The 56,451-nt window shown below is 69.0% G+C and carries 54 protein-coding genes and 1 pseudogene (1 of these 55 only partly in view); 23 read left to right on the forward strand and 32 right to left on the reverse strand.

The features are described 5' to 3' along the window. Positions 1-324, reverse strand: partial view of an NADPH:quinone oxidoreductase family protein gene (locus tag IM708_RS03515; RefSeq protein ID WP_209424933.1) — the beginning only. The gene continues 642 nt to the left of window position 1, outside the view; 324 of the gene's 966 nt are visible here — the first part of the coding sequence; it begins with the start codon at positions 322-324; its stop codon lies off the left edge, out of view. 408 nt (positions 325-732) lie between these two features. Between IM708_RS03515 and IM708_RS03520 the strand changes: the two genes are divergently transcribed. Both IM708_RS03520 and hisN read left to right on the forward strand, forming a co-directional pair. Further along, positions 733-1,095 carry a helix-turn-helix transcriptional regulator gene (locus IM708_RS03520; protein WP_209424934.1) on the forward strand — a complete coding sequence of 121 codons (363 nt, stop codon included), beginning with the start codon at positions 733-735 and terminating at the stop codon, positions 1,093-1,095. A gap of 92 nt (positions 1,096-1,187) precedes the next feature. Further along, positions 1,188-1,994, forward strand: a complete 807-nt coding sequence (gene hisN / locus IM708_RS03525) for a histidinol-phosphatase (protein ID WP_209424935.1) — start codon at positions 1,188-1,190, stop codon at positions 1,992-1,994. Positions 1,995-2,147: 153 nt separating this feature from the next. On the opposite strand, the gene dxs is transcribed toward hisN, so the two are convergent. The 13 genes from dxs to IM708_RS03590 form a co-directional block, all read right to left on the reverse strand. Beyond that, positions 2,148-4,052 (reverse strand): 1-deoxy-D-xylulose-5-phosphate synthase, encoded by a 1,905-nt coding sequence (dxs, locus tag IM708_RS03530; RefSeq protein ID WP_209424936.1) that lies wholly within the window; start codon positions 4,050-4,052, stop codon positions 2,148-2,150. 173 nt (positions 4,053-4,225) lie between these two features. Further along, on the reverse strand, positions 4,226-4,456 hold the full coding sequence (gene pufX / locus IM708_RS03535; RefSeq protein ID WP_209424937.1) for an RC-LH1 core complex protein PufX: 231 nt from the start codon (positions 4,454-4,456) through the stop codon (positions 4,226-4,228). Between the two features lie 13 nt (positions 4,457-4,469). After that, positions 4,470-5,396, reverse strand: a complete 927-nt coding sequence (gene pufM, locus IM708_RS03540) for a photosynthetic reaction center subunit M (RefSeq protein ID WP_209424938.1) — start codon at positions 5,394-5,396, stop codon at positions 4,470-4,472. Continuing rightward, positions 5,389-6,237 carry a photosynthetic reaction center subunit L gene (pufL, locus tag IM708_RS03545; protein WP_209424939.1) on the reverse strand — a complete coding sequence of 283 codons (849 nt, stop codon included), beginning with the start codon at positions 6,235-6,237 and terminating at the stop codon, positions 5,389-5,391. The genes pufM and pufL overlap by 8 nt, the downstream gene beginning before the upstream one ends. Before the next feature lie 82 nt (positions 6,238-6,319). Beyond that, positions 6,320-6,490, reverse strand: coding sequence for a light-harvesting antenna LH1, alpha subunit (gene pufA / locus IM708_RS03550; RefSeq protein WP_209424940.1), 171 nt, complete (start codon positions 6,488-6,490; stop codon positions 6,320-6,322). A 13-nt stretch (positions 6,491-6,503) separates the two neighbouring features. Beyond that, on the reverse strand, positions 6,504-6,653 hold the full coding sequence (gene pufB, locus IM708_RS03555; RefSeq protein ID WP_209425017.1) for a light-harvesting antenna LH1, beta subunit: 150 nt from the start codon (positions 6,651-6,653) through the stop codon (positions 6,504-6,506). 129 nt (positions 6,654-6,782) lie between these two features. Then, positions 6,783-7,004, reverse strand: a complete 222-nt coding sequence (gene pufQ, locus IM708_RS03560) for a cytochrome PufQ (protein ID WP_209424941.1) — start codon at positions 7,002-7,004, stop codon at positions 6,783-6,785. A gap of 19 nt (positions 7,005-7,023) precedes the next feature. After that, entirely contained in the window at positions 7,024-8,481 is a 1,458-nt protein-coding gene (gene bchZ / locus IM708_RS03565) for a chlorophyllide a reductase subunit Z (protein ID WP_209424942.1), read from the reverse strand. A 127-nt stretch (positions 8,482-8,608) separates the two neighbouring features. After that, a complete protein-coding gene (gene bchY, locus IM708_RS03570) occupies positions 8,609-10,129 on the reverse strand; it encodes a chlorophyllide a reductase subunit Y (RefSeq protein ID WP_245242981.1) in 1,521 nt (506 codons plus the stop codon). A 55-nt stretch (positions 10,130-10,184) separates the two neighbouring features. After that, on the reverse strand, positions 10,185-11,189 hold the full coding sequence (locus IM708_RS03575) for a chlorophyllide a reductase iron protein subunit X (protein WP_209424944.1): 1,005 nt from the start codon (positions 11,187-11,189) through the stop codon (positions 10,185-10,187). Between the two features lies 1 nt (position 11,190). Continuing rightward, complete coding sequence (gene bchC, locus IM708_RS03580; RefSeq protein ID WP_209424945.1) at positions 11,191-12,141, reverse strand: chlorophyll synthesis pathway protein BchC; 951 nt, start codon at positions 12,139-12,141, stop codon at positions 11,191-11,193. A gap of 100 nt (positions 12,142-12,241) precedes the next feature. Further along, a complete protein-coding gene (locus IM708_RS03585) occupies positions 12,242-13,360 on the reverse strand; it encodes a methyltransferase (RefSeq protein WP_348524936.1) in 1,119 nt (372 codons plus the stop codon). Positions 13,361-13,396: 36 nt separating this feature from the next. Next, a complete protein-coding gene (locus IM708_RS03590; protein WP_209424946.1) occupies positions 13,397-14,269 on the reverse strand; it encodes a polyprenyl synthetase family protein in 873 nt (290 codons plus the stop codon). An 88-nt stretch (positions 14,270-14,357) separates the two neighbouring features. Here IM708_RS03590 and crtD point away from each other — a divergent pair, with 88 nt between their 5' ends. Both crtD and crtC read left to right on the forward strand, forming a co-directional pair. Next, positions 14,358-15,938 carry a 1-hydroxycarotenoid 3,4-desaturase CrtD gene (gene crtD, locus IM708_RS03595; protein WP_209424947.1) on the forward strand — a complete coding sequence of 527 codons (1,581 nt, stop codon included), beginning with the start codon at positions 14,358-14,360 and terminating at the stop codon, positions 15,936-15,938. After that, complete coding sequence (gene crtC / locus IM708_RS03600; protein WP_209424948.1) at positions 15,935-16,771, forward strand: carotenoid 1,2-hydratase; 837 nt, start codon at positions 15,935-15,937, stop codon at positions 16,769-16,771. Before crtD ends, crtC begins: the two co-directional genes overlap by 4 nt. Here crtC and IM708_RS03605 read toward each other — a convergent pair whose 3' ends face one another. The 3 genes from IM708_RS03605 to IM708_RS03615 all read right to left on the reverse strand — a co-directional run bounded on the left by IM708_RS03605 (position 16,772) and on the right by IM708_RS03615 (position 19,917). Then, positions 16,772-17,230 carry a TspO/MBR family protein gene (locus tag IM708_RS03605; RefSeq protein ID WP_209424949.1) on the reverse strand — a complete coding sequence of 153 codons (459 nt, stop codon included), beginning with the start codon at positions 17,228-17,230 and terminating at the stop codon, positions 16,772-16,774. A gap of 81 nt (positions 17,231-17,311) precedes the next feature. Further along, the gene (crtB, locus tag IM708_RS03610; protein WP_209424950.1) at positions 17,312-18,352 is read right to left on the reverse strand and encodes a 15-cis-phytoene synthase; all 1,041 of its coding nucleotides are present in this window, start codon (positions 18,350-18,352) and stop codon (positions 17,312-17,314) included. After that, complete coding sequence (locus IM708_RS03615; protein WP_348524937.1) at positions 18,349-19,917, reverse strand: phytoene desaturase; 1,569 nt, start codon at positions 19,915-19,917, stop codon at positions 18,349-18,351. The genes crtB and IM708_RS03615 overlap by 4 nt, the downstream gene beginning before the upstream one ends. A gap of 130 nt (positions 19,918-20,047) precedes the next feature. On the opposite strand from IM708_RS03615, the gene crtA reads away from it, so the two are divergent. The 4 genes from crtA to bchO all read left to right on the forward strand — a co-directional run bounded on the left by crtA (position 20,048) and on the right by bchO (position 24,493). Beyond that, positions 20,048-20,761 carry a spheroidene monooxygenase gene (gene crtA, locus IM708_RS03620; RefSeq protein ID WP_209424951.1) on the forward strand — a complete coding sequence of 238 codons (714 nt, stop codon included), beginning with the start codon at positions 20,048-20,050 and terminating at the stop codon, positions 20,759-20,761. Next, entirely contained in the window at positions 20,758-21,759 is a 1,002-nt protein-coding gene (gene bchI, locus IM708_RS03625) for a magnesium chelatase ATPase subunit I (protein ID WP_209424952.1), read from the forward strand. The genes crtA and bchI overlap by 4 nt, the downstream gene beginning before the upstream one ends. 127 nt (positions 21,760-21,886) lie before the next feature. Then, on the forward strand, positions 21,887-23,563 hold the full coding sequence (locus IM708_RS03630; protein WP_245242973.1) for a magnesium chelatase subunit D: 1,677 nt from the start codon (positions 21,887-21,889) through the stop codon (positions 23,561-23,563). A gap of 3 nt (positions 23,564-23,566) precedes the next feature. Further along, positions 23,567-24,493: an alpha/beta fold hydrolase BchO gene (bchO, locus tag IM708_RS03635; protein WP_209424953.1), complete on the forward strand. Its 927-nt coding sequence runs from the start codon at positions 23,567-23,569 to the stop codon at positions 24,491-24,493. A gap of 119 nt (positions 24,494-24,612) precedes the next feature. On the opposite strand, the gene sulP is transcribed toward bchO, so the two are convergent. The 10 genes from sulP to IM708_RS03685 form a co-directional block, all read right to left on the reverse strand. Then, on the reverse strand, positions 24,613-26,418 hold the full coding sequence (sulP, locus tag IM708_RS03640) for a sulfate permease (RefSeq protein WP_245242974.1): 1,806 nt from the start codon (positions 26,416-26,418) through the stop codon (positions 24,613-24,615). A gap of 152 nt (positions 26,419-26,570) precedes the next feature. Continuing rightward, a complete protein-coding gene (locus IM708_RS03645; RefSeq protein WP_209424954.1) occupies positions 26,571-27,482 on the reverse strand; it encodes an MBL fold metallo-hydrolase in 912 nt (303 codons plus the stop codon). Further along, positions 27,482-27,919, reverse strand: coding sequence for a DUF6691 family protein (locus IM708_RS03650; RefSeq protein ID WP_209424955.1), 438 nt, complete (start codon positions 27,917-27,919; stop codon positions 27,482-27,484). Before IM708_RS03650 ends, IM708_RS03645 begins: the two co-directional genes overlap by 1 nt. Beyond that, complete coding sequence (locus IM708_RS03655; protein WP_209424956.1) at positions 27,919-28,377, reverse strand: YeeE/YedE thiosulfate transporter family protein; 459 nt, start codon at positions 28,375-28,377, stop codon at positions 27,919-27,921. The genes IM708_RS03650 and IM708_RS03655 overlap by 1 nt, the downstream gene beginning before the upstream one ends. A 98-nt stretch (positions 28,378-28,475) precedes the next feature. Then, on the reverse strand, positions 28,476-29,114 hold the full coding sequence (locus IM708_RS03660; protein ID WP_209424957.1) for an aspartate/glutamate racemase family protein: 639 nt from the start codon (positions 29,112-29,114) through the stop codon (positions 28,476-28,478). Further along, positions 29,111-30,568, reverse strand: coding sequence for a dihydropyrimidinase (hydA, locus tag IM708_RS03665; protein ID WP_209424958.1), 1,458 nt, complete (start codon positions 30,566-30,568; stop codon positions 29,111-29,113). Before hydA ends, IM708_RS03660 begins: the two co-directional genes overlap by 4 nt. A 93-nt stretch (positions 30,569-30,661) precedes the next feature. Continuing rightward, complete coding sequence (locus IM708_RS03670) at positions 30,662-31,936, reverse strand: folylpolyglutamate synthase/dihydrofolate synthase family protein (protein ID WP_209424959.1); 1,275 nt, start codon at positions 31,934-31,936, stop codon at positions 30,662-30,664. Between the two features lie 10 nt (positions 31,937-31,946). After that, positions 31,947-32,918, reverse strand: coding sequence for an acetyl-CoA carboxylase, carboxyltransferase subunit beta (gene accD, locus IM708_RS03675; protein WP_209424960.1), 972 nt, complete (start codon positions 32,916-32,918; stop codon positions 31,947-31,949). Between the two features lie 60 nt (positions 32,919-32,978). Continuing rightward, positions 32,979-33,857 (reverse strand): CPBP family intramembrane glutamic endopeptidase, encoded by an 879-nt coding sequence (locus IM708_RS03680; RefSeq protein WP_209424961.1) that lies wholly within the window; start codon positions 33,855-33,857, stop codon positions 32,979-32,981. A gap of 105 nt (positions 33,858-33,962) precedes the next feature. After that, positions 33,963-34,499, reverse strand: coding sequence for a carbon monoxide dehydrogenase subunit G (locus IM708_RS03685; protein ID WP_209424962.1), 537 nt, complete (start codon positions 34,497-34,499; stop codon positions 33,963-33,965). Between the two features lie 366 nt (positions 34,500-34,865). On the opposite strand from IM708_RS03685, the gene IM708_RS03690 reads away from it, so the two are divergent. From IM708_RS03690 to IM708_RS03710, 5 genes are all read left to right on the forward strand, one after another. Continuing rightward, on the forward strand, positions 34,866-35,777 hold the full coding sequence (locus IM708_RS03690; protein WP_209424963.1) for a MoxR family ATPase: 912 nt from the start codon (positions 34,866-34,868) through the stop codon (positions 35,775-35,777). 87 nt (positions 35,778-35,864) lie between these two features. Continuing rightward, the gene (locus IM708_RS03695) at positions 35,865-37,133 is read left to right on the forward strand and encodes a VWA domain-containing protein (RefSeq protein ID WP_209425022.1); all 1,269 of its coding nucleotides are present in this window, start codon (positions 35,865-35,867) and stop codon (positions 37,131-37,133) included. A 341-nt stretch (positions 37,134-37,474) separates the two neighbouring features. Beyond that, the gene (locus tag IM708_RS03700; protein ID WP_209424964.1) at positions 37,475-38,221 is read left to right on the forward strand and encodes a MauE/DoxX family redox-associated membrane protein; all 747 of its coding nucleotides are present in this window, start codon (positions 37,475-37,477) and stop codon (positions 38,219-38,221) included. 40 nt (positions 38,222-38,261) lie between these two features. Continuing rightward, positions 38,262-39,260: an XdhC family protein gene (locus IM708_RS03705; protein WP_209424965.1), complete on the forward strand. Its 999-nt coding sequence runs from the start codon at positions 38,262-38,264 to the stop codon at positions 39,258-39,260. Then, positions 39,260-40,246: a molybdopterin-binding protein gene (locus tag IM708_RS03710; protein ID WP_209424966.1), complete on the forward strand. Its 987-nt coding sequence runs from the start codon at positions 39,260-39,262 to the stop codon at positions 40,244-40,246. Before IM708_RS03705 ends, IM708_RS03710 begins: the two co-directional genes overlap by 1 nt. A 117-nt stretch (positions 40,247-40,363) precedes the next feature. Here IM708_RS03710 and mutY read toward each other — a convergent pair whose 3' ends face one another. Beyond that, entirely contained in the window at positions 40,364-41,467 is a 1,104-nt protein-coding gene (mutY, locus tag IM708_RS03715) for an A/G-specific adenine glycosylase (RefSeq protein WP_209424967.1), read from the reverse strand. A 158-nt stretch (positions 41,468-41,625) separates the two neighbouring features. On the opposite strand from mutY, the pseudogene IM708_RS03720 reads away from it, so the two are divergent. The 3 genes and pseudogenes from IM708_RS03720 to IM708_RS03730 form a co-directional block, all read left to right on the forward strand. Then, positions 41,626-42,111: pseudogene (locus IM708_RS03720) on the forward strand (DUF721 domain-containing protein); the annotation flags it as partial. 101 nt (positions 42,112-42,212) lie between these two features. Next, positions 42,213-42,899: a DsbA family protein gene (locus IM708_RS03725; RefSeq protein ID WP_209424968.1), complete on the forward strand. Its 687-nt coding sequence runs from the start codon at positions 42,213-42,215 to the stop codon at positions 42,897-42,899. Between the two features lie 8 nt (positions 42,900-42,907). Beyond that, positions 42,908-44,074 carry a CoA transferase gene (locus tag IM708_RS03730; protein WP_209424969.1) on the forward strand — a complete coding sequence of 389 codons (1,167 nt, stop codon included), beginning with the start codon at positions 42,908-42,910 and terminating at the stop codon, positions 44,072-44,074. Positions 44,075-44,492: 418 nt separating this feature from the next. On the opposite strand, the gene IM708_RS03735 is transcribed toward IM708_RS03730, so the two are convergent. From IM708_RS03735 to IM708_RS03745, 3 genes are read right to left on the reverse strand one after another with little or no spacing between them, the layout of a single operon-like run. Further along, positions 44,493-45,161 (reverse strand): DUF938 domain-containing protein, encoded by a 669-nt coding sequence (locus IM708_RS03735; protein WP_209424970.1) that lies wholly within the window; start codon positions 45,159-45,161, stop codon positions 44,493-44,495. Beyond that, the gene (locus IM708_RS03740; protein ID WP_209424971.1) at positions 45,158-46,231 is read right to left on the reverse strand and encodes an FAD-dependent oxidoreductase; all 1,074 of its coding nucleotides are present in this window, start codon (positions 46,229-46,231) and stop codon (positions 45,158-45,160) included. The genes IM708_RS03735 and IM708_RS03740 overlap by 4 nt, the downstream gene beginning before the upstream one ends. A gap of 36 nt (positions 46,232-46,267) precedes the next feature. Beyond that, entirely contained in the window at positions 46,268-47,602 is a 1,335-nt protein-coding gene (locus IM708_RS03745; protein WP_209425024.1) for an amidase family protein, read from the reverse strand. A gap of 81 nt (positions 47,603-47,683) precedes the next feature. On the opposite strand from IM708_RS03745, the gene IM708_RS03750 reads away from it, so the two are divergent. After that, the gene (locus IM708_RS03750) at positions 47,684-48,910 is read left to right on the forward strand and encodes a UbiH/UbiF/VisC/COQ6 family ubiquinone biosynthesis hydroxylase (RefSeq protein ID WP_209424972.1); all 1,227 of its coding nucleotides are present in this window, start codon (positions 47,684-47,686) and stop codon (positions 48,908-48,910) included. Between the two features lie 92 nt (positions 48,911-49,002). Here IM708_RS03750 and IM708_RS03755 read toward each other — a convergent pair whose 3' ends face one another. Continuing rightward, positions 49,003-49,905 carry a DMT family transporter gene (locus IM708_RS03755; RefSeq protein WP_209424973.1) on the reverse strand — a complete coding sequence of 301 codons (903 nt, stop codon included), beginning with the start codon at positions 49,903-49,905 and terminating at the stop codon, positions 49,003-49,005. 141 nt (positions 49,906-50,046) lie between these two features. On the opposite strand from IM708_RS03755, the gene IM708_RS03760 reads away from it, so the two are divergent. The 6 genes from IM708_RS03760 to IM708_RS03785 all read left to right on the forward strand — a co-directional run bounded on the left by IM708_RS03760 (position 50,047) and on the right by IM708_RS03785 (position 56,155). Then, positions 50,047-50,466 carry a Fur family transcriptional regulator gene (locus IM708_RS03760; protein ID WP_209424974.1) on the forward strand — a complete coding sequence of 140 codons (420 nt, stop codon included), beginning with the start codon at positions 50,047-50,049 and terminating at the stop codon, positions 50,464-50,466. Between the two features lie 72 nt (positions 50,467-50,538). After that, the gene (locus tag IM708_RS03765; protein WP_209424975.1) at positions 50,539-51,411 is read left to right on the forward strand and encodes a DMT family transporter; all 873 of its coding nucleotides are present in this window, start codon (positions 50,539-50,541) and stop codon (positions 51,409-51,411) included. 63 nt (positions 51,412-51,474) lie between these two features. Further along, positions 51,475-52,752, forward strand: a complete 1,278-nt coding sequence (gene eno, locus IM708_RS03770) for a phosphopyruvate hydratase (protein ID WP_209424976.1) — start codon at positions 51,475-51,477, stop codon at positions 52,750-52,752. Positions 52,753-52,885: 133 nt separating this feature from the next. After that, a complete protein-coding gene (locus IM708_RS03775; protein WP_209424977.1) occupies positions 52,886-54,358 on the forward strand; it encodes a 1-acyl-sn-glycerol-3-phosphate acyltransferase in 1,473 nt (490 codons plus the stop codon). A gap of 109 nt (positions 54,359-54,467) precedes the next feature. Continuing rightward, complete coding sequence (gene ccrA, locus IM708_RS03780) at positions 54,468-55,760, forward strand: crotonyl-CoA carboxylase/reductase (RefSeq protein ID WP_209424978.1); 1,293 nt, start codon at positions 54,468-54,470, stop codon at positions 55,758-55,760. Positions 55,761-55,963: 203 nt separating this feature from the next. Beyond that, positions 55,964-56,155, forward strand: coding sequence for a hypothetical protein (locus IM708_RS03785; RefSeq protein WP_209424979.1), 192 nt, complete (start codon positions 55,964-55,966; stop codon positions 56,153-56,155). The last annotated feature ends 296 nt before the right edge of the window (positions 56,156-56,451 follow it).

Here is a 56,451-nt window from a genome sequence, read left to right on the forward strand (position 1 = left end):
ATCGGGCAGGGGCACGCAGCGATCCGCGGGAAAGCACCCGTACTCGGCCAGGCCGCCCTGCCCGCCGAATGCCGCGACGCGCTGGCCGGCAACCAGCCCCGACACACCGGCTCCCAGCGCGTCGACCTCGCCCGCAACCTCCATCCCCATGACGAAGGGCAGCGCGGGACGCTCCTGATACTGGCCCCGGGTCATCAGAAGGTCAGCAAAATTCAGCCCACAGGCACGAATCTTCAACCGGACCTTACCCGCGCCGGGCACAGGCAGCGGCACGTCGGTCAATGCGGGTGGACTGTCGATGTCGGACAGGACGAAAGCGCGCATGCTTGCTCCTTTTGGTTGACCTGTGTGACTTGGCGCGTATCCGCGGCGCCTGCCAGCATGATCGTCGGCTGACGTAACGTAAAGCGATCAAACGTTTTGCAACGACGAGAGTTGCATTTCGCGAATACACGCGCAGGTTGATCGTAAAATGCTTCGCATTTTGCGAAAACACGCGTAGATTGTTTGCGACTCGAGCAACACTCGCCCCGGTTTTATGGTTAACGCCAGCGCGCGCCGGGAGAGAACCCACCATATTCACCGCCGAATGCTGGAAAATCCCAAAGAAGCGCGAATTATTCTCCTGCGCAGCGAAATTGGCACGAAACGTGCTTGGTAGGTGGGATGAGGCGATCCGCATCCTGCCGAAAGCCTTGCTGAAGCACACGTCTGAATAACGAGGAGAATAGCGTGAAACACCCTGTTGATGAGCATGTCGGCAAGCGGATCCGTCACTGTCGCTGGATGGTGGGAATGACCCAGCAGCAACTCGCCGATGCGGTCGGCATCAAGTTCCAGCAGATCCAGAAGTACGAGACGGGCATGAACCGTGTCAGCGCATCGCGGCTTTGGGATATCGCCCATACGCTCAACGTGCCGGTCAGCTTCTTCTTCGAAGGCCTCGACTCGGGGGACGGCGTCGCGGCCGAACTCGACGCGGACATCCTGTCGAACAAGGAAGCCCTCGAACTGGTGCGCACCTACTACACGATCCCCGAGACCCAGCGTCGTCGCCTGTTCGATCTCGCGCGCGTGCTGTCCGACGCGGCCTGAGCCGTTGGCGCAGTGCCCTTGAACCCGGCGGGTCGCACAGGCTAGAAGCCTGCCGCGGCGCGTCTGCGGGCCGCTCCGATGGAGGGCTCGCGATGAACGGCCGAAGCTATTCCGGCGCGCTGACCGCCGACTTGTGGCGAACAGCGCATGCCTTGGCCGATATCGCGCGTCCGGTCACGCTGCAATTCTTCCGCAGCACCGACCTGGACGTGAGCAGCAAGAATGCTTTGCACTTCGACCCGGTCACCGCGGCGGACCGCGCGGCAGAAGCCGCGATTCGGTCCGCACTGGCGGAACGTCGCCCGCAGGACGCGGTCCTGGGCGAGGAGCAGGGCCTGACGCCCGGCACCAGCGGCCTGACCTGGATCATCGATCCGATCGACGGCACGCGCGGGTATCTTTCGGGCACGCCGACCTGGGGCGTGTTGATCGCGTTGGCCGATACCGAGGGGCCGATGCTGGGATTGATCGACCAACCCTATATCGGCGAGCGGTTCTGGGGCGGGCTGGGCGAAGCCGCCTGCGAGGGGCCGCATGGCCGGTCGCGTCTGGTCACGCGGCGGCCAAGGCCGCTGGAACAGGCGGTGCTCTACACCACCTTCCCCGAGATCGGCACCGACGCGGAACGCGCCGCGTTCGAGCGCGTGCGCGACCGGGTCCGGCTCGTGCGGTACGGGATGGATTGCTATGCCTATGCCTTGCTGGCGGCCGGCCAGATCGACCTGGTGATCGAGGCCGGGCTGCATGTCTATGACATCGCCGCCCCGCTGGCGGTGATCGAGGCCGCGGGCGGGATCGTCACCGACTGGCACGGCGGCCCGGCGCATGCGGGCGGGCAGGTGCTGGCCGCCGCGAACCGGGAAATCCATGCCGAGGCGCTGGCGCTGCTGCAAGGCTGACCCGGCGATCGGTCTGGCCGCACGGCCCCCCAAAGCCCCTGAGGGGATGATTTCCGCGCAAGGTGTGCACGCGTGCACACTTTCGCAAGCCATTGAAACCGCTTGCGAAAAATCCGGCGTTAACCGCAATGAAACTTCTGGCCGGCGCGGTTTTCAGACCGCCCGCGCCACCGTCGCCACGCCCAGGGCGTCCAGCGCGCGCCGCGCGATGGCTGCCGCCGACATGCCCGCCTGTTCGTACATCTGCGCCGGGCTGGCCTGGTCGATGAACCGATCCGGCAGCGTCACCGTGCGCACCGTCAGACCGCGGTCCAGCGCGCCGGTATTGGCCAGATGGTGCAGCACCATCGCGCCGAAGCCGCCCTGCGCGCCCTGTTCGACGGTGATCAGCGCGGCATGATGGCGCGCGAGCTGGCCGATCAGATCGGTATCCAGGGGTTTGGCGAAGCGCGCATCGGCCAGGGTCACGGTGATGCCGCGCCGGGCGAGCAGTTCGGCGGCGCGGCGGACCTCGTCCAGATGGGCGCCAAAGGACAGGAAGGCGACATGGCTGCCCTCGGCCAGCACGCGGCCCTTGCCGATCTCCAGCACCTCGCCGAAGTCGGGCATGTCGACCCCCACGCCTTCGCCGCGTGGAAAGCGGAAGGCGATGGGGCCGGCGTCATGCGCGGCGGCAGTGGCGACCATGCGGATCAGATCGGCCTCGTCCCCCGCGGCCATGACGGTGAAGCCCGGCAGGTTCGAAAGGTACGCCACGTCGAAGGCCCCGGCATGGGTCGCACCGTCCGCACCCACCAGCCCCGCGCGGTCGATGGCAAAGCGCACCGGCAGGCCCTGCAGCGCCACGTCATGCACGATCTGGTCGTAGCCGCGCTGCAGGAAGGTCGAGTAGATCGCGCAGAACGGGCGCAATCCGGCGGCCGCCATGCCGGCGGCAAAGGTCACCGCGTGCTGCTCGGCGATGCCCACGTCAAAGACTCGGCGCGGAAAGCGCTTTGCCATGATGTCGAGGCCCGTGCCGCCGGGCATGGCGGCGGTGACCGCGACCAGCTTGGGGTCGCGGGCCGCGGCCTCGGTCAGCGCCTTGCCGAAGACGCCGGTATAGCTGGGCGCGTTGGCGCCGCCCTTGGCCTGCGCGCCGGTGGCGAGGTCGAATTTCGACACGCCGTGATAGCAGCATTGCGACGCCTCGGCCGGGGCATACCCCTTGCCCTTGACGGTGCGGGCATGGATCAGCACCGGGCCGGTGGCCTGCGCGCGCACCGCGCGCAAGGTGGCCAGCAGTTCGGGCATGGAATGGCCGTCGATAGGGCCGAGATAGGTGAAGCCCAGATCCTCGAACAGCGTGGCGCTGCCCGGCTGGCCGGTCAGCATGGCGCGCGTGCGGCGCGCGTGATCGCGCAGGGGCGCCGGCAGCGCGGCTTCGAAACCCGCCGCCAGGTCGCGCAGCGCCAGTGCCGGCGGCGTCGCGCCCAGCTTGCGCAGATAGCCGCTCATCGCGCCGACGGGCGGGGCGATGGACATGTCGTTGTCGTTGAGGATCACGAAAAGCCTGCGCCCCTCGGCCCCGGCGTTGTTGAGCGCCTCGTAGGCCATGCCGGCGGTGATCGAGCCGTCGCCGATGACAGCGATGGCGTCGCCCGTGGGCTGGCCCATGTCGCGCCCCACCGTGAAGCCCAAAGCGGCCGAGATCGAGGTGGAGCTGTGCGCCGCGCCGAACGGGTCATGTTCGCTTTCGGACCTCTTGGTGAAGCCGGAGATGCCGCCGCCCTGGCGCAGCCCGTCCATGCGGTGCCGCCGCCCGGTCAGGATCTTGTGCGGATAGCACTGGTGGCCGACGTCCCAGATCAGCTTGTCGAAGGGCGTGCGGAAGACTGCGTGCAGCGCGACGGTCAGTTCGACCACCCCCAGCGAGGAACCAAGATGCCCGCCGGTGCGGCTGACGGCGGAGATCACCTCGGCGCGCAATTCGTCCGACAGCGCGGCCAGTTCGGTATCGTCGAGCGCGCGCAGGTCGTGCGGGCCGGCGACGCGGTCGAGAAGCGGGGTGGGGGACATCGTCTGCTCCTTCGAAAGGAAAAAAGGTGCCGTGGGGCAGGCCCGCACGGCACCAGTTTCCTGTTGCCAACAGGAAAGGGAACCGGGCGCAACTGGCCCGACGTCCGGGGCGGCTGTGTCCCGAACACCGTAGGGGGGGCGGTTCTGCCGCCGCCCGCCCCGATGGCGAAGTCTCAACCCAGCCGGGTTTCGGCTTCGGGCAGTACCTGGCTGAAGGGCATCGGCGGCGGCGCGTTCTGGCTGTCCTCGGGCAGGAACCAAGCCACCACCCGGATCGCGCCCAGGATCAGCCCGATCGCCAGCACCACCGCCGCGGCATAGCCGGCCCCGCGCAGCATTTCCGACAGGATCCAGGAGCGCAGGCGCTGTGCGCGTGTCTGGCCGGTATAGTCAAGGTCGCTCATCGCTTTGCCTCCCTCAGTCATAGCTGGGCGCGTAGCCGCGCTCCTGCGCCCAGACGAACCAGTTGTCGACCACCGTGCCGGTCAGCAGGATGCCGATCCCGCCGGTCAGCGTGGTCAGCACCGCGAACCACCAGGCCCAGCGATGGATCCCCTCCATCGTGGCATTGAAGCCCATCGTCCAGCGCCAGAAGAGCGCCGCCCGCTCGGCCGCGGTGCCGCGGTCGACGATCTGCTCCAGCTCCCGGTCGCCGCCGAAACGGCTGACCGCCAGGATCGTCGCCCCGTGCATGGCAAAGAGCAGCGCCGAGCCATAGAGGAACACGATCGAGAGCGCGTGGAACGGATTGTAGAAGAGGTTGCCGTAGGTCAGGCTGAAGAGGTTGGTCCAGTCGAGATGGGTGAAGATGCCGTAGGGCACCGCCTCGGACCACGACCCCATCAGGACCGGGCGGAACAACCCCAGCACCAGAAAGAGCCAGATCGCCGACGCGAAGGCCCAGGCGACGTGCTTGCCCATGCCCAGCGCCTCGGCCCGGAGCCAGGTGCGGACCCACCAGGTCATCACGCTGATCAGCAGGAAGAACGAGGCGATGAGGAAATACCCCCCCTGCGCCAGCGGCGGAAAGCGCAGGCCCCATTCCGGCCCCGGCGGGTCCAGCGACAGCCAGAAGAGGTCGCGCAGGAACACCGCCGGGTTGAACCCCGCCTGCCACCAGAACCACATGCCGACCATGACGAACCAGATCGTCCCGGTGGCCAGGCTGATCACGCCCATCGTGCCCAGGTAGACCGGACCCAGTTGCGCGTTGCCGAACCAGCCCGCGAGGTTCGAGAACCTCGCCCCGCGCGTGCGGTTCTCCAGCTCGACCCCCTCGACCATGCCCATTTCGGGCGCGGCGCGGACCTGCACCTGCGTGAAGATGTTCTGATACTCAGCCATTGACGCCTCCCGCGATATCGCGCCACCAGGGCAGATCGAGCCACCAATCCCACCAGAACACCCACTGGTCGAACCAGATCGTGCCCGAGATGACGATGCAGATCGCCGACCAGAACCCGGCGTTCAGCGCCAGAAGCAGCCCCAGCCGGTGGATCCCCAGGGGGCCCACCGAATAACCGATCAGGTCGCGGAAGAAGGTGTCCTCGTGGTCGGGCGTCTTCATCCGCTCGCCCTTCTTGGGATTGGCCGCCGACAGGACCAGCCCGCCATGCAGCGCCAGCGCCAGCGCGGTGGTGAAAAAGAACGTCACCGCGATCATGTGCGCCGGGTTGTAGTGGAAATTCCCGTAGGTATAGCCGACGTTCGACACCCAATCGAGATGCGTCCAGATCCCGTAGGGAAAGGCATAGCCCCAGGCCCCCATCAGGATCGGGCGGATCACCACCAGCGTCGTATAGGCGAAGATCGCCACACCGAAGGCGAAGGGGACGTGAAATCCCATGCCCAGCTTTCGGCAGATCTCGACCTCGCGCAGAAGCCAGCTGATGAAGGCGCCATGCGCGCAGATCGTCACGATCTGCCAGAGCCCGCCCTCGCGCAGCGGCGCCGCGCCCAGCCCGTATTCCAGGGGCGGCGGGTTGATCGTGATCAGCCAGGGGCTCCATTCCCCCTGCAGCGACGCCCCCCAGAAGATCAGGAGCGTGCCCAGCACGGCGAAGAAGATCGTCGTGACCCCGAAGAAGCCGACGTAGAACGGCCCGACCCAGAAGTCGAACAGGTTCCCGCCGACAAGCGTGCCGCCCGGCACGCGGTATTTTCGCTCGAAGCTGAGCAATGCCATGCTTCCCTCCGCTTGGCTCGGCGGCCCCTGGGCCGTCATCTTGGTATCAAGGCGGGCGACCGTGCCGCCCGCCCTGGATCGGTCACTGCATCGGGCGATCGTATTTCGTCGCGGCGATGTTCAACCAGTTGTAGGAGGGCGTGCTCAGCAGGACGAGATGGATCATCACCGCCAGCAGAAACAGAAACACCCCCTGCGCCACGAAAACGCGACGCGGGTCGAAGATCAGCCAGATCTTGTAGAACTTGCTCATGCTTCTTTCCCTTTCAGAACCACGGCCGCCAGATGAACACGGCAAGGTGGGCAACGATTGCCACCGCCGAGAACAGCCAGAGACCGCTCATGTAAACCGAGTGCAGTTCCTGTGCCTGCTCGTCGGTGAGACCTGTGAACGACAGGTCTGTTCTTTCAGCCATACTCTCCTCCGGATCGTCAGACTGTTGCCGCACGCCCTGCGGCCGGGTCAGTGACGTGACGGGATGCCCCGCCACCGATTTCTCCGCCCGCCGCGTCTTGGCGCCCGGAGGAATTTCTGCAGCGCGCCGTCAGCCGCGCAGGATCGTCGGCGCGATCATGTGCGCCTCGGCGCGGGCGCGGGCGATCGGCCCCTGCGCCGGCATCCGGCCATCGCGCAGCGCGGCCCAGGCCCAGAAGGCCAGCGCGAACGGCAGCGCCGCGGCAAAGATCAGCGCGAACCAGATCCGGTACTCCCACTTTCCGGTCCGCACGTGCCGCGGGCGCGGCGAGTTGACGGTGAAGTCGGCCATGATCTCTCTCTCCCTCTCCTCAGCTTCCGGGCGCTGCAGGTCGCAGCGCCAGAACGGTTTCCCTGACCACGCGCTCGGCGCCGGCTTCCAGCGCGGCCCTCTCGGCCGCATCGCGCAAGGTTCGCGCGGCGGAAATGCGGGTCAGGATCGGATGTTCGGCGACGATGCGGTCAAGCTCGGCCTGGGCATCGCTGTCCCAGGGGAAATCGCGGCGCAGCGTCGCGGGGGTGGCCTGCGCGCTGTCCATCTCGCTGCCCAAGGGCAGGATGTGGAAAAGCGCATCGAAGAGGCCATTGCAGACCTCCTGCAGCGCATAGACCGCGCCGGCGTAGCCCATGAAGGGCGTGCCCGTCGCGCGCCGGATGGCAGCACCCGGAAAACCTGCAGGGATGAACGCGGGCGCGGGACCGTAGCCGCCCTTCATCTCGGCCAGGTACATCTTCTCGTTGATCGAGCCGAAGACGATCAGCGGGCGCTTGGCGTGCAGGGTCGCGCGCACCGCCTCGTTGTTGGTCTTGGTGCCGGCGACGCGGGCGGTGGCCAGCGCGCAGGGCAGGCCCAGGTCGCTTTCCAGATAGTTGCGCAAGCCGCGCGCGTAGGTCTCGTTGGCGACGACGGCGAAACTGGCCGTCGCAAAGAAGTCCTGCGTGACCGACCGCCACAGGTCCCAGACGGGTTTCAGCGTCGAATGCTTTTCGCGCGCGATGAACGGCTCGGGGTCGAGCCCCAGCATCTCGCCCAGCGTGCGCAGGAAGCGCGTGGTCGAGTCCATGCCGATTGGCGCCTGCAAGTAGGGCTTGCCCAGCACCTCGGCCAGGCCGCGTCCGAATTCGCGATACATGACGACATTGACATCGGCGTTGACCAGATCGCGCATCTCGGCCAGATGCGCGCCCAGCGGCAGCACCATGTTGACCTCGGCGCCGATCCCTTCGACCAGCCGGCGGATCTCGGCCAGGTCCGAGGGCATGTTGAAGACGCCATACATCGGACCCAGGATGTTGACGCGGGGCTTGGCGCCCTCCTCGCGCGTCTTCTCGCGCGGCATCCGGCCCTTTGTCATGCCGAATTCGGTGAAGATCCAGGTCATCGCCCGGTCCGCGGCCTGCCACTGATCCTCGTCGATGGTGCGCGGCAGAAAGCGCTGGATGTTGGTGCCCTGCGGCGTCACGCCACCGCCGATCATCTCGGCGATGGACCCGGTCACCACGACCGCCGGCAACGCGGGGTCGAGCGTCTTCCACGCGCGCGACATCGAGGCCTCGGTGCCCGAACTCATCTCGTCCTCGCCCAGGCCCGTGACGACGATGGGCAACTCGTGCGGCGGCAACGCGTCGGTGTAGTGCAGGACCGAGGTCACCGGCAGGTTCTCGCAGCCCACCGGCCCGTCGATTACCACCTGCAATCCCTTGACGGCGCAGAAGGCATAGACCGCTCCCCAGTAGCCGCCGGCCCGGTCGTGATCCTGGATCAGCATGGCGCACCTGCGTGACAGGCGGCGGCGCGGCGGGGGTGTTGCGCGTGGCGGCTGCCATACGTACGCCATACGCTTGCCATACGCTTGCCATACGCTTTCTGGCAGGGAATTTTCGGGGTTCCGGGCATCAGATCATCTCCTCCGCCTTGCGCGCCTTCGCGGCCTTGTCGAGCTTCTTCTGATGCGCCGCCCGGAAGTCCGGGCGCAGGTTCGGATCGCCCTCCCAGACCCCCGCCGTGTCGCCCGCGCCGACCCCTTCGAAGAAGTCGCGCATGCTGTCCATCCGCGCCTTCCCGGCGATGGCCGCGTTGACCACCTCGCCCAGACTGCCGGCGCCGGCGGGACCCATCAGCGGCCGGGCCGAGATCAGGTTGGTGAAGTAAAGCGCTGGAATCGCGAGTTGTTTTGCCTGCTGCACGACCGGCGTCGTGCCGATGGCCAGGTCCGGTTTCACCGCCTCCATCGCGCCCAGATCGTCGGCGAGCGAGGCGCGGAACTTGACCTTCACGCCCTTCGCCTCCAGCCATTCGCGGTCCGCATCGGACCAGGGCGAGCGCGCGCAGGCCGTTCCCACATAGGGGATTTCCGCGCCGCTCTCGATCAGCAGGCGCGCCACCAGCAGCTCCGACCCCTCGTAGCCCGACAGCGTGATACGGCCCTTGATCGGTACCTGCCCCAGCGCCCCCCGGATCGCCGGCAGAAACGCGTTCTGTGACGCCGCGACCTTTTCCTTTGCGATTCCAAGCAGTTCACCGATCCCCGCCAGCCACGCCGCGGTCCCGTCGATGCCCACCGGCGCCGATCCCAGCACCGACCGCCCGGCCGCCTGGAACTCGCGGATCGAGGCCGCGTAGAACGGATGCACCGCCGCCACCGCGACGCCATCGAGCGCCGCGTAAAGCTCGCGCCACTCGCGCACCGGCACCACCGGCCCCGCCGCCAGCCCCATCGGCGCCAGCATCGCCCCGATCATCATCGGATCGGCCGGGAACATCTCGCCCAGCAGCGTCACCGTCGGACGATCCGCGCGCCCCGAGACCGGCGCCGGCACCGGGCCTGCCTCGACCTCGGCGCGCGCGTAGGCCAGCATCGCGCCGGAAAGTACGTCCTTGGCCTCGGCATGGGTCGGCACGCCGAAGCCCGGCACGTCGATCCCGACGATCCGCACACCGTTGATTTCCCTGGGCAACAGCCGCAGCGGCACGCCGCTGGCGGCGGGCACGCAGAGGTTGGTCACCACGATGGCGTCGTAGCGCGCGGGATCGGCAAGCTCGTGGACCGATTCGCGGATATCCTCGAAGAGCTTGCCGGTGACCAGCGTTTCGGAGTTGAACGGGACGTATCCCACCGACCGCCGCGCACCGTAGAAATGGCTCACGAAGGTCAGTCCATAAACGCAGCAGGCCGAGCCCGACAGCACCGTCGCCACCCGCCGCATCCGAAGGCCCACGCGCAGGCTGCCGAAGGCCGGGCACATCGATTCCGGCTTGTCATGCGGCCCGCGCGGATAGTCCCTGGCGAACTGCTCCAGCACGTCGCCCTTGCCGGCCGCCCGCGCCGCGGCCGCCATCTGCGCCGCCGGCGCGTGGCAACCGGCGCCATCCGTGCCCGCATCGACCTGCGGTACCGGCACTGACGGCTCGTCCATCCGTTCGATGGTCACCTGGCCGGCGGCATCGTAGCCAACCTCGTATCCGGCGCGATCAGACATCGTCGTACACCACCTCCAGCGACTTCTTCGGCGCGGCGTACTTGCCGCGCATGTCGGCATCGCTCGCGGGCATCAGGACCACGTCGCCGCCGGTGTGCTTGCTGTCGAAAAGCCCCAGCAGCCCGTCCTGGGTCAGCGGTGTCGGGCGCAGCGGCGGCGCTTCGGCGACGTTCTCGGCCAGTTCGGCGAAAAGCCCGCCCCAGCGCCCGGCATCGGTGCCGACGATCTGGTAATTTGCGGATTTCTTGCGCAAATCCTCGTCCGCCGGGATCGCGGCCAGGATCGGGATCTTGACCTCGGCAGCGAATGCCGCGGCCTCGCCGGTGCCGTCATCCTTGTTGATGACCAGCCCCGCGACGCCGACGTTGCCGCCCAGCTTGCGGAAGTACTCGACCGCCGAGCAGACATTGTTCGCCACGTAAAGGCTTTGCAGATCGTTCGAGGCGACAACGATGACCTTCTGCGCCATGTCGCGCGCGATCGGCAGGCCGAAGCCGCCGCAGACCACGTCGCCCAGGAAGTCCAGAAGCACATAGTCGAAGTCCCAGTCGTGGAACCCGAGTTTTTCCAGCAGCTCAAAGCCGTGGATGATGCCGCGGCCGCCGCAGCCGCGGCCGACCTCGGGCCCGCCAAGTTCCATCGCGAAGACGCCGCCGCTCTTGAAGCAGACATCGCCGATCTTCACTTCCTCGCCCGCCAGCTTCTTGCGGGTCGAGGTTTCGATGATCGTCGGGCAGGCCTTGCCGCCGAACAGCAGACTCGTGGTATCGGATTTCGGGTCGCAGCCGATCAGCAGCACGCGCTTGCCGCGCTCGGCCATCATGTGGCTCAGGTTGGCCAGGGTGAAGGACTTGCCGATCCCGCCCTTGCCGTAGATCGCGATGATCTGGGTCTTCTTCGTGGGCGGGTCCGCCGGCACCTCCAGCGTCGGGTCTTCTGCGGCCTCGTCGCGCAGTCGCTGGTCGAAATCCTTGAGGTTCGGCACGTCGAGAGTCATGTCAGCTTTCCCATTCCAGGATCATTTTCAGGCAACGCGGGTCGTTGAAGGCGACCGTGTAGGCATCGACGGCGGCCTCGACCGGCTGTCGGTGCGTGATCAGTCCGGCAAGCGACAGCGCCCCGGATTCGATGAGTTTGCGGGTCGCCAGCAGGTCTTCCGGGGCCCATTCGGCCGCGATGCGCAGCCTCGCTTCCTTCATGAAGGCCGGCGGGAAGGCAAAGCTGACGGGTTGGGTGTAGAAACCCGCCAGCACGACCTCACCGCCCCGCGTCAGGCGCCCGATCAGCGTATTCAGCAGGCCATCGGCGCCCGAGGCGTCATAGATCGTCGCGTAATCGCGCCGCGGGTCGTCATCCGGGTGGATCACGGTGTAGCCCTGCGCCCCGTCGCGGCGCGCAGGATCGATGTCCCAGACCACGGGCGGGGGCGCGCCGGCGGCCAGCGTCAGACGCGCCAGCAACCGGCCCAACACGCCATGCCCGACGATCAGTTCGGGCGGTTGCGAGCGGGGATCCGCCAGCGCGTGGCGCGCCGTCGCGGCCAGTGCGAGCAAGGCGCCCTCGGCCCCAAGTGCGCGATCGATCCGGGTGACCCTGGTTGCATCGGTGACCAGGACCTGCGCCGCACCGCCGAAAAGGCCATGAACCGGCCCCCCATCGGTGCCGACGAAACAGTTCGCGCCGGGCACAAACACCCGCTCGCCCGGCTTGTAACCCGCCTCCGCACCGGCTTCGATTATCTCGCCCGCGGCTTCATAGCCGGGAACCAGCGGATAGCCCATCCCCGGAAACGGCGCCATCTGGCCGGTCCAGAAAAGCTTTTCGGTGCCTGTGGAAATGCCGGAATGGCTGATCCTTACGACCAGGTCGCGCGGTCCGGGCGCCTGCAGCGCGACATGACCGAGGGCGAGCTTCCGTGGGCTGGAAAGTAAGATCGCTCTGGTCTGCACCGCATGCCCCCCTTGTCCCGCCAATCCGCGCACGTTTGGCGCCTTGGGCAGTTTCTGTCATTCTAAGCTTACATTTTAATCTGTCAACATATGTGGACAGTTATTCTTCAACTGATCTGATACGGTGGCCTGCGGACGCCGTTGCCATGACGACGCAAGTCACAAAAGTCCTGTAACTGCGGAGGATACGGATGTTCCGGAACTGCGCATCGGATAGCATGCCGGCGATGTCGACCGCCGAGCGGGTGCGGCCGGTGCGCATCGCCAGAGTGTAAACCGAAAAGTACACATCGACCTGCGGGTCCGGTCGCGCGCCGCCCGACATCGGCTCGGACAGAATCAATCGACCACCGGGCGGTAGCGCCTGGGCCACGGCGCGCAGCAGCGCCGCGGCCGTCGCGTCATCATGATCGTAAAGGACGCGCACCAGGGAAATGACGTCGGCGCCCACGTCGGGGATGCCCTGCCGGAAGCTGCCGCCCCGCCGCGCGACATCGCCCGGCAATGCCGCCTGCGCCACCACTTCCGGCAAATCGAAGAGCGTGAGCTGAAGATCCGGTGCACGCCCCCGCACCGCGCGCAGAAAGGCGCCCGTGCCGCCCCCGACATCCATCAGGTGCCGATGTCCGCGCAGCGAGACCTGCGCCAATGTTTCTTCGGCCACCAGCGCCTGGCTGTCGGCCATGAGCCGGGAATAGCGCGCCGCGGCCTCGGCATCGCCGCCGCCGCCCAGAACATAAGGCCAGAACCGCGCCAGCGCCGGATCGGTTTCACCGCGGAAGAAGGCCTGCGGATCGGACAGATCTGCGTAGAGCACGCGATGATGGCGGACCATTTCCTCGAGCCCCGGCACGGCGAGAAACGCCGCGCCCCGCCGCGAAAGCGCATAGCGCGCGCCCCGCCGCCGCAACAGGCCCAGCGCCGCACCCGCCTGCAGCAGGACGGACAATCGCGCCACGGGCACGCCGCAGCGCACGGACAACCCGGCGGCATTGCCCGGCCCCTCGGCCAGCATGTGCATCAGGCGCAGTTCGACCAGCGCCATCAGGACCTGGCTGCGCACGAAACCCTGCATGATATCGAAAATCGCCGCGCCTTCTGCCCGGACCAGCCGGCGCAGGAGAGGCACACGCGCCGCCCAGGCCTGGAACCGGCGCGAGCCCGCCAGCCGATTCGCCCAGCCCGGTCCGGGCGGGATCAGGTCATCGCTTGTCGCCACCCCTGGAATCCTTCCCCAGGACCGGCGCGCCCGACCTCACGTTCGCACCGGCGCAACCGGCGTCATGCGCTCGGCGTGCAGTCGCACCATCGCGGCGAGTTGCGCCTCACCAGGGCAGGACGGGATCGAGGCGATGGCACCGGACAGGATGTCGCGCAGTCGGCGAATCGCGCCCTGCACTCCCAATTCCTGCACCGCCGAGGGGCGGGCAAGCGCCACATCCTGCCCCACCGGTTTTCCCAGCGTGTCGGCGTCGTAAAGCGCGTCGCGCAGATCGTCGGCCACCTGGAACGCCTCGCCGATACGCGCGCCGAGTTCTTCCCAGGGCTCGGGGTCCTGCCCGGAGGCCGCCGCGCCCATCTTGGTCGCGGCCATGAACAGCGCCGCGGTTTTCGACCGGTGATAGGCGCGCAGATCGACCGTTTTCTCGCTTTCCCACCCTTGGCCCGCACAGATTCCATGCGGCATACCGGCGTGATGCGCGAGAAGCCGCGTGAGCGATAGCGCGCGCAGGGCGTCCGCGGGCGATTCGTCCGACGCCGCGCGGGCAACCGTCTCGAACGCGGCGATGATCAGCGCGTCGCCGGTCAGGACCGCAAGCGGTTCGGAGTAGGCGAGGTGTACCGTCGGCTTGCCGCGCCGGAAGTCGGCATTGTCGAATGCGGGCAGGTCGTCATGGACGAGGCTGGCACAGTGGATGATCTCCAACGCCGCGGCCGCCGCATCGGCCAGCGCCGGCCGGTCGTCGCCGCAGGCAATCGCCACCGACAGACAGATCGTCGGCCGTATGCGCGCGCCGCCCGGCACGACCGCATAGTTCAGGGCGTGCGCCAGACGCGCCGGCCCCGCCGCCTGCGCCCTCTCGATGGCTGAAACCATTGCCGCTTCGATACGTCGGGAAAGATCCATGGGCGCGCCCCAGTTATGTACATAATTTATTACACTGCATGTGTAAATCATACTGGACATCTCGGTCTGTCAAGTCAAGTATCGTCAGATGAACGCGTCTCAGGCAGACCACCGCGCGGAAATTGCGGTCATTGGTGCCGGCATCGGCGGGCTGGCGGCGGCGGTCCGCTTGGCTGCCGCGGGCGCCGATGTGATGCTTCTTGATCGTCACGACTGGCCCGGCGGGAAGATGCGCGCCGTATCCAGCCCGGCAGGGCCGGTTGACGCGGGCCCCACGGTCCTGACGATGCGCCCGGTCTTCGAGGCGCTGTTCGATGCCGCCGGTGAAAGGCTGGACGATCACGTGACCCTGATCCCCCAGCCGATACTGGCCCGGCACTGGTGGCGCGGCGGCCCGCAACTGGACCTGCATTCCGACAGCGCCCAAAGCGCCGAGGCGATCGGTGACGCATTCGGAGCGAGCGCCGCGCGGGAGTTTCTCGCATTCGATACGCTCATGGGCGCCGCCCTTGACGCCTTCGAGGCGCCGATGATGCGCGCGGCACGACCCGATGCCCTGGCGGCAGCCTACAGATCACTGACGCGTCCCGGGATCTGGCCACTGATCGCGCCGGGCCGCACGCTGGAGGGCCTTTTGCGCGCCCGGTTCACGGAGCCACGCCTGCGCCAGCTCTTCGGCCGCTACGCGACCTATGTCGGCGGCATTCCGTCGCGCACGCCGGCAGTGCTGGGCCTGATCTGGCGGGCCGAGGCGGCGGGCGTCTGGGCCGTAAAAGGCGGGATGAGCAGCCTCGCGCAAGCTCTCGCCGCGTTGTTCGTACAGCTGGGCGGAAGGCTTTGCCTCGGTACGCCGGTCGCCCGTTTCGAGGTGTCGGGCGACACGCTCTCGGGCCTGATTCTGGCTGACGGGCGCCGGATCGCGTGCCGGCAGGCCGTTTTCAACGGCGACCCCGAAGCGTTGCGCGCGGGCCTGCTTGGCGCAGGAGCCCAGCGCGCCGTCGGCCGCGCCGCGACCACGCCGCGCGCGCTTTCCGCGCGGGTCTGGACCTTTGCCGCCAAGGTCTCGGGCCTGCCGCTGTTGCACCACAACCTGCTTCTTGCAGACGACGCGCGGGATGAATTTGTCCCCCTTGCGCGGAACCAGGCCCCGGTGATGCCGACCATCTACATCTGTGCGCAGGATCGCGCGGCTCCGGCCGAGGCCGCCGGAATGGAACGCTTCCAGTTCATCCTGAACGCGCCCGCCTGTTCCCCTGATTCGCACGCTGATCCCCACGCAGAGGCCGCGACATGCCTGACACCGACATTCGACCGATTGTCCCGCTTCGGTCTGACCTTCACGCCGATACCGACAGCTGCCAACCTCACGACGCCGGCCGAGTTCGCGAGCCTGTTTCCGGGCAGCCAGGGGTCACTCTACGGCCGCAGCCCGCACGGCACGCTTGCACCCTTTCTGCGCCCGACAGCGCGGACTCGTATCACGGGACTTTATCTGGCGGGGGGCGGGGCGCATCCAGGGGCGGGCGTGCCGATGGCGGCATTGTCCGGAATGCATGCGGCGGCGGCGGCGCTTTCGGACCGGACTTCAGTATCGACGTTGCGCCAGACGGCTACGCCTGGTGGTATCTTGACGCGATCAGCGACGACGGCACCCGCGCGCTTTCGGTGATCGGCTTCATCGGTTCGGTCTTTTCGCCGTGGTATCGATGGTCGGGGCGGCGCAGCCCGCAGAACCATGTTTGCATCAATGTCGCCACCTACGGCCCCGGCGGGCGATTCACCATGACCGACCGCGGCGCAGACGCACTGCGCCAGTCGCGCGACCGCCTGCAGGTCGGCCCCAGCGCGCTGCAATGGACCGGCCGGCAACTGGTCGTCGAGGTCGACGAGATCGGCGCGCCGCCGCTGGTAACGCGAGTTCGGGGCAGCGTGACCCTGACGCCTACGGCGCTGTTCGACCGAACGGTCCCGCTGACCCCGGACGGTCGCCACACCTGGCGCCCCTTCGCGCCGATCGCACGGGTCGAGGTCGATCTGAGCCAGGGCCATCGCTGGCAAGGACACGGGTATTTCGACGCGAACTTCGGGTCCGCAGCGCTCGAGTCCGATTTCCGCTTCTGGACCTGGGGGCGATTTCCGCATCGCGGCGGGGCCACCTGCTTTTACGACGCCACGCGGATCGACGGCAGCAGACTGGCTACGGCGCTGCATTTTTCCCCCGACGGAAGCATCGAGCCGATCGAGGCGCCGCCGCTGAAGCGTTTTCGCCGCAGTCTCTGGGCGGTGCGGCGCGAGACGCGTTCGGACCCCGGCTTTTCGCCGCATCAGGTGCGGCCGATGCTGGATGCGCCGTTCTACTGCCGGTCGCAGGTGCGCACGCGGATCGACGGCGAGGAAACCACCGGCGTCCATGAAGCGTTGGACCTGCGGCGTTTTTCCTCGTCCCTCCTCAAGCCGATGATCGCGCTGCGCGTTCCGCGACGCGCAGGATGGCGGTTCTGATCAGGCGTATTGCGGATTGCGCTGCCAGACCGACAGGTTCAGCGCGCCCGCGATGCTGACCCAAAGCAGATAGGGCGCAAACAGAAGCCCCGCGACTGGATCGAGCGTCCAGAATGCAACCAGCGTCAGCGCCACCGCCAGCCAGAGCGCGCAGAGCACGATGAACGCCGTGCGCATGCGCCTGAGCCCGAAGAACACCGGCGACCAGAGCGTGTTCAACGCGATCTGCAGCGCCCAGAACGCCAGCGCCTGCCCGCTGCCCGGCAGTTGCGCAACGCGCATCGCGGCATAGGCGATGAGCAGATAGAGCGTCGTCCAGACCAGGGGAAAGACGAAGCCGGGCGGTGTCCAGACGGGTTTGTCGAGCCCCTCGTACCATTCACCCGGCTTGAACATGGCGCCGGTCGCCGCCGCCGCGCCGCAGGCGGCAACAAATGTCAGAAACAAGATCCAGTCCATTCAGGCCGCCCCTTTGCAATGCGCGTCGCAGGCTAGCCGCTATTCAGGCGCTTTTGAATGCCTTGTCGCCGATCAGCCGGATCAAGAACTTCGCAAGTCCCTGCGGGCCCTCATGTCCCGCGCGCGCAGGGCTTCCAGCGCGACGAGCACGGCTTCGGATCCGGCGCGGCGCGGTCGGTGATTCTGCGCGGCGGCTTCGACGAGGAACGCGACCTCTGGCAACGGGCGGGCGTGCAATGTGGCCGCACGCGGCATGAGATGCGCCGCCGCGCTGCGAACGAGCGAGAGGCCCAGCCAAAAAAGCTTCTGCCCCCTGCCGGTGCGCGCCCGCCCTGCAATCGAGTTGCATCCCTGCAGACGCAGCGCACTGCCGATACCGGCGTAGACATGTCGGGCGGCAAAGATACCGGGACGGCAGGAAAGCGGCAGGTCGGCGATGCCGGGTTCCGCCCGCAGATAGAGGCGATCCGCATGTGCGAGCAATCGACCCACGACATCGGCCAGGGCTGGCGAGAAGCGGGGATTGTCGAGAAAGCGGTCGGGGTCGATGCCGGCTTCGTTCATCCAATCCAGGGGAAGATAGAGCCGCCGGGCGCGCGCGTCCTCGCCGACATCGCGGGCGATGTTGGTCAGTTGCATCGCCACGCCCAGATCGCAGGCGCGCGCCAGCCGGTCGGCATCACGAACCCGCATCAGCACGCACATCATCGCGCCCACCGCCGCCGCAACGCGCGCGGAGTAGGCCTGAACGTCGGACAGTGTCGCATAGCGCCGGTTCTGCGCATCCCAGGCCAACCCTTCGAGCAGCGCATCGGGCAGCGCGCGCGGCAGCTCGAAATCGGCCACCAGGGTCGCGAACGCCCGGTCGACGGGTGCATTCCACGGACGCCCGGCATACACATCGTCGAGCCGTTCGCCGAGGCGCAAGACCGCCTGTGCCTTCGATACCTCGTCAGTTTCGGTCAACTCGTCGACCGCATCGTCGGCCAGCCGGCAAAAGGCATAGAGGGCCAGGGCCGGGTCGCGCACATGTCGTGGCAAGAGTTTCGAGGCCGCATGGAAAGAGAGCGACCCGGTGCGGATCGCCTCCCGGCAATGGGCAAGTTCGGCAGGCGCGATCATTCTGCGGCCAATCGATCGCTGTTGCGCGCCGCCGATGCCCAGGTATCGGGCGGATCGGGGACGAGCTTGGCCAGCACTTCGGCGGTTCCGATGACACCCGGCAGTCCGGCACCGGGATGCGTGCCCGCGCCGACCAGGTAGAGCCCCGGCAGTTCCTCCGATATGTTGTGCGGACGGAACCAGGCGGACTGCAGGATGCGCGGCTCCAGCGAGAATCCGGAACCATGCGGCGACAGGTAGCGATCCCGAAAGGTCTGGGGCGTGAAGACCAGACTTTCGCTGAGATGATCGGAAAGCCCCGGCAGCAGGCGTTTCTCCAGCACTTTCAGCATGCGTTGCCGATAGGCTTCGGCCTCCTGCTCCCAGTCGACCGAGTTGGCATGACCCAGGTGCGGCACCGGGCTGAGGGCGTAGAAGGTGTCATCGCCCGCCGGCGCGACGGACGGGTCGGTCACCGAGGGGCGGTGCACGTATAGGCTCATGTCCTCGGACAAACGGCCGCGCACGAAGATGTCTTTCACATGCTCCCGGTAGCGGGGACCGACAAGAATGCTGTGGTGACCGGCGTCCGGCCACATCTTCGCCGTCCCCCTGGTGCCAAAGTACCAGACGAAAAGTCCCATCGACCAATGCGCGCGCTTGAGGCGCGCGGTGGTCCAGCGACGCCGCCGCCGCTTGCGCAGCAATCGATCATAGGTATACCCGGCGTCGGCATTGGAAATCACGATGGCGGCTGGAATCACCCGACCGTCGAGCAACCGCACCCCGGCGGCACGCTCGCCGGCGACCAGAACCTCATCGACCTCGGCGCCAAGAATCACCCTGCCGCCCTGTTCCTCCACGATGCGTACCATCGCATCCGCGATGGCCTGCACCCCGCCCATCGCGTAATGAACGCCGAAAGCGGCCTCCAGATGGCTGACGAGACTGTACATCGACGTGACGCGAAACGGGTCCCCGCCGATGAAAAGCGGGTGAAACGACATCGCGAACCTGAGCCGGGTATCGCGAACCCGGCGCGCCGCATGCGCATGGACCGATCGGTCCGCGCGCAGCCATGCAAAGCGCGGCAGGGCCTTGATCAGATCCCAGATCCGATGCATCGGCCGCCGGCCCAGGTCTTCATACCCAAAGGCGTAGCGGTCCTTCGCATCCCGCAAAAACCGCTCGTACCCCGCCATGTCCGAAGGTGACAGCCGCGCCACCTCGGCCTTCATCGCGTCCGCATCCTGTCGCGCCGTGAAGGTCGATCCGTCCTCCCACAGGATGCGATAGAACGGATCCATCGGTTTCAGCGCCACATCGGCGTCGAAATCGCGGCCACAGTCGGACCAGAGGGTCCGCAGTCCTTCGGGGACCGTGACGATCGTGGGGCCCAGGTCGAAGCGGTAGCCGCCCTGCCTGATCGAGGACGCGCGCCCGCCCGGTCGATCCAGCCGATCGATGACCGTGACACGCCAACCACGCGCACCCAGCCGCATTGCAGCGGCAAGTCCGCCAAGCCCCGCGCCAACCACGATGGCATCCGATTGCGAAGATGAAGGCGCTGAGTTGACAGGTGTCACTGGAATCCCCGGATGATGTGTCTATTCTGATTTACATCATTGCAGGTAGTCAAGCCAAATTGAAAGGATTGACGTTGCGGCGGCGCAGATAATGTGACAACTTTAGTTGACAAATGGAGGTCGCAGCCGAATGCAGACCGTCACGCTAAGCCTGTTTCGCTTCGATGACGTGCGCACCCGCATCTGGGTGCTGGGTCAGATGGCGACCGCGCGTCTGGGTCTTGCCGCGTTGCCTGGCCTGTCATTCTTCAAGCTTTGCGGCTCGGGCACCGGCGAAGGGTTCACCCCGCGCCCCAACTGGTCCGTCTGGGCGATCTTCGCGGTCTGGCGCGACGAGGATGCCGCGCGGGCCGGGCTGGACGGTCCGGGACCCTTCAGGCGTTGGCGGACCCGCGCCTGCGAAACCGCGACCTTCCATCTGACGCCGACGAATGTGCGTGGGCACTGGTCCGGGCAGCGCCCGTTCGACACCTCGACCCGCGACCTTGCGCCGGGACCGCTGGCGGTGCTGACCCGTGCGACGATAAAGCCGACGCGCGCCCTTCGATTCTGGAACCGCGCACCCGACATCTCCGCCCGCATCGGCGCGGATCCGAATGTCCTGTTCAAGATCGGGATCGGCGAGATGCCGTTTCTGCATCAGGTCACGTTCTCGGTCTGGCCCGACAGCGCCAGCATGGCTGATTTCGCCCGTACCGGCCCGCACGCTTCAGCCATCCGCGCCGTGCGCGATGAGGGCTGGTTCACCGAAGAACTTTACGCCCGCTTCCGCCTTGTCGGATGCGAGGGGCGCTGGACCGGGGCGCACCGGTTGGCGGGACTCAACGACAAGGATGCTGCATGACACCGTTCCCCTTCTCCGCAATCGTCGGTCAGGACGAAATGAAGCTGGCGCTGATACTGACCGCGATCGACCCCGGGATCGGCGGCGTTCTGGTCTTCGGCGATCGCGGCACCGGCAAGTCGACCGCGGTGCGGGCGTTGGCAGCACTTCTTCCGCCGATCGAGGCGGTTGAAGGTTGCCCCGTCAACTCCGCACGCCCCGAGGACTGCCCCGACTGGGCGTCTGTCACCGACAAGCGCATGACGACACGGCCGACACCGATCATCGACCTGCCCCTTGGCGTCACCGAAGACCGTGTCACCGGCGCACTGGATATCGAACGCGCCCTGACCCGCGGTGAAAAGGCGTTCCAGCCCGGACTGCTGGCGCGCGCCAACCGGGGTTATCTCTACATTGACGAAGTGAACTTGCTGGAGGATCACATCGTCGATCTGCTGCTCGATGTCGCCCAGTCCGGCGAAAACCTGGTCGAGCGTGAAGGGCTGTCGATCCGTCACCCGGCGCGCTTTGTCCTAGTAGGTTCGGGAAATCCAGAAGAAGGTGAACTGCGGCCGCAACTGCTTGATCGTTTCGGCCTGTCGGTCGAGGTGAGCAGCCCCAAGGACATCGAAACCCGGATCGAGGTCATCAAGCGCCGCGACGCCTGGGAAAGAGATCATGAAGGCTTCATGGCGGAATGGCAGCGCCAGGACGCGGCGTTGCGCGAGGCGATCCTGCGCGCCCGGGTCGCGCTGCCCCTGGTGCGCGCCTCGAATGTCGCACTGCACGATTGCGCCTCGCTCTGCCTCGCGCTTGGTTCCGATGGCTTGCGGGGGGAACTGACGCTGCTTCGCGCCGCCCGCGCGCTCGCCGCGCACGAGGGCGCCGATGAAGTGAGCCGCGGCCACCTTCGCCGTGTCGCGCCATCGGCGCTGCGCCATCGCCTGCGCCGCGACCCGTTGGACGAGGCTGGATCAACTGCGCGTGTGGCGCGACATCTGACCGAAGTTCTGCCATGATCTGCGCAATCGGCATTCCCGTGGCGCGGATCGGTGACCTGACGGACAGCGGAACGCCATTCGACTGTCGACCATGACACCCTTCGATGAAACCGCGGCATCCCCTGAACACATGCCAGGCGAACCCATGCCGTGGGATCGTGTGCGTCTGGCACTGACGCTGCTCATGGTCGATCCCTGCAGGCTCGGGGGACTTTGGCTGCGGGCGCGGGCCAGCCCACTGCGCGACCGGGTGACCGGCGCGCTCGCGCCAATGAGCCCCCGCAAGATACATACCGCCATCGACGACACCGCGCTTTTCGGTGGGCTTGATCTGGCCGGGACGCTCGCCGCGGGTCGACCGGTCCACACCCGCGGACTATTGGCTGACGGGGGGGTGGTTCTGCTTTCGATGGCCGAGCGCTGTCCCGCCGGACTGGCCGCGCGGCTTGGACAGGCGCTGGATTGCATCCCCTCGGAAGGGCGCGCTCGCACCTGCCTGATCGCGGTGGACGAAGGCGCCGGGTCGGAGGAGGGTCTGCCGCAGGCCCTCGCGGACCGGCTGGGGCTTTTCCTGTCGCTTGACGGCCTTGCCTGGGCGGATACGGCGCCGCTTGCTGTGCCCGAAGCCGCCCTTGCCGCGGCGCGCGCACGGCTCGCCCTGCTGCCGCACGATCCGTCCGCGCTCGATCGGCTGGTGGAAAGCGCCGCACAGCTTGGCATCGACAGCGCGCGCGCGCCGCTGCTGGCGCTGAACTGCGCGCGCGCCGCCGCCGCGTGGCGTGGACATCCGCAGATCACGCCGGAGGATCTGGTCGCCGCCGCGGAACTTGTCTACGCGCATCGCGCAACCGCCCTGCCACCCAGCGAGGATGAAGCGCAGCCAACTCCCCCCCGCCCCGATCCGGCCACGGGGTCGGAGCCGGAGACCGAACAGGACCAACCGGACGCCTTGCCAGACGAAACGCTTGTCGAAGCCGCGCGTGCCGCGCTTCCGCCCGACCTGATGGCGCGGCTTGCCGGACTTCGCGGCGCGAAAGCGATGCGCGCGCAGGGGTCCGGCGCGGGGAGCGCCAACAACTCTTTCGTGCGCGGACGCCCGCTGCCGGCGCGGCGTGGCACGCCAGGTTCCGGACAGCGGATCGATCTTGTCGCAACCCTGCGCGCCGCTGCCCCTTGGCAGGTCTTGCGCCAATCGATGCGGCGTGGCGACCGGCTTGTGATCCTGCCCGGCGACATGCGCATCCGTCGCCACGAGGAGCGCAGCACGCGCGTCCTGATCTTCGCCGTCGACACCTCGGGTAGCCAGGCGATGACGCGAATGGCCGAGGCCAAGGGCGCAATCGAGTTGCTGCTGGCCGAGGCCTATGCGCGGCGCGATCACGTGGCGCTGGTCACCTTTCGCGGCGACACGGCGGACCTGACGCTGCCGCCGACCCGGTCGCTGGTTCAGGCCAAGCGCCGCCTTGCCGGGCTTCCGGGCGGTGGGGGAACGCCGCTGGCCGCCGGCCTTCAGACCGCGCTTTCCGCGGCTCAGCAGGCGCGCAGCAAGGGCATGACGCCGGTCATCGCGGTCCTTACCGACGGACGCGCCAATATCTCGCTGGACCGACGCCCCGGTCGAGAGGCTGCGGCCGCGGATGCGACCCGCATCGCCCGTGCCATCGCGGCAAGCGGCGTGGGGTCAATCGTCATCGACACGGGTGTCCGCCCGCAACCGGCGCTGGACGCGCTTGCAAGAGCCATGGGGTCCGAATGCCTTGCCCTTCCCAGGGCCCGCGCGCCGCAGCTTTCGGCCGCGCTTGGCGCGCTCATGGGCGCATGACGGATGGTGCTTCGCCCGCTTCCAGACCGCTTGCCGCATGACTGGCCGCTTCGCGCGGCGTCGCGGCGGGTGCTGTGCCGGCCCCATGACTGGCATGTCCAGATCACGGGCGAGGGGACCGACATCCTGCTGCTGCATGGTGCGGGCGCGTCTTCGCACAGCTGGGTCGGCCTGCGCCCGCACTTGCCGGGCTACAGGCTGATCGCACCGGACCTGCCCGGTCAGGGCTTTACCCGCGCGGGGCGGCCGCGGTTTGGCTTGGATGAAATGGCCGACGATCTGGTCACGCTTTGTGCCGATCAGGGTTGGCGGCCGCGCGCGATCATCGGGCATTCCGCCGGGGCGGCGATCGCGTTTCGCCTGTCCGAGGTCATGCCTTGCGGTGCCTCCTGCATCGTGGGCATCAATGCTGCGCTGGGTTCGTTCGACGGGTTCGCGGGCTGGCTGTTTCCCAAGCTGGCGCGCGCCATGACGCTAAGCCCGTTCGTGTCGCATATGGTGACGCGCTACGCCTCGAAACCGCCGCGGATCGAGGGGCTGATCGCCTCCACCGGCTCGACCCTGCTGCCGGCGGAGCTTTCCCGCTATCTGAGGCTTTTCACCTCGCCGGGGCATGTCGAGGCGACACTGAACATGATGGCGGATTGGCATCTGGACCCGCTGCTGGAGCGTCTGCCGCAAATGCGCGTCCCGGTGCTGCTGCTTACCGGCGCGGGCGATCTGGCCGTCCCCCCGGACGTGTCGAAACGCGCAGCGGACCGTCTGCCGATGGGGGTCCATGTCGATCTGCCGGGTCTTGGTCACTTGGCGCACGAGGAAGCGCCCGAGGTTGTGGGGGCGGCAATGCTTCCCTTCCTCAGAAGCCACGGTCACGCGTCGCTCGACAGGCACGACAGGACGGCATCCGGCGGCTCCGCGACCGCCGGGTAAAGCGGATTTACCGGGGCTGCGCGGGGGTGTGCAAGTTGCACAAGGACCTTAAATATTTGAAATCATGAGAAACTTGAAAAAATCGAAACCTTTTCTTAACTCTGATTCCGACCGATTTCCTAGGCTGGATCATCCGCTTGCGAAGGATCGTCCGATGCCGCGGAACCGGGCGCGATCCGGCGGTCGAGGAGGGACGGATCGAGCGCTGCGATCGCCTGGTAATGGCTCAGGAAGATCTGGCCGCTCAGATGGTCCAGGAAGTCGGTGCGTTTCAACTGGTCCATCACCGGGCCCTTGACCTCGGACAGGTGGAAGGCGACGCCGATAGTCTTGAGTTGCTCGTTGATCGCCTCGAGGCTTTCGAGCGCGCTTGCGTCGATCTCGTTCACCGCCGGGCACATCAGCACGACGTGTTCGAGTTCCGGTCGCGCCGCCACCATGTCGTAGAGCCGATCCTCGAGGTAGCGGGCATTGGCGAAATAGAGGCTCTCGTCGACGCGAAGGCTCAGGAGTCGGGGGCTTGTCCGCACGTCATGACGCAGGATGTTTCGGAAATGCTGGGTGCCCGGCACAAGGCCGACGACGGCCATGTGCGGCCGGCTGGTCCGGTAGAGGAACAGCGCGAGCGAGACTGCGACGCCGGCCACAACGCCCGCCTCCACCCCCAGTCCCAGGGTCAGGGCAATCGTCACCGCGACGGCGGCGAAATCGGCCTTCGAATAGTTCCAGGTCCGCTTCAGCACCCCCAGGTCCACCAGTCCCAGGACGGCGACGATGATGGTCGCCGCCAGCGTCGCCTGCGGCAGGTAGAAAAGCCACGGGGTCAGGAAGACCGTCCCCAGCGCGATGCCCCCCGCCGTGAAGGCGCCGGCGGCCGGGGTGCGGGCGCCTGCGTCGAAGTTCACCACCGAGCGCGCGAAACCACCGGTCACGGGAAACCCCCCGCTGACCGCCGACGCGACGTTCGAGGCGCCAAGGCCCACAAGCTCCTGATCGGGGTCGATCCGCTCGCGCCGTTTTGCCGCCAGCGTCTGCGCGACCGAGACCGATTCGACAAAGCCGATCACGCTGAGCAGAAGCGCCGCGCCGGCCAGCTGCAACCAGAGGCCGGGATCGAACGTTGGCAGGCCGAAGGGCGGCAGGCCGGAGGGGATTTCGCCGACGATCCGCACGCCGGCATCCGCCAGCCCCAGTCCCGCCGCCGCCGCGATGGTCGCCACGACCGCAACGATGGGCGCGACCTTGGTGGCGATGTCGGCCGCGCGCGCCGGCAGGCCAAGGCGGCGCAGGAGCGGGTTCAACCGGCTGCGCGCGGCAAAGAGGAATCCAAGCGTCGCAAGTCCCAGTTTCAGCGTCGGCAGGTTCGTCTGCCCCAGGTTGCCCGACAGGCTGACCAGCATCTCCGGCAGCGTATGCCCGCCCCCCGCGATGCCGAGGATATGCCGCAACTGGGACACGGCGATCAGCAGGCCCGAGGCGGTGATGAACCCCGCGATCACCGGATGGCTGAGGAAGTTGGCCAGAAAACCCAGCCGCAGCACCCCCATCGCCATCAACATGAGACCGGAAAGCGCCGCCAGCGCCGCCGAGGCGGCGATTGCCCCCTCGACCGTGGTCAGGGCAAGCTGCCCAACCGCCGCCGCCGTCATCAAGGAGATCACCGCCACCGGCCCCACCGCCAGAGTCCGGCTGGTCCCGAAGATGGCGTAGGCCACCAGCGGCAGGATGCTTGCGTAAAGCCCGACCTGCGGCGGCAGCCCCGCCAGCATCGCGTAGGCAAGCGATTGCGGGACCAGCATGATCGTGACGATCACCGCGGCTAGCAGGTCGTCGGCCAGCGTCGAAAACCGGTAGTCCCGCCCCCAGTCGAGGATCGGGAGGAACCGGCGGACACCCCGCCCCTTGCCGTTCATCCTGTCAGTCATGGCATGAACTCCGCCGCGCGGCGCGGCCGGTTGAGAAACGGGTGGTCAGGTCATTGCGTGCGTCTTGCCCCAAGGGGGGCGCGCGGCCGGGACGCAACCGGCCGCGCCGGGTTGACGCCGGCGCCGGCGATGCCGGCGCCGATGCCCCGGGATCAGAAACGGTTGACCGGGACTTTCAGGTAGTGCCGGCCGTCGCCCTCGGCCTTCGGCAGACGCCCGCCGCGGAGGTTGATCTGAAGTGCCGCGAAAATCCGATCCGGCAGCGACAGGGTCTTGTCGCGCGTCGTGCGCCGGTCGATCCACTCGGCGCGTTCCGTGCCATCCTTGACATGGATGTTGCCGGCCTTGTGCTCGGCCACCGTCGCCTCCCACATCGGCTCGTCGCGCGTTTCGGTGCCGTAGTCGTGCCCGACGAAAAGCCGCGTCTTGCCCGGCAGCGCCAGGATCGCCTGGATCGAGTCCCACAGCGTTTCGGCGTCGCCGCCGGGAAAGTCGGCGCGCGAGGTGCCCGCATCAGGGTTCATCAGCGTGTCATGCACGAAGGCCGCGTCGCCGCAGACATAGGTGATCGACCCCAGCGTGTGGCCGGGCGAGAGCATCACGCGCGTCTCCAGATCGCCGATCCGGAAGCTCTCGCCCTCGGCGAACAGGCGGTCGAAGTCCCGGTCGGGGTCGTAGGCGCCGGGGGTGTTGTAGATCTCTTCCCAGATGCCCGCGATCTCGTGGACTTTGGCGCCGATTGCGGCGGGCGCCCCGGTCCGTTCCTTCAGTTGCGCCGAGGCCATCAGGTGGTCCGCATGTGGGTGGGTGTCGAGCACCCATTCGACCGTGAGCCCGTTTTCGCGCACCAGGTCGAGCACCTGTTCCAGGCTTTCGGTGCTGGTGCGGCCGTGCTTGGGGTCGAAGTTCCAGACGACATCGATCAGCGCCGCCTTCTTCGTCTTCGGGTCCGCGCAGATATACTGGATCGATCCGGTGTCGGGCTCGTAGATGCCCCAGACATCGGGGCTTTGCGGCCCGCTCGAGGGCGAGAAACGAACGACGGGTTCCTTGAGCTTGCTCATCAGTTTGCTCCTTTCGGGGACAAAATGGGAAGGGACTTGGCGTACGCACCGAACCAGAGGCCGAACAGCATCGCTGGCACGAAGACCAGGGTGCCGGGCGCCAGCAGCGGCAGCGCGGTCAACGCCGGACCCGGGCAGAAGCCGCCGATGCCCCAGCCGATGCCGAAGATCGCGGCGCCGGCGATCAGCGGCCGGTCGAGTGTGGTGCTCGTCGGCACGTCGAATGTTTCGCTCATCACCGGCGCCGATTGCCGCCAGGCCAGGCGGTAGCCGATGAAGGTGACACCGGCCGCACCGGCCATCACGAAGGCCAGGCTGGGGTCCCAGGCGCCGGCGAGGTCAAGAAAGTTCAGCACCTTGGCCGGGTTGGCCATGCCCGAGATGACCAGGCCGAGGCCGAAGACGAGGCCCGAAAGAAATCCTAGGAAACTGCGCATCATGCCCCTCCCAGTACATGCCGAAGGATGAAGACGGTGGCGGCGGCGGCGACCATGAAGGTAACGACCGCCACGGCCGAACGGGGCGACAGGCGCGCCAGGCCACAGACCCCGTGTCCCGAGGTGCAGCCCGATCCGATGGCCGTGCCGACCCCGACAAGAAGGCCCGCGATCATCATCCCGAACAGGTTGCCCGAGACGGTCTGCTCGACCGGGGCGCCGACAAGCAGCATCGCAAGGGGTGCGGCCAGAAGCCCGAGGACGAAGGCCACGCGCCAGCCGCGGTCCTGCGACACGCCCTCGGACGGAAGCAGGACGGAGAGCGCCCCGCGCGCGATGCCCGAAATGCCGGCGATGCGCCCGAAAAGCGCCATGACCATGACGGCGCTCAACCCGATCAGGATGCCGCCGCCGAGCGACAGCCAGGGGGTGAACTCTGTGGGCGTGATGGGTCCCATGGTGCAGCAATCTCCGTTACTGTGGTTTCACGTTGGAGCGTACATATTGCAATTTTATGATATGTTCAAGGGCTGCCTGCGCGCCTTTTTCGCGGAGGTCAGCCCAGTACCGCGCCCAGAGCGATCGCCGCCGCGGCCTGGACCGGATCGACGACCGCGATGCCGAGGTCGCTTTCGAGTTGCGCGCGGCGCGGGGCGAAACCCGCGCAACCCGGCACCAGCGCCCCGGCGCCCATGTCGCGCAGCTTGCGCCCGACGGCGAGCGTGCGCGCATAGACCTCGTCCGAGGTGCCGGCATCTTCGGCGCTGACGCCGCCAAGATCCATCTCGCCCGCCAGCCGGTCGAGGACACCCATCATCCGCATCTTGCGCATGTGCCGCGGGATCGACTTCGGCCCCAGCGCGATGATGCCGAAGCGGTCGGCCCGCGCCAGAGCGGTCAGGATGCCGGCCTCCTGAATGCCGATGACGGGCCGCGCGGTCAGGCTGCGCGCCATGTCCAGCCCGGGGTCGGAAAAGCAGGCGATGACATAGGCGTCGGCCTCCGGGTCGGCCTTGATGCGCTCGGCCAAGGCCAGCCCGGCGCGGGCCACGTCTTCCTCGGTCATGATGGTGGCGGGGCTTTGGGCGATGTCGATGCAGTCGAATTGCGCGCCCTGAAAGCCCGCCAGCGCTGTCCCCAGCCCCGCTGTCACGACGGCGGAGGAATTGGGGTTGATGACCAGGATGCGTTTCACGGCCGGATCTCCGCGCCGAAGTTCTGCGCCGGGTCCATCTCGGGGATAAGCGGCGCGTCGGGGTCGGGGCGGTAGGGCTGGCGCGCGACAAAGCGGCCGCGTCCGCGTTCAGCGCGCAGCTCGCCCGCCTCGACGATCACTTCGCCGCGGCTGAGGACATGCGTCGGCCAGCCGGTCAGGCGCATCCCCTCGAAGGGGGTGTAGTCCATCGCGTCGTGCTGGTCGGCCGCGGTGACGGTGCGCGTCTCCTCTGGGTCCCATAGGACGATGTCGGCGTCATAGCCGGGCAGCAGCGCGCCCTTGCGGTCCATCCCGAAGACCCGGGCGGCATTGGCCGAGGACAGCGCCACGAATTGCTGCAGCGTGATCCGCCCCGCCCCGACCCCTTCGGCAAAGAGGTAGGGCAACCGCGCGGCGATCCCCGGCATGCCATTGGAAATGGCGGGATAGGCGGGCTCGGGTCCCTTGGCGAACTTGCCCGACGCGTCGAAGCGGTAGGGCGCGTGATCGGACGAGACGCTTTCGAACGTGCCGCTCCGGACGTGCTGCCACAGCACCGCCTGTGTCGCCGCGTCGCGCAGGGGCGGCGAGCAGATGTATTTCGCCCCCTCCATCCCCGGGCGGTCGAGGTCGTCGCGGGTCAGGGCCAGGTATTGCGGGCAGGTTTCGGCGTGGATCGGCAGCCCCTCGGCGCGGGCGCGGGCGACCAGATCGGCCCCCTCGGGCGTCGAGACATGGACGACGAAAAGCCCGGCGCCGACCAGCCGCGCCAGCGAGATCGCGCGGTTGATCGCCTCGGCCTCGGCCAGCGCAGGGCGCGAGACGGCGTGGTAGCGCGGCGCCGTCAGCCCGGCGTCCGCCAGCCGCGCGTTCATCCACTTGATCATGTCGTTGTTCTCGGCATGCACCATGGTCAGCGCGCCGTGCTGGCGCGCGACCGTCAGGATGTCGAGCATGCCGCGGTCGCCCAGGTTCATCAGGTCGTAGGTCATGAAGACCTTGAACGAGGTGATGCCGCGGGCGAAGGCGCGGGGCAGTTCGTCCTGCAAAACGGCCGGTGTCGGGTCCGAGATGATCAGGTGGTAGGAATAATCGATCACCGAATTCGGCGCGGCCCGGTCGTCATAGGTGCGCAGGACCGCGTCGATCGATTCGCCGCGGTGCTGGGCGGCGAAGGGGATGAAGCTGGTGTTGCCGCCGAACGCGGCCGAGACCGAGCCTGTGTGGTAGTCATCCGCGGTCATCAGCCCGGTAGAGCTTTCCTGCGCGATATGCGCGTGCCCCTCGATCCCGCCGGGCACGACGATCCGGCCCGTCGCGTCGATCCGGCGCGCGCCGCCGTCAAGGCGGTCACCCAACGCGGCGATGCGGCCATCCCGGATGCCGATGTCACCCGTCCAGGTTTCGGACGGCGTGGCGACGGTGCCACCGTGAATGACCGTATCGAAGTCCATGTCGCTGCCCCATCAGGATCGCCGGCACCCGGCTGCCGCGGCGCGACCGAAGCACAGCGCGCGGGCAGGCGCAACAATTTCGGCGGCAGGGCCTCAGGCGTTCGCGCGCAGCACCGATCCGGCCAGGTAGAGCGACCCGCAGATCAGCACGCGCGCCGACGGATCGCGGGCGGCGATCATGGCCAGCGCGGCCTCGACCGACGGCGCGGTCTCGGCGGGAATGCCGGCGCGGGTGGCGGCTTCGGCGGTGATCTCGGCCGGCAGGGTCGCGGCTTCGCCCGGGATGGACACTGCGATCAGCCCCTTCAGATGGCCGGCCAGCGGCGTCATGAAGCCCGCCACGTCCTTGGTGTTGAGCATCCCGCTGACCGCCCAGGTCGGGCGCGCAGGCAATTGCGCCAGCGTTGCCGCAATGGCGCGACCGGCCGAGGGATTGTGCCCGCCATCCAGCCACAGCTCCAGCCCCGGCGCGCTGGCCGGCAACGGCCCCTCGCGCAGCCGCTGCATGCGCGCGGGCCAATCGGCGCGGGTGACGGCGGCGTCATGGGCAGCCTCGCCCGCGCCCAGATGGCGCAGCGCGGCCAGCGCGGCGCCGGCATTCTCGATCTGGTGGGGTCCGGGCAGGTTGGGCAGCGGCAGGTCCAGAAGCCCGCGTTCGTCCTGAAAGGTCAGGCGCCCGCGTTCGGCATAGGCATGCCAGTGCTGCCGGTGGACCAGAAGCGGCGCGCCCAGCCGTTCCGCCCGCGCCTCGATCACGTCCAGCGCCTCCTCCTCCTGCGGGCCGACGATGCAGGGGACGAGACGCTTGAGGATGCCCGCCTTCTCGCCGGCGATCTCGGGCAGCGTCTCGCCCAGGTACTGCTGGTGGTCGAGCGAGACGGGCGTGATGACGGTCAGCACCGGGCGGTCGACCACGTTGGTCGCATCCAGCCGCCCGCCCAGCCCGACCTCGAGCAGCGTGTAGTCGGCGGGCGTGCGGGCGAAGGCCAGGAAGGCGGCGCAGGTCGTGATCTCGAAATAGGTGATCGCCTCGCCGCCATTGGCGGCGTAGCATTCGTCCAGCACCGCCGTCAGGTCGGGTTCCGTGATCAGCTGCCCGGCCAGCCGGATCCGCTCGTGAAACCGGGCCAGATGCGGCGAGGTATAGGCGTGGACGCGCTTGCCCTCGCCCTCCAGCCCGGCGCGGACCATCGCCAGCGTCGAGCCCTTTCCGTTGGTGCCGGCGATATGGATCACCGGCGGCAGGTCGCGCTCGGGATGGCCGAGCGCGGCCAGCAACCGCCAGACCCGGTCCAGCGTCAGGTCGATGATCTTCGGATGCAGCGCCATCATCCGCTGGAGGATGGCGTCCGAGCCTGGTGCGCTCACGGCCGCGCGCTCATTTCTTCTTGTCGGCGGGCGCGGGGGCCGCCGGGGCGGGCGGGGTCGGCTCGGCGGCGGTAGGAAGGGACTCGACGGCGGGAATGGGATCCGGCGCCGGCAGGTCGCCGGCCACCGCGGGCGGCTTGCCGGTCAGCATCCGCAGGATGGTGATCAACTCGCGCCGCATGTCCTTGCGTTGCGTCACCCGGTCCAGCATGCCGTGATCCAGCAGGTATTCGGCCCGCTGGAACCCCTCGGGCAGTTTTTCGCGGATGGTCTGTTCGATCACCCGCGGGCCGGCAAAGCAGATCAACGCGTTCGGCTCGGCGATCTGCACGTCGCCCAGCATGGCGTAGCTGGCGGTGACGCCGCCGGTGGTCGGATGGGTCAGCACGCAGATATAGGGCAGGCCGGCTTCCTTCAGCATCTCCAGCGCGACGGTGGTGCGCGGCATCTGCATCAGGCTCAGGATGCCTTCCTGCATGCGCGCGCCCCCGGCGGCGGCGAACAGCACCAGCGGCCGCTTGCGATCGATCGCGCGCTCGCAGGCGGCGATGATCGCATTCCCGACATACATCCCCATCGACCCGCCCATGAAGGCGAAATCCTGCGCTGCGGCGACAATGGGCGTGCGCCCGATCTCGCCCTCGGCGACCAGCATCGCCTCGCGCTCGCCGGTGGCCTTCTGCGCCGCGCGCATCCGGTCGGGGTATTTCTTCTGATCGCGGAAATGCAGCGGGTCGGCGACCGGATCGGGCACCGACACCTCGGCAAAGATCCCGCCGTCAAAAAGCCCCGCAAACCGCGCGCGCGGCGTGATCGCCAAGTGGTGGCCGCAATAGGTGCAGACCTGCAGATTGTCGCTGAGTTCGCGGTGAAACAGCATCGAGCCGCATTCGGGGCATTTCGTCCACAGGTTCTCGGGCACTTCCCGGCGCGAGAAGAGCGAGTTGATCGTCGGGCGAACGTAGTTCGTGATCCAGTTCATGGCCGGGCCCCTGCAGCGTCTGGGGTCGAAATACGCCGCGCGCGGGCCGAATGCAACGCGTCAGCGTCGCGCCAGCCATAGCCGCGCCAGCGCCCAGACCATCGCCATCAGCCCCATGTCGGCGATCAGCAGCGCATCCAGCGCCATGCCGTCGCCCTCGGCCACGCGGAACAGCGCCAGCCCATCGAGGCCGGCCATCGCCGAGACCATCAGCACGGCGATCACGTTGTTGGCGAAATGCAGCCCCCAGGCCAGCCCGATCGACCCGCTGCGCGCGGTCAGGTCCGCCGCGATCAGCCCGAAGAAGCCGGTCACCGCGACAACAAGCCAGGGCGAGACCGGCCCGACGTCCGGCGCGTAATGCGCCAGCCCGAACAGCGCCGCCGGCACCCCCATCCAGACCACGGCCGAGGCAAAGCGCGCCGCCAGTTGCTGTTGCAGGTAGCCGCGAAAGACCACCTCCTCCGCCCCCGTCTGGATCAGCAGACCCAGAAGCGCGAGCGGCAGGAAGGCCAGCCAGACACCCGCCGGCGTCGCCGCCTCCAGCGGTGGCACGAACGGCAGCAGCGCCAGGCCCGCGACCGCCACCACGGCCGTCACCCCCAGCCCGGCCGCGAAGTCGCGCAGCACCGCCGGGCCGCGTCCGATCACGCTGCCAAGGCTGCGCGCATGCAAAAGCCGCACCGCGGCCCAGACACCGATCCACGGTCCCACGAAGGTCGCCAGCAGGACGATCACCGCCCAGGGGTCGCTGCCGACGCCGAAGGCGCGCAAGCCGGCCTCGACCCGGTCCGGCCCCGCCGTCAGCCACAGAAGACCGCCCAGGGCCGCGATCCAGCCAAAATAGCAGGCGGCGATGACCCCCAGGCCAAGAACCAGACGCCAGATCTCGGGGCGATGCCGGGCAGGGGCGGTAAAACGGGCGAAGGCAGGGGTCATCGGGGCTCCGGGCGGCTACGCGCGGTCATGTATGCGCGCCGGCGCGCAATCCAAGCCTTCAGGGCGCGGGGCATTGCAAAACCCGGCGTCGCGGCAATCGACCGCTCACGCCTTTCCGAGGATGCGCTTGAACCAGCCCTTCTTCGGCGCCTCCGTTGCCGCGGCGCCTTCGTCCTGCGCCGCCGGCGCATCGCCCGCTTCCGGACCCTCGACCGCCTCCTGGAACCGGGCGAAGAAGCTTTCGGCCATCTTGCGCGCGAAACCGTCGATGATCCGGCTGCCCAGCTGGGCAAGCTTGCCGCCGACCTTGGCGTCGACCTCGTAGGACAGCATCGTGCCGTCGCCATCGGGCGCAAGGCGGACCTTGGCGGCGCCCTTGGCAAAGCCCGCGGCCCCGCCCTTGCCCTCGCCGGTCAGCGTCAGGCTTTCGCCCTCGACCATGTCGGCGACGGTGACGGTGCCGTTGAACTTCGCCCGCACCGGGCCGACCTTCTGCACGACGACCGCCTCGAACCCCTCCTCGGCCGAGCCGGTCAGTTCCTCGCAGCCCGGCACGCTGGCCTTCAGCACCTCCGGGTCCAGAAGCGCCGCCCAGACGACCTCGGGCGGGGCATCGATGCGGCGTTCGTCACTCATCTGCATGCGCAGTCCTCCATCCTCACCGGGTGCAGCATAGGCCTTGCGCCCGGTGCGGAAAAGCCTTCTTGCGGGGCCGGGCGGGCACGGCGCGGGGGGCGGTCCGCGGGCGCGGCGAACCCGCCTTCATGCGGCCGCGCCAAAGCTTTCCCGAAAGTCAACAAAAATTCTCTTTCCCTTTTATATCATGTACTTGGCGGAAGGTCCAAATTTGGACCGCCTGCCCCAACTCCCGCGCGCGAGGCGGCGGGCACCGGTTCGCGTCGTTGCTCGCGCCCGTCACGATCCGTCGTGCCGTCGCCCCGCGCGCAACCTGCCTTGACCCCGACGCCGCCGCGCCCCACCATCCCCCGCACCGGACCGGAGGTTGACGTGACCCATATCCCCGCCTCGATCGATGCCGTGCAGGCCCTCCTCGCCGGGCAGAACTATGTCTGCGGCCGGGCGCTGGCGACGGTGACCTTCCTCGGCCTGAAGCTCGGCCGGCCGCTGTTTCTGGAAGGCGAGGCCGGCACCGGCAAGACCGAGATCGCCAAGGCACTCGCCACCGCGCTCGACCGCCGCCTGATCCGCCTGCAGTGCTACGAGGGGCTGGACGCCGCCTCGGCCGTTTACGAGTGGAACTTCGCCGCCCAGATGATCGCCATCCGCGCCGCCGAGGCCGCCGGCGGCGCCGACCGCGACACGCTGACCGCCGAACTTTTCACCGAAGATTACCTGATCGAGCGCCCGCTCCTGCAGGCCATGCGCCCCCAGCCCGGCGGCGCGCCGGTCCTGCTCATCGACGAGGTCGACCGCACCGACGAGCCGTTCGAGGCCTTCCTGCTCGAAGCCCTCTCCGACTTCCAGGTCACCATCCCCGAACTCGGCACCGTCAAGGCGCCCGAGCCGCCGATCGTCATCCTGACCTCGAACCGCACGCGCGAGGTGCACGACGCGCTCAAGCGCCGCTGCCTCTATCACTGGGTCGACTACCCCGGCTTCGACCGCGAGATCGAGATCCTGCACGCCCGCGCCCCGGAAGCCTCGGAAACCCTCAGCCGCGAGGTCGTGGCCTTCGTGCAGCGCCTGCGCACCGAGGACCTGTTCAAGAAGCCCGGCGTCGCCGAAACCATCGACTGGGCGAAATGCCTGCTCGCGCTCGACGTGCTCACCCTCTCGCCCGAGGTCATCTCGGACACGCTGGGCGCGATCCTGAAATACCAAGACGACATCGCCCGGCTGCAGGGGATGGAGGCCAAGCGCCTGCTGGACGAGGCCCGGAAATCCCTTGAGCCCGCCTGAGCCGATTTTCTGTCTGAAAATATCCCACGGGGGGTCCGGGGGGCGTGAAGCCCCCCGGCGTCGGCACCGTGGCCAGCGGCCCGCATGATGCCCAGCGACCCCGACCTTACCCTGCCCGACGAAGGCAAGCTCGTCCACAACATCACCCATTTCGCCCGCGCCCTGCGCCGGGCCGGTCTGCCCATCGGGCCGGGACGGGTGCAGACGGCGATCGAGGCGGTGGCAGCGGCGGGCTTCACCGAGAAGACCGATTTCTACTGGATCCTCCACGCCTGCTTCGTGAATCGTCCCGAGGAGCGGACGATCTTCCATCAGACCTTTCGCCTGTTCTGGCGCGACCCGCGCTACATGGAGCAGATGATGGCGCTCCTGCTGCCCGCCATGCGCGGCGTGCAGGAGGAGGATCGCGCCGCCGATGCCGCCCGCCGCGCCGCCGAGGCGCTGCTCGCCGATGCCGAAATGCCGCCCGCGCCCGAGACGCCCGAGAGCGACGACGAGGAGCTGCGCATCGAGGTCGACGCGACCGCCACCGCCTCGGCCGAGGAGCGGCTGCGCCAGCTGGATTTCGAACAGATGACGGTGGCCGAGGCGGCGGCGGCCCGGCGCATGCTCACACGCCTCGCCCTGCCGGTGAAGCCGCTGGCGACGCGGCGGCTGAAGCCCGACGCCCGCGGCGCCCGGCCCGACTGGCGGCGCACGCTGCGCGCGAGCCTGCGCACCGGGGGTGAGATCGCCACGATCGCGCGGCGGCGGCCGGCGACGCGCTGGCCGGCGCTGGTGGTGCTGTGCGACATCTCGGGCTCGATGGCGTCCTATTCGCGGATGGTACTGCATTTCGTCCACGCGGTCGCCAACCGGCAGGGGCAGGGCTGGGCCAGGGTCCATGCCTTCACCTTCGGCACCCGGCTGACCAACATCACCCGCCACCTGCGCCAGCGCGACGTCGATGCGGCGCTGGCCGCCGCGGGGCGGAAGGCGCAGGACTGGCAGGGCGGCACCCGCATCGGCGAGAGCCTGCACGCCTTCAACCGCGACTGGTCGCGCCGGGTGCTGGCGCAGGGGGCGGTGGTGCTGATCATCACCGACGGGCTGGACCGCGGCGCGCCCGCCGATCTGGCGCGCGAGATGGAGCGGCTGCGCCTGTCGGCGCGGCGGGTGGTCTGGATCAACCCGCTCTTGCGCTGGGACGGGTTCGCGCCCCGCGCGCAGGGGGTGCGGGCGATGCTGCCGCATGTCGATACGCTGCGCGCGGGGCATTCCGTCGCCTCGCTGGAGGCGCTGGCACAGGCGCTGTCGGACCCGAAGGACCGGGGCGAGAAGACGCGGCTGATGGCGATGCTGGGGGCCGGGGACTGAAGATTCGACCGTGAATGCCGGCGCCTGACCGCGGTCCCGGGCCGTTTCCGACAGGGGGCGTCCAAGCTTGGACAGACCTGCCGTCGGCACCGAAAAGTGTTCAAATTTTGCAGATCGGGCGTCGGACTTGCAAACTGGAGACGCAAAACGGCCATTATGTGAAAAGAATCTCCAGTTTTTGGCGTCTCCAATTATTCTACCACATCTTGTGCATTCTCGCCTTGCCCCCACATCGGGTGGGCCGCACGCGCGTGCATCCGCCAGGGGGTGCAAATCCGCCGGCGCCGGGGCCATATCCAGAACGAAGAACCCGCAAACCGGTCACGAAACGGAGGCCCGCCATGTCCGCGAAAACCGCCAAGCTCTACCGCATGGACACGCCCGATCATCATTGCCCCTTCGGCCAGAAGTCCCGCCACCTTCTGCGCAGCCACGGATTCGAGGTGGAGGATCATCCACTGCGCACGCGCGCCGAAACCGACGCCTTCATGGAAGCCGAGGGGGTGGAGACGACGCCGCAGACCTATATCGACGGTGAACGCATCGGCGGCTACGAGGACCTGCGAAAGCATCTGGGCCTTTCCGTGCCCGACCCCGACGCGCCGACCTACCGGCCCATCGTGGCGATCTTCGCCATCGCCTTCGCGCTGGCGCTGGTCGTCGTCTGGCTACGCGGCGCGCCGATCCTGTCGCTGGCGCTGGTCGAGTCCTTCGTGGCACTGGGCATGACGCTGCTGGGCCTGCAGAAGCTCAAGGATGTCGAAGGCTTCTCGACCATGTTCCTCAACTACGACCTGCTGGCCCGGCGCTGGGTGCCCTACAGCTACGTCTACCCCTATGCCGAGACGCTGGCCGGCGTGCTGATGCTGGCCGGCGTGCTGATCTGGCTCGCCGCGCCGCTGGCGCTGTTCATCGGCGCGATCGGCGCGGCCTCGGTCATCCAGGCCGTCTGGATCGAGAAGCGCGAGTTGCGCTGCGCCTGCGCCGGCAGCGGCACCAACGTCCCCCTCGGCCCCGTGTCGCTGACCGAGAACCTGGCGATGGTGGCGATGGGCTTGTGGATGTTCGCGCGGGCCTATCTTCTGTGACCGACCCGCGCCATTATCATCGGCAGCGAAGGGACCCCGCATGAGCGACGCACAACACGACCGCATTCCCGAAATCGCGCTGGACTGGCACCGCGACGGCCGCGGCGCGGCGCTGGCAACGGTAATCCAGACCTGGGGCTCGGCCCCGCGTCCCGCCGGCAGCCAGTTGGCGATTTCCGGCGCGGGCGAGATCATGGGATCGGTCTCCGGCGGGTGCGTGGAGGGCGCGGTGGTGGTCGAGGCGCAGGACGCGCTGGGCGACGGTGCCCCCCGCGTGCTGGAATTCGGCGTCGCCGACGAGGAGGCCTTTGCCGTCGGGCTGGCCTGCGGTGGCACGATCCGCGTGCTGGTGGAGCCGGTGGGCGGCGATTCTGGTGGGGCGATGCCCGAGGACATGCTGGCGGCCATCGTCGACGCCCGCGCCGAACGCCGCGCGCTGGGCTACGGCGTGCATATTGAGACCTGGGATCGCCGCCTGCTGACGCCCGAGGACGCGCCCGACCGCTTCCGCGCCGACCGCGCGGGGATGGAGGAGGGGGGCGAGTTCATCACGCTTTTCAACCCGCCGCTGCGGATGATCGTCGTGGGTGCCGTGCATATCGCGCAGGCGCTGTTGCCGATGGCGCGGTTGGCGGGCTACGATCCGGTGCTGATCGACCCGCGCGAGGCGTTCGGATCCGCGGCGCGCTTTCCGGGCGAGCGGATCCTGCACGACTGGCCGGACGAGGCGATGGCCGCGGTCGGGCTGGACGCGCGCACGGCGGTGGTGACGCTGACCCATGACCCCAAGATCGACGACCCGGCGATCATGGCGGCGCTGGGCTCCGCGGCCTTCTACCTCGGCTGCCTGGGGTCGACGCGCACGCATGCCAAGCGGTTGGACCGGCTGCGCGCGGCGGGGCTGCGCGCGGCGGGGCTGGACGCGGCGGCGCTGGCGCGCATCCACGCGCCGGTGGGGCTGGATATCGGCGCGCGCAGCCCGGCCGAGATCGCCGTGGCGGTGCTGGCCGAGATCACGCAAGCGCTGCGGCGCGGCTGATGCGCTTCGGTCCGGTTCCGCTGGATCAGGCCGAGGGCGGGGTGCTGGCGCATTCGCTGCCCGTCGCCGGCGGACGGCTGCGCAAGGGCAAGCGGCTGGAGGCGGCGGATCTTGCGGCGCTGGCCGCGACCGGGCGGGTCGAGGTGACGGTCGCGCGGCTCGACCCCGGCGACGTGGGCGAGGATGACGCGGCGCTGGCACTGGCCCGCGCCGTCGCCGGGCCGGGGCTGGAATTGCAGCCGGTCGGCACCGGGCGGGTGAACCTGCTGGCGACGGGGCCGGGGCTGGCGCGGATCGATGCGGCGCGCGTGGATGCGTTCAACGCTGTCGACGGGGCGATCACGCTGGCGAGCGTGCCGCGCTGGCAGCGGATGGACCCGCGCGGCATGGTGGCGACGGTCAAGATCATCGCCTACGCGGTCCCCGGCGCGGCGATCGCACGCGCCTGCGATGCCGGCGCGGGGGCGCTGGCGCTAGCTGCGCCGGTGATCGACACCGCCAGCCTGATCCAGACCGATGTCGGGCTGGGCGCGCATCTGGAAAAGGGCGCGGAGGTGACGCGCGCGCGGCTGGAGCGGCTGGGCGCGCGGCTGATCGAGGCGCGCACCGTCCCGCACCGCGCGGAGCCGCTGGCCGAGGCGCTGGCGGCGGCGGCGGGCGGGATCGTGCTGATCCTCACCGGTTCGGCCACGTCGGACGCGCAGGACGTGGCGCCCGCGGCGCTGCGCCGCGCCGGCGGGCGGCTGGTGCATTTCGGCATGCCGGTCGATCCGGGCAACCTGACGTTTCTGGGCGAACTTGGGGGCCGGCCGGTGCTGGGCTTGCCGGGTTCTAGCCGCTCGCCGGCGTTGAGCGGGTCGGACTGGGTGCTGGAACGGCTGGTCTGCGGCGTGCCGGTCGGCCCCGCCGAAATCATGGGGATGGGGGTCGGCGGGCTGCTGAAGGAGATCCCGACGCGGCCCCGACCGCGCGCGCAGCGGGGCTGAGGGCGTGCGAGTCTCCCCGTGTCCGCATGCGGAAATTCGGCCAAGGCATTGATTCGGTTGTGAAACGCGATTTTCGTTAACCGAATTTCAAGCATTTCCGAAGCGTGCACCGGGTCCTCAACCCGCATCCGCGGACAGATGCGCCCGGACGTGGTCCCAGCACTTGCGCATCAGCGTCGGCAGCGCGGCGGGGTCGAAGCCGGGGCGGAAACTGCCGCGGTCGGGCGCGGCGGCAGGGCCGGCATGGGCCAGCGCCACCCGAAGCTGCAGGTGGAAATGGGTGAAGGTGTGCCGCACCTCGCCCGGCAACAGTTGCCAATCGGCGGTCAGCGGCGGCGCGGGGGGTGGCGCGTCGGGCGTCCAGTCGGTGGTCGGAAAGCCGGGCATGCCGCCCAGCAGGCCGCGCGGCGGGCGGGTCTCGATCAACGGCGCGCCGTCGTCGCGCAGGACCATGTAGACCGTGCCCAGCCGCGTAGGTTTCGCCGCCTTGGGCGTCTTGGCGGGCAAGTCGGCCGCGATGCCCCGCGCATGGCCGGCGCAAAGGCCCTGCAGCGGGCAAACGGCGCAGCGCGGCGCGCGCGGGGTGCAGACGGTCGCGCCCAGATCCATCATCGCCTGCGCGAAATCGCCGGGGCGTTCGGCGGGGGTCAGCGTGCCGGCCAGCGCGGTCAGCCGCTTCTTCGCGCCCGGCAGGGGGTCGGTGACGGCGAAAAGCCGCGCGGTGACACGCTCGACATTGCCGTCGACCACGGTTTCGCGCGCGTCGAACGCAATCGCGGCGATGGCGGCCGCGGTATAGGGCCCGATCCCCGGCAGCGCCTGCAGGCCCGCGCAATCCGTGGGAAACGCGCCGCCGGCTGCCGCCACGGCGCGCGCGCAGGCGATCAGGTTGCGCGCCCGGGCGTAATAGCCCAGCCCCGCCCATTCGGCCATCACCTCGGCGTCGTCAGCCCCGGCCAGCGCGTGGATGTCGGGCCAGCGGGTGGTGAAGCGGTGGAAGTAGGCGCGCACGCTGGCCACGGTGGTCTGCTGCAGCATGATCTCGGACAGCCAGACGCGATAGGGGTCGGGGCGCTGGCCGCCGGCGCGCGCGGCCGGGCCGGTGCGCCAGGGCAGCACCCGCGCCGCCCGGTCGTACCAGCGCAGCAGCGCCGCCGCCACGACGGCGCCGTCGCCCGCGGACCCGCTTCCGGTATCGATTGCTTCAAGACTGTCACGCATTCTTCAACCACCGTGCCCCGCGCCCTCTGGTCTCGGGCGCTGAAGTCACTAGAATAGGGGCGCGGAGCGGAAAAGCACCCCCAAGCGCAGGTTCGCGGATGAGCACGCAGCACGAGACGGAGAAGGACGCCCCGCGCACGCCGCGCGGGCGCCGCCGCATGCGCGGCTTCGAATCGGCGGCGGGCCTCTTGAACGAGCGGATCCGCAAGGCCGGCGAATCGCGCGGCTTCGCGGCCTCGCGGGTGCTGACCCACTGGGCCGAGGTCGCCGGGCGCGATATCGCCGCGCTCTGCCGGCCGGTGAAGGTCAGCTACGCGCAGGGGGGCCTGGGTGCGACGCTGACGGTGCTGGCCACCGGCGCCGCAGCACCACTGGTGCAGATGCAGCTTCCCCGCCTGAAGGAGCGCGTCAACGCCGCCTATGGCTACGCCGCCATCGCGCGCATCCAGGTCACGCAGACCGCCGCGCAGGGCTTTGCCGAACCCGCCACCCGCTATGAGGGGCCGAACATCGCCCCCCCCTCGCCCGAGAAACTGGCCCGCGCCCGCGCCGTCGTCGGCACCCTGACCGAGGGCGTCGCCGACGATGGGCTGCGCGCCGCCCTGGACCGGCTGGCGACCCACGTGCTGACCCGTCCCCAAGCGCCCGCTCCGGCCGCGCCCAATTCGGCCGCGCCGATCCCGGCCGCGCCCACCCCGAACGCAGGCGCCGCCCCCGCGGCCGGCGCCGAACGAAAGGACTGACCATGCAGAAGACCCCTCTGATCGCCGCCGCCGCGGTGGCGGTACTGGCCGTCGGCGGCTACGCCCTCTGGTCCACCAGCGGCCCGGCCGAGGCCCCCGGCAGCACCCAGATCGGCGGCATGAACAGCGCCCAGGCGCAGACCGCCTCGGCGTCAGTCGACACCTCGGGCATCGTCGAGATGTCGCTGGGCGACCCGGACGCGCCGGTGACGATCATCGAATATTCGTCCTTCACCTGCCCGCATTGCGCGAACTTCAACCAGGGCGTCTATCGCGAGCTGATCGAGAACTACGTCGACACCGGCCAGGTCCACTACATCAAGCGCGAGGTCTATTTCGATGCCTATGGCCTTTGGGCGGCGCTGGTCGCGCGCTGCGCCGGGCCGGAGCGGTATCACGGGGTGGTCGAGATGCTCTATCAGGACCAGCGGCAATGGGCCGGGTCCAGCGACGGCGCGGTGGTGGCCGAGAACCTGCGCCGCATCGGCCGGCGCGCGGGCATGGACAACGCGCAGCTCGACGCGTGCCTGTCGGACCGCGACAAGGCCTCGGCGCTGATGGAGCTTTACCGCGAGAACGCCGAGCGCGACGGCATCCGCTCCACCCCCTCCTTCGTGATCAACGGCCAGACCTTCGGCAACATGGGATACGCCGAGTTCGAAGCCGCCATCGCCGACGCCCGGGATTGAGCCCGGGCATGAGCGAACGTCCCCTTGCCGGCCTTCGGGTCATCGAACTTGCGCGCATCCTCGCCGGGCCCTGGGCCGGGCAGACCCTGGCCGACCTCGGCGCCGAGGTGATCAAGGTCGAGGCCCCCGAAGGCGACGACACCCGCCGCTGGGGTCCGCCCTTCATCGACCGCGACGGCACGCAGGTCGCCGCCTACTTCCACTCCGCCAACCGCGGCAAGCGGTCCGTCGTGGCCGATTTCCGCACGCCCGAGGGGCAGGCGAAGGTGCGCGAACTGGTCACCGGCGCCGACATCCTGATCGAGAACTTCAAGGTCGGCGGGCTGGCGAAATACGGGCTCGACTATGCCGGGCTGTCGGCGGTGAATCCGGGGCTGATCTACTGCTCGATCACCGGCTTCGGGCAGGACGGGCCCTATGCGCACCGGGCGGGCTACGACTACATCATCCAGGGCATGTCGGGGCTGATGTCGATCACCGGCCCGGTGGAGGGCGAGCCGCACCGCGTCGGCATCGCCGTCACCGACCTGGTCACCGGCATCTACGCCACCACCGCGATCCTCGCCGCGCTGCACGAACGCAAGACCACCGGGCGCGGCGCGCATGTCGACATGAGCCTTCTCGATTCGGCGGTGTCGGTGATGGCCAACCAGGCGATGAACTACCTGTCGACCGGCACCCCGCCGGGGCGGACCGGCAACGTGCATCCCAACCTTGCGCCCTACCAGGTGTTCGAATGCGCCGACGGGCATGTGATCGTCGCCACCGGCAACGACGCGCAGTATCACCGGCTGTGCCGGCTTCTGGGCCGCGCCGACCTGATCGACCACCCGGCCTATCGCAGCAATGCCGACCGGGTCGCCAACCGCCCCGCCCTGTCCGAGGCGCTGTCGGCGGCGACGCGGCAGCGCAGCAAGGCCGAGCTTCTGGCCGCCTGCGAGGCCGAGGGCGTGCCGGCCGGCCCGATCAACGACATGGCCGAGGTCTTCGCCGACGCGCAGGTGCAGGCGCGCGGCATGCAGCTGGACCTCGGCCCGCACCGCGGCGTGCGCTCGCCCTTCGTCCTCGACGGCGCGCGCTGCGCTTCCGACCGCCCCGCGCCCGTGCTGGGCGAAGGCGACGACGAGGTCGCGCCGGACGCATCCCCCCGACCCGCTGCGGCGCCGCGCACCTGACACCCCCGCCCCGAGGCGCTCCACCGGACACCGCGCCCCCGATGAAAGGGTGACGGAAGTTCTCCCGCCCCTCGTCAGGCTGTGCGCTCCGCGCACAACCTTCCTCGCGTTGGGCCGGGCGCCGCGCGCTTCGCGCGCGGCGAAAAGAGGCTGCGCCGCGAACGGCAGGTAACCCCCACCGCCCCATACTTTTCCTGTCCGGACGTATCCCGGGGGGTGAATTGGCGGAGCCAAGAGGGGGCAGCGCCCCCCCTTCTTCGCCTCACTCAAAGCCCGAAAACCGCGGGCTCAGGCGTTACCAGAACCCTGCCGCAACGCGCGAAACTGCCATACGCCTGCCAGCCGCTTGCCATACGCTTGCCAGCACCCTGCCGGCGGACCTTTTGCCGGTCCATGCCGCGTGCGGGGACGGCCCGGGTCACCGCGCCTTGCCGCCGCTTTCGGCCGGTTGCGCCGTCACCAGCATGAGGTTCCCGGCCGGCATCTCCTGCCGCGCCCGGGGCGCCAGACCGGCCTCCAGCAGGCGGGCTTCGACCCAGGCGATGTCCTTGTAGCCGATGGCCGGGTCTTGCGCGCGCAGGCTCGCGTCGAAGGCCCGGTCGCCGTCCGAGACCAGCGCGCCGTCCCGCCGGAAGGGACCGTAGAGCGCGAAGACGCCACCGGGGGCAAGGGCGCGGGGGACCTCGTCCAGAAGCACCTCTGCCTCGGGGGTCGAGACCAGATGTAGAAGGTTTGTCAGACAGATAGCATCCCAGGCCGCGTCCGGGGCCCAACCGGGGGCGCAGGCGTCCAGCGGGATCGGGTCGCGCAGGTTGGGCCGCCCGGCCCGGGCCGCGCGGGCGCGGATCGAGGCGAGGTTGCCAGGGTCAAGATCGGAGGGCTGCCAGGTCAGGCCCGCGAATCGTGCCGCGAATTCGACGACATGCTGGCCGGTGCCGCTGGCCAGTTCCAGCGCCTGCCCGCGGTTCGGCAGATGCGCCGTCAGCACTGCGGCGATGGGTTCGAGGTTGCGCGCGGCGGAGGGGGCGAAGCGCAACCCGTCCTCGGCCGGGGCGGCGCTGTCGGGCAGGTCCAGCCGGCGGATCATCGCAGCCGCGCCGGCGACAGCGCCGCCAGGATCTCGGGCGCGATGCCCGACGCCGCGCCGCCCGCGACCTCCTCCATCACGCGCGCCGCGCCGGGGGCGGACTGGAACCCCTGGCCGCCCTGCCCCGCGCACCACAGGAAATCGGCGTCCAGCGGGTCGGGGCCCAGCACCAGCGTCCGGTCGGGCACGAAGCTTCGCAGCCCCGCCCACGACGCCTCGACCCGCGTCACCGGCACGGTCACCATCTCCTCGTAGCGGGCCAGACCTTCGGCGAGGACCATGTCGTCGGCCCAGGCGTCGTGCGGCTCGGCGGGGTCGGCCTCGGCCGGCGAGACGAGCAGTTTTCCGGCCTCGGGCTTGGCGTACCAGGTCTCGCCCACGCCGAACAGGAGCGGCCAGGCACGGATGTCGTGCCCCTCGGGCGCGGGGAGTTGCGCCATCGAGCGCCGGTAGGGCTGCAGCCCGATCCCGGGCAGGCCGGCCAGCGCGGCGATCCGGTCGGCCCAGGCGCCGGCGGCATTGACCAGTCGGCGCGCGCGCAATTCCTCGCGGTCCGACAGGGTCACGGTCCAGCCGTCGGCATCGCGGCGGATGGCGGCGACGGCGGCGCCGGTGCGAATTTCGCCACCGCGTTCGCGCAGGCGGCGGGCGTAGGTCTGCAGCATCAGGTCGGTGTCGATGTTCTGCGCGCCGTCGGTCTGCGCGGCATAGGCGACGCGCGCAAGGTTCAGGATCGGCACGATCGCCTCCGCCTCGGCCGGGGTGATGCGGGTCAGGTGCAGATCGGCGCAGTCCTTGTCGAAAGCCGCGCGCTCGTGCGCCTGACCCACCGCCAGCAGCCCGCGCGGGCTGAGGACGCCCATCTCGGCCAGTTCCTCGCCGCTGGCGCGGGCCAGGGCGACGGTGGGCGGCGCGCCGTATTCGGCCTCGTAGAGCGCGGCCGAGCGGCCCGAGGTGTGGTAGCCCAGCTGCGCCTCGCCCTCGACCAGCAGGGTCGCGCCCAGCCCGGCCAGGCGCGCCCCGGCCGAAAGCCCGGCGATGCCGCCGCCGATGATCAGGAAGTCGTGCATGATGTCCCCTGTGGTCAGTCCATCGCAGGTTTCAGTTCAGCCGGCCAGCGCGACCTCGGCCCCGGCGCCCAGGCGCAAGAGCCGCGCCTCCTGCATCGGGGGGGCCATCAGGCTCAGCCCGCAGCCGGGCGCGCCGGTCGGCACGGTCAACGCGCAGAGGCCCATCAGGTTGCCGATGCGGGTGTTGCGCAGCGTGCGCAGGTTTTCCGAGGCGAAGAAGGCGTGATCGTTCGTCACCGCGTCGATCCGCGGCGGCAGGTTCGCGTTGGTCGGTAGCAGGACCACGTCAAAGCCCGCCGTGGCGCGCGCATAGGCGGCGCGCAGGGCGTTCATGCGGAAGAGCGCGGCGATGTAGTCGTCGGCGCTGTGCGCCGCCCCGGCGCGGAAGCGGGCCAGCACCGGCGGGAACATCGCGTCGGGGTCGGCCTCGATCCGGTCGCGCCAGGTGGCGTAGCATTCGGGGGCATAGAGGATGCCGGACATCTCCATCGCCTCGGCCACCGCGCGGATCTGCACGCGCGCGATCTGCGCGCCGGCGGCCGCCAGCCGGTCGACCGCGGCTTCGAAGGCGCGCGCCTGCGCCGGGTCCAGGTCGTCCAACGCACCGGTTTCCAGCACCAGAAGGCGTGCGCCGGCGATGGTCGCGCCGCGCAGGTCGGGCGCGGGCGAGTCGTCCAGGAGCGAAAAGGCCAGCGCCGCATCCTCGACCGTGCGGGCCAGGGGGCCGATGGTGTCGAAGCTTTCGGCCAACGGCACGCAGCCGGTCAGCGGCACGCGCCGCGCCGTGGTCTTCAGCCCGACCAGGTCGTTCCAGCCCGCCGGCACGCGGACCGAGCCGCCGGTGTCGCTGCCGATGCCCAGCGGCGCCAGACCCCAGGCGACCGAGGCCGCCGCGCCCGAGGATGATCCGCCCGGCACATGGTCGGGGTCGTGCCGCCAGGGCGGGGTGTTGGTGATCGGGTTCAGGCCGAGCCCGGAAAACGCGAGTTCCGTCATGTGGGTCTTGCCCAAGGGCGGCATGCCCGCCCGCGTCAGGCGGGTGACGACGGTGGCGTCGGCGTCCGGCACGCGGCCCTTCAGCAGGGCCGAGCCCGCCTCGGTCGCCACGCCCGTGGTGTCGAACAGGTCCTTCCAGCTGACCGGGACGCCATCCAGCGGCCCGCGCCGCAGTCCGGCACGGGCGCGCGAGCGTGCCGCCATCGCCGCGTCCAGCGCCTGCTGCGGCATCATCCGGGCGAAGATCCGGTCGCGGTGCGGATGCGCCTCTGCGGCCGCGAGGAACCCTTCGGCCAGCGCCACCGGGCAGATATCGCCCGCCTCGATCCCGCGCCCCAGTTCCGCCGCGCCCATTTCCCGCCACGTCGCCCGCATCGCCGCCTCCAGATTGCCCCCCGCAGGCTTAGCGCGCGTCTGCCGCATGGACAATCCCGGCCGGGGGCGCATATTTGACCCATGCGCAATGCGACCGACATCCTGATCGTGGGCGGCGGCCTGAACGGCCCGGCGCTGGCGCTAGCGCTGGCGCAGGGCGGCTTTCGCGTCACGGTCATCGATGCCCGCCCGGCCCCGGCGCGGGCAGAACCCGGCTTCGACGGGCGCGCCTATGCGCTGGCGCTGGCCTCGGTGCGGGTGCTGTCGGCGATCGGGGTCTGGGCCGCGTTGCAGGACAAGGCGCAGCCGATCCTGGGGATCCGCGTCAGCCAAGGCCATGCCGGGCGCGGGGCATCGCCCTTCTCGCTCGGCTTCGATCACGCCGAGATCGAGGAAGGCCCGATGGGCCAGATGATCGAGGACCGGCATCTCTATGCGGCGTTCCGCGCGGCGATGGCGCAGCAGGACCGCATCACGCTGATCGACGGCGCGCGCGTGGTGGGGCAGGACATCGCGGGCCAAAGCGCGACGGTGACGCTGGAATCGGGCGAGGAACTTTCCGCGCCGCTGCTGGTCGCCAGCGACGGGCGCGACAGCCCCACCGCCGCGCGGGCGGGCATACGCCGGCAGGGGCGGGACTACGGGCAGACGGCGCTGGTCTGCGCGGTCGCGCACGCGCGTCCGCATGACGGGATCGCGCACCAGATGTTCCTGCCCGCCGGCCCGCTGGCGATCCTGCCGTTGCCGGACAACCGTTCCTCCATCGTCTGGGTCGAGGCGCGCGAAACCGCGCAGGCGATCCAGCGGCTCGACGACGCGGCCTACATGGACCTTCTGCGCCCGCGCTTCGGGGATTTCCTGGGCCGGATCGAACTGGCCGGCGCGCGGTTCGCCTATCCGCTCCGCCTCAGCCTGGCCGAGGATTTCGTCGCGCCGCGGCTGGCGCTTGTCGGCGATGCCGCGCACGGCGTGCATCCGATTGCCGGCCAGGGCCTGAACCTGGGGCTGCGCGACGTCGCCGCCCTGGCCGAGGTGCTGACCCTCGCCCGCCGGCGGGGCGAGGATGTCGCGGCGCCCGGAGTGCTGGCGCGCTACCAGGAATGGCGGCGCTTCGACACGGTCCGGATGGCGCTGGGGATGGACGCGGTGAACCTTCTCTTTTCCAACGGAAATCCCGTGCTGGAGGGGTTGCGCGGGCTTGGCCTCGGCGCGGTCGCGGCGCTGCCGGCGCTGCGCCGCACCTTCATCCGCGAGGCCGCCGGCCTGCGCGCCGCCCAGCCGCGCCTGATGCAGGGCCTCCCGGTCTGAGGCGCCGCCGCGGGCGCACCGCGCCCGCCGCGACCGACCCCCCTCGATGGGGGTGAGGTCGCGCCGCCCGAAGCGAAGCACGTTCCTTTAGGTCAGACCCGCGGTCGGCGGTTGATCAGGATCAGCCCCGCGACCAGCAGGGCCAGCGCCACCGGCATGGCAAGCGTCACCGGCTCGCTCAGCACCAGCCAGCCCAGCCCCGCGCTCAGCACCGGGGTGAGGAAGCTGAAACTCGCCACCGACGACGACGGGTAGCGCTGCAGCAGCCAGAACCAGGTGACGAATCCGGCGGCGATGCAGAGCGCATGCGTCAGGAAGATGGTCAGCTGCACGCCGTCGAAGGCGCGCACGAAACTGCCGCCGTAAAGCGGCGCCAGCGTCAACAGGATCGGCGCCGAGACCAGCAGTTGCCAGAAGATCTGGGTGTCGGGCGGCGCGCCCTGCAGGCGGGTCAGCCGCGCGATGATCACGATCGCCGCCCAGCTCATCCCCGCCGCCAGCGCCGCCAGATCGCCGGTCAGGCTGCCCGCCGCCGTCACGTCGCCCTGCGCCTGCCCGACCAGCACCAGCACCACCGCGGCGAATCCCAGCCCGAAGCCCAGCACCCGCTGCGTGCTCAGCCGCTCGCCGGGAAAGAGGAAATGCGCCGCCCCCGCCAGCCACAGCGGCATGGCGTAGAAGAGCACCGAGGCGCGCACCACCGTCGTCTGGTCGAGTGCGACGAAGAGAAAGAAGAACTCGGCCGAGAAGGCCGCCCCGATCAGCAGCCCCGGCCGCCAGAGATCCGGCCGGAAGTCGATGCGCCGCCAGACCATCCACCCCGCCACCAGCGCGCCCGCGACGACCGAGCGCGCGGCGGCAAAGAAGACGGGCTGCAACCCCTCGTTGCCCAGCTTGATCAGAACGTTGTTCGACGCGAAGACGAAGGACAGGGTCAGCAGCATCCAGAACCCCGCGAGGTCGAGCGGGCGGCGCTGCGGCAGGATGTGGGCCATGAAAGCTCCTGAAAACCGATGCGGGCAGTCAAGGCCTTGGCGCGGCGAAGGTCAATGGCTGCCGCCGGCGTCTTTTCCCGGCCTGCCGGATGGCCTAGGGTTGGCGGGCAGGCGGGCGGCCTGCGCCGGACCGGACGCACGATGAACGAGACCAAGACCGGACTCATGGCGCGCTGCGAGGCGATGGGCCTGCGGCTGACCGGGCAACGCCGGCTGATCGCGCAGGTCTTGGAACGCGCCGACGATCACCCCGATGTCGAAACGCTCTTTGCCCGGGCCGCCGCGCGCGATCCCAGGATCTCGCTGGCGACGGTCTACCGCACCGTGCGCCTGTTCGAGGAACAGGGCCTGCTGGAGCGGCTGGAATTCGGCGACGGGCGCGCGCGCTACGAGGATGCCGAACGCGCGCACCACGACCACCTGATCGACCTGGACAGCGGCGAGGTGATCGAGTTCACCGACCCCGAGATCGAGGCGCTGAAGGAAGCGATCGCGCGCCGCCTGGGCTACCGGCTGAAGGGGCACCGGCTGGAGCTTTACGGCGTCCGGCTCAAATCCTGAACGGGGCCTTTCCCCGCCCGCGCGGACGGGGTAAGCGGGCCGCTTACGCCCCCTGATGGACCTGCCCGCACCATGGACAATCTGCGCGCCAGCCTGCTGATGGTGGGCTCGATGGCCGGGTTCGCCATCGAGGATGCGGTGATCAAGTACCTGTCGGCGGCCATGCCGGTCGGGCAGATCATGGTTCTGATCGGCCTGGGCGGCAGCGCGATCTTCTGCGCGGTGGCCTGGGCGCGGGGCGTGACGGTCCTCAGCCGGCAGGCGGTGCGGGGCGCGGTCCTGCTGCGCAACCTGTCCGAGATGGTCAGCGCGTCGCTGGTGGTTCTGGCCATCGCGCTGGTGCCGCTGGCGGTGGTCACCGCGATCCTGCAGGCGATGCCGCTGGTGGTGACGCTGGGGGCGGCGCTTTTCCTGGGCGAACCCGTGGGCTGGCGGCGGTTCTCGGCCATCGCCGTGGGGTTTCTGGGCGTTTTGCTGATCATCCGGCCCGGCGCCGCGGATTTCGATCCCGCGGCGCTGCTGGCGCTGGCGGCGGTGGTGACGCTGACCGTGCGCGACCTGGCGACGCGGCGCGTGGCCGGCGACGTGCACAGCCTGCAGCTGAGCGCCTGGGGCTTCCTGACCATCGTGCCGGCGGGGGTTCTGTTGCTGGCGATCCTGGGCGAGGCGCCGCTTGCGCCCAACGCTGGCCAGTGGGGCTGGCTTCTGGCCGGGCTTTGCGCCGGGACGCTGGGCTACGCGGCGCTGGTCGGGGCGACGCGCACGGGCGACATCGCGGTGACCACGTCCTTCCGCTATTCGCGGCTGGTCTTCGCCATGGCGATCGGCTTCACCTTCTTCGGCGAACGCCCGGACGCGATGACGCTGATCGGCTCGGCGCTGGTGGTGGGGGCCGGGCTCTTCACCCTCTGGCGCGAGATGCGGCTGCGCCCGATGCCGGGCTGAACCCTTTTCGCCCCGCCCGCCCCGGTCTATAGAAGCCGCGCAATCACCTGAGCGAGGGACGACATGACCGCCATCCTGGACATCACCGGACGCGAGATTCTGGACAGCCGGGGCAACCCGACGGTCGAGGTGGACGTGATCCTGGAAGACGGCACGCTGGGGCGCGCCGCGGTGCCCTCGGGCGCGTCGACCGGCGCGCACGAGGCGGTGGAGCTGCGCGACGGCGACAAGGGCCGCTATGGCGGCAAGGGCGTGCTGCAGGCGGTGGCCGCGGTCAACGGCGAGATCGCCGAGGCGCTGGTCGGCAGCGACGCGACCGAACAGGTGATGATCGACAGCGCCCTGATCGACCTCGACGGCACGCCCAACAAGTCTCGCCTCGGCGCGAACGCGATCCTCGGTGTCTCTCTCGCCGTGGCGAAGGCCGCGGCGGATGCGACCGGCCAGCCGCTTTACCGCTATGTCGGCGGCACCTCGGCGCGGGTTCTGCCGGTGCCGATGATGAACATCATCAACGGCGGCGAACATGCCGACAACCCGATCGACATCCAGGAATTCATGATCATGCCGGTCAGCGCGGGCTCGATCCGCGAGGCGGTGCGCATGGGGGCCGAGGTCTTTCACGTCCTGAAGAAGGACCTGAAGGCCGCGGGTCTCTCGACCGGGATCGGCGACGAGGGGGGCTTCGCGCCGGACCTGAGTTCGACCCGCGACGCGCTCGATTTCATCCTCAAGGCGGTCGAGACGGCGGGCTATGCGCCGGGCAAGGACATCACGCTGGCGCTCGACTGCGCGGCGACCGAGTATTTCAGGGACGGCCGCTATGTCATCTCGGGCGAGGGCAAGACGCTGACCGCCGAGGAGAACGTCGCCTGGCTTTCGTCGCTGGTCGCGGACTATCCGATCCTGTCGATCGAGGATGGCTGCGCCGAGGATGACTGGGACGGCTGGCGGATGCTGACCGAGGCGCTGGGAAGCAAGGTGCAACTGGTCGGCGACGACCTGTTCGTCACCAACCCCGAACGGCTGGCGCGCGGGATCACCGAGGGGTGTGGCAACGCGCTGCTGGTCAAGGTCAACCAGATCGGCACGCTGACCGAAACGCTGGAGGCCGTGGACATGGCGCACCGGGCGCGGATGACCTGCGTGATGTCCCACCGCTCGGGCGAGACGGAGGACGCGACGATTGCCGACCTGGCGGTGGCCACCAATTGCGGGCAGATCAAGACCGGCTCGCTGGCGCGGTCGGACCGGCTGGCGAAATACAACCAGCTGATCCGCATCGAGGAGATGCTGGAGGACAGCGCGCGCTACGCCGGCCGGTCGATCCTGCGCGGCTGAGCCCTGCCCGACCCGGGCGCGACCCCGCATCAACCGGGAAAATCAGTCAAATCCGCCCCGGAAGCGCCGCGAAATGGCGCCTGCGACCTGATGCGCATTGCCCCGGCGCCTTCGGGAACCTAATCATGCCCTGATGAGCGCAACTGTCGAGATGCCCCTCTGGCTGGTGATCATGGTGCTGGTGCTGGCCGCCATCGCCACGCTCGACCGCATCATCGGGCCGGGGCTGCGCTGGTTCCTGCGCCGCCGGATGGAGCGCGCGGTCGAGGAGTTGAACAAGCGCCTCGAACGCCCGATCCAACCCTTTCGCCTGGCGCGTCGTCAGGACCAGGTGATCCGGCTGATCCACGACCCGCAGGTGATGGAGGCGGTCAGCGACTACGCCCGCACCGAGGGCGTGCCGCACAACGTGGCCTTTGCCAAGGCCCGCTCCTACGCGCGCGAGATCGTGCCGGGGTTTTCCACCGCGACCTATTTCGGCTTCGCCATCCGCGTCGCCCGCCGCCTCAGCCGCGGGCTCTACCGCGTGCACCTTGGCCGGGCGGACAGCGACACGCTGCGCGGGATCGACCCGCGTTCGGCGGTCGTCTTCGTGATGAACCATCGGTCGAACATGGATTACGTGCTCGTCACCTGGCTGGCCGCCGACCGCTCGGCGCTGTCTTATGCGGTGGGCGAATGGGCGCAGGTCTGGCCGCTGAAATCGCTGATCCGGGCGATGGGCGCCTATTTCATCCGGCGGCGCTATTCCTCCACGCTCTACCGCGCGGTGCTGGCGCGCTACGTGCAGATGTCGATCCAGGAGGGGGTGACACAGGCGATGTTCCCCGAAGGCGGGCTCAGCCTGAACGGCGCGGTGGGGCCGGCCAAGAAGGGCCTGCTGCATTACATCGTGCGCGATTTCGACCTGTCCTCGGGGCGTGATGTCGTCTTCGTCCCGGTCGCGCTGAACTATGACCGCGTGCTGGAGGATCGGGTCCTGATCAAGGCCGCCGAGGATGGCGTGCGCCGCTTTCGCGTGCAGCCGTCGCTGGCGGCAGGCTTCGTGCTGCGCACCCTCTGGCGGAAGGCGCGCGGCACCTTCCGGCATTTCGGCTATGCCGCCGTCTGCTACGGCCGGCCGGTGTCGCTGAGCGATTTCATCACCCGAAGCCCCGACCCCAGCACCGAGGCGCTGGCCGAGATGCTGATGAGTCGCATCCGCGAGGCGGTGCCGATCCTGCCGGTGCCGCTGGTCGCCGCGGCGATGGTGCAGGCCGGCGCCCGGACGGACTCGGACCTGCGGGCGGAGGGCGCGCCGGCCCTGCCGGTCAGCCGCGCCGCGCTGGTCGACACCGCAAGGGCGCTGGTCTCAGCGCTGAAGGCAAGCGGCGCCAACCAGCACCTTCCCGGCGGCGATGCCGACGCCGCGATCGAGGAAGGGCTGTCCGCGATGGCCCTGCGCGGCATCCTGGAGGTCCGCGGCGGCGAGGTTCGCATCGCCCAGGGGCAGGAACCGACGCTGGGCTACTACGCCGCATCCGTCCTGCAACGGGTAACCGAACCCGTGGACGAGGCCGCCCGGCACGGAGCGACCCTGGAGCTGCCTGCGGCCGCCGCGACATAAAATTACAAAGCTTCATCTAACCGGGTTGCAATGTTGCGTGACCGATTCTATGGATGCTGCAAGTGCCGCATCGATTCTGCACCGCGGCACAAGTTTTCAGGAGTGACCCATGGCCCTTGACCAGACCCCCGGTATCGCGCCCTACGACGCCCCCGAGAAGGACCTTTACGAGATCGGCGAAATGCCGCCCCTGGGCTATGTGCCGAAGAAGATGTACGCTTGGGCCATCCGCAAGGAACGCCACGGCGAGCCCGACACCGCCATGCAGGTCGAGGTGGTCGATACCTGGTCGCTGGACAGCCACGAGGTGCTGGTGCTGGTGATGGCGGCGGGCGTCAACTACAACGGGGTCTGGGCCTCGCTCGGCGTGCCGATCTCGCCTTTCGACGGGCACAAGCAGCCCTATCACATCGCCGGGTCGGACGCCTCGGGGATCGTCTGGGCGGTGGGCGACAAGGTCAAGCGCTGGAAGGTTGGCGACGAGGTCGTGGTCCATTGCAATCAGGACGACGGCGACGACGAGCATTGCAACGGTGGCGACCCGATGTATTCGCCCAGCCAGCGCATCTGGGGCTACGAGACGCATGATGGCAGCTTCGCGCAGTTCTGCCGCGTGCAGGCGCAGCAACTGATGCCGCGCCCGCGCCACCTGACCTGGGAGGAATCCGCCTGCTACACGCTGACGCTGGCCACCGCCTACCGGATGCTGTTCGGCCACGCGCCGCATGACCTGCAGCCGGGGCAGAACGTGCTGGTCTGGGGCGCCTCGGGGGGGCTGGGGTCCTACGCGATCCAGCTGGTCAACACCGCCGGTGCCAACGCCATCGGGGTGATTTCCGAAGAGGACAAGCGCGAGTTCGTCATGAACCTCGGCGCCAAGGGCGTCATCAACCGCAAGGAATTCAAGTGCTGGGGGCAATTGCCCACGGTCAACACCCCGGAATACAACGACTGGCTGAAGGAAGCGCGCAAGTTCGGCAAGGCGATCTGGGACATCACCGGCAAGGGTGTCAGCGTCGACATGGTCTTCGAACATCCCGGCGAGGCGACCTTTCCGGTCTCCGCGCTGGTGGTCAAGAAGGGCGGCATGGTGGTGATCTGCGCCGGCACGACGGGCTACAACTGCACCTTCGACGTGCGCTACATGTGGATGCACCAGAAGCGGCTGCAGGGTTCGCATTTCGCGCATCTGGCGCAGGCCTCGGCCGCCAACAGGCTGATGATCGAACGCCGGCTCGACCCTTGCATGTCCGAGGTCTTCCCGTGGGAGGAGATCCCGGCCGCCCACATGATGATGCGCCGCAACGAACACAAGCCGGGCAACATGGCGGTGCTGGTCCAGTCGCCGCGCACGGGCCTGCGTACCTTCGAGGACGCGCTCGAAGCCGGGCGTCGCGGCTGAAAAAATCGGTTATCGGTTCCTGAATAGGGACAATCAGGCATTGGCCACCCAATAGGGTGGCCTTTGTTTCCGTATTTGTTCTAATTTTGTACCGTCGCTTCACGCTTCTTCAACAATGTTGCCTGTATGTTCCCTCTTGTCCGGACGCAGATCAGTCCACTGGCCCACCGCGCAGAACGCGTTGAACGCACTGGAGAACGAACATGAAACACGATTGGATGATCCGCACGCTGGAAGATCTGCAGGCCTACGCCAAGGCCAACCGCCTTCCCGCCCTCGCCGCGCATCTGGAGGAAGCGAAGCTGTTGGCCTTCACCGAAATCGCCAGCCAGTCATTCGAGATCGAGCTGCGCCCGCACGACGGCTTCCGCGAGAAGGTCGCCAACTTCGGCTAAAGAAACGCTTTCCCTCGAACGCTGGACCGGCCGCGCTGTTGCCCGTGGCGCCCCGGCCAGACGTTTGACCCCGCGCCCGGACCCTTCGCCAAGGGTTCGGGCGTTGTCATGTCCGGGCCATTGTGATCGCCGGCCCGCACGCGCATGGGCCAAGGCGACGCCGGAAAAATGGTTCAATTCGGGTTAACAAAAATCCGACTTGCAAGACATTTCAAACACTTGCCGCTTGGTCCACGCGTGGACCGTTGCCGATTCGGGGGCTTTTCAGGCCTCCGGGCGCCCACCGGCAGCCCACA

Source organism: Pararhodobacter sp. SW119, assembly GCF_017811755.1.
Classification (GTDB): Bacteria; Pseudomonadota; Alphaproteobacteria; order Rhodobacterales; family Rhodobacteraceae; genus Pararhodobacter.

Coding starts and splice junctions, on each gene's coding strand:
- IM708_RS03630 (WP_245242973.1), top strand. CDS start 21,887: ATGCCGTGGGATCGTGTGCGTCTGGCACTGACGCTGCTCATGGTCGAT.
- IM708_RS03605 (WP_209424949.1), bottom strand. CDS start 17,230: ATGGACTGGATCTTGTTTCTGACATTTGTTGCCGCCTGCGGCGCGGCG.
- IM708_RS03680 (WP_209424961.1), bottom strand. CDS start 33,857: ATGACCCCTGCCTTCGCCCGTTTTACCGCCCCTGCCCGGCATCGCCCC.
- bchY (WP_245242981.1), bottom strand. CDS start 10,129: ATGGACGAGCCGTCAGTGCCGGTACCGCAGGTCGATGCGGGCACGGAT.
- IM708_RS03695 (WP_209425022.1), top strand. CDS start 35,865: ATGCCCAGCGACCCCGACCTTACCCTGCCCGACGAAGGCAAGCTCGTC.
- IM708_RS03655 (WP_209424956.1), bottom strand. CDS start 28,377: ATGGGACCCATCACGCCCACAGAGTTCACCCCCTGGCTGTCGCTCGGC.
- hisN (WP_209424935.1), top strand. CDS start 1,188: ATGAACGGCCGAAGCTATTCCGGCGCGCTGACCGCCGACTTGTGGCGA.
- pufL (WP_209424939.1), bottom strand. CDS start 6,237: ATGGCATTGCTCAGCTTCGAGCGAAAATACCGCGTGCCGGGCGGCACG.
- crtD (WP_209424947.1), top strand. CDS start 14,358: ATGAACGCGTCTCAGGCAGACCACCGCGCGGAAATTGCGGTCATTGGT.
- IM708_RS03650 (WP_209424955.1), bottom strand. CDS start 27,919: ATGCGCAGTTTCCTAGGATTTCTTTCGGGCCTCGTCTTCGGCCTCGGC.
- IM708_RS03745 (WP_209425024.1), bottom strand. CDS start 47,602: ATGCGGGCGACGTGGCGGGAAATGGGCGCGGCGGAACTGGGGCGCGGG.
- pufB (WP_209425017.1), bottom strand. CDS start 6,653: ATGGCTGAAAGAACAGACCTGTCGTTCACAGGTCTCACCGACGAGCAG.
- crtB (WP_209424950.1), bottom strand. CDS start 18,352: ATGATCGCGCCTGCCGAACTTGCCCATTGCCGGGAGGCGATCCGCACC.
- bchO (WP_209424953.1), top strand. CDS start 23,567: ATGGTGCTTCGCCCGCTTCCAGACCGCTTGCCGCATGACTGGCCGCTT.
- IM708_RS03705 (WP_209424965.1), top strand. CDS start 38,262: ATGAGCGACGCACAACACGACCGCATTCCCGAAATCGCGCTGGACTGG.
- IM708_RS03785 (WP_209424979.1), top strand. CDS start 55,964: ATGAAACACGATTGGATGATCCGCACGCTGGAAGATCTGCAGGCCTAC.
- hydA (WP_209424958.1), bottom strand. CDS start 30,568: ATGGACTTCGATACGGTCATTCACGGTGGCACCGTCGCCACGCCGTCC.
- IM708_RS03775 (WP_209424977.1), top strand. CDS start 52,886: ATGAGCGCAACTGTCGAGATGCCCCTCTGGCTGGTGATCATGGTGCTG.
- IM708_RS03765 (WP_209424975.1), top strand. CDS start 50,539: ATGGACAATCTGCGCGCCAGCCTGCTGATGGTGGGCTCGATGGCCGGG.
- accD (WP_209424960.1), bottom strand. CDS start 32,918: ATGAACTGGATCACGAACTACGTTCGCCCGACGATCAACTCGCTCTTC.
- IM708_RS03730 (WP_209424969.1), top strand. CDS start 42,908: ATGAGCGAACGTCCCCTTGCCGGCCTTCGGGTCATCGAACTTGCGCGC.
- IM708_RS03725 (WP_209424968.1), top strand. CDS start 42,213: ATGCAGAAGACCCCTCTGATCGCCGCCGCCGCGGTGGCGGTACTGGCC.
- IM708_RS03575 (WP_209424944.1), bottom strand. CDS start 11,189: ATGACTCTCGACGTGCCGAACCTCAAGGATTTCGACCAGCGACTGCGC.
- dxs (WP_209424936.1), bottom strand. CDS start 4,052: ATGTCCCCCACCCCGCTTCTCGACCGCGTCGCCGGCCCGCACGACCTG.
- IM708_RS03645 (WP_209424954.1), bottom strand. CDS start 27,482: ATGAGCAAGCTCAAGGAACCCGTCGTTCGTTTCTCGCCCTCGAGCGGG.
- mutY (WP_209424967.1), bottom strand. CDS start 41,467: ATGCGTGACAGTCTTGAAGCAATCGATACCGGAAGCGGGTCCGCGGGC.
- IM708_RS03760 (WP_209424974.1), top strand. CDS start 50,047: ATGAACGAGACCAAGACCGGACTCATGGCGCGCTGCGAGGCGATGGGC.
- pufM (WP_209424938.1), bottom strand. CDS start 5,396: ATGGCTGAGTATCAGAACATCTTCACGCAGGTGCAGGTCCGCGCCGCG.
- bchZ (WP_209424942.1), bottom strand. CDS start 8,481: ATGCTGATCCAGGATCACGACCGGGCCGGCGGCTACTGGGGAGCGGTC.
- ccrA (WP_209424978.1), top strand. CDS start 54,468: ATGGCCCTTGACCAGACCCCCGGTATCGCGCCCTACGACGCCCCCGAG.
- bchI (WP_209424952.1), top strand. CDS start 20,758: ATGACACCGTTCCCCTTCTCCGCAATCGTCGGTCAGGACGAAATGAAG.
- eno (WP_209424976.1), top strand. CDS start 51,475: ATGACCGCCATCCTGGACATCACCGGACGCGAGATTCTGGACAGCCGG.
- IM708_RS03685 (WP_209424962.1), bottom strand. CDS start 34,499: ATGCAGATGAGTGACGAACGCCGCATCGATGCCCCGCCCGAGGTCGTC.
- pufQ (WP_209424941.1), bottom strand. CDS start 7,004: ATGGCCGACTTCACCGTCAACTCGCCGCGCCCGCGGCACGTGCGGACC.
- IM708_RS03735 (WP_209424970.1), bottom strand. CDS start 45,161: ATGATCCGCCGGCTGGACCTGCCCGACAGCGCCGCCCCGGCCGAGGAC.
- crtA (WP_209424951.1), top strand. CDS start 20,048: ATGCAGACCGTCACGCTAAGCCTGTTTCGCTTCGATGACGTGCGCACC.
- IM708_RS03755 (WP_209424973.1), bottom strand. CDS start 49,905: ATGGCCCACATCCTGCCGCAGCGCCGCCCGCTCGACCTCGCGGGGTTC.
- IM708_RS03590 (WP_209424946.1), bottom strand. CDS start 14,269: ATGGATCTTTCCCGACGTATCGAAGCGGCAATGGTTTCAGCCATCGAG.
- IM708_RS03740 (WP_209424971.1), bottom strand. CDS start 46,231: ATGCACGACTTCCTGATCATCGGCGGCGGCATCGCCGGGCTTTCGGCC.
- sulP (WP_245242974.1), bottom strand. CDS start 26,418: ATGACTGACAGGATGAACGGCAAGGGGCGGGGTGTCCGCCGGTTCCTC.
- IM708_RS03700 (WP_209424964.1), top strand. CDS start 37,475: ATGTCCGCGAAAACCGCCAAGCTCTACCGCATGGACACGCCCGATCAT.
- IM708_RS03750 (WP_209424972.1), top strand. CDS start 47,684: ATGCGCAATGCGACCGACATCCTGATCGTGGGCGGCGGCCTGAACGGC.
- IM708_RS03710 (WP_209424966.1), top strand. CDS start 39,260: ATGCGCTTCGGTCCGGTTCCGCTGGATCAGGCCGAGGGCGGGGTGCTG.
- pufX (WP_209424937.1), bottom strand. CDS start 4,456: ATGAGCGACCTTGACTATACCGGCCAGACACGCGCACAGCGCCTGCGC.
- pufA (WP_209424940.1), bottom strand. CDS start 6,490: ATGAGCAAGTTCTACAAGATCTGGCTGATCTTCGACCCGCGTCGCGTT.